Source organism: Flavobacterium luteolum (assembly GCF_027111275.1).
In the GTDB taxonomy this organism is placed as follows: domain Bacteria; phylum Bacteroidota; class Bacteroidia; order Flavobacteriales; family Flavobacteriaceae; genus Flavobacterium; species Flavobacterium luteolum.
In genome coordinates, this window is the sequence record NZ_CP114286.1 from 3676199 (window position 1) to 3733869 (window position 57671).

Consider the following 57671-nt stretch of genomic DNA (forward strand, 5'->3'; position numbering starts at 1 on the left):
TTTCCTCAACTGAAGAGTTAATGCTATTTTTTAAAACATCAATTTTGGTTATTATATCTTGATTAAATGAATTTGTCATAGTTTTTGAATCAAAATTACTATCAACGCTCTAGTACTAGAGCTGGTTTTGGACTAAATTAAGGCTATTCGTCGGATTTGTGACACGAGCGATAGTGATCAGGCGAAGCAAATCTTCCCAAATATAAAAACATTATCCCATTAAGTCAATTGCCCAAATTTGTTATAGTTGCTGTTAGCAGTAGTACTTAATTTACCCATGCGAAAAAGCCTGAATAATATTTCCACTCGTCATTGATTTTTATGTATGTAGCAAGCATTCCACTTTCATTACCTTCAGAGTAAAATATGCAAAGTGTATTATTTCTTAAAAATACAGGTTTCGAAAAACTATAAATTCCATAATATTTTTCACTTTTTTCACTAGCAATAAATTCAGAATTCTCAAGTTTTCCCTTTGCCCAACCTGTTTTATTGTTGTCTTCAATTTCTTTATATACATAATCCATCTCTTTACTTGTGAATAGTATACTATTTGGCATTTCATCAATATTTTTTGCAAATCTTGTATCCCGAATTTGAAGAGTGGTTGCTTTTAAAGCATCTTTTATATATTCTAAATGGGAAGGTGGTATGTTTTCGGTATAGGTGATTTTATCTATTTTTTCTTTTTTAAAAAAGGCAATGACAAAATTTTCAGCTTCTGATTTTTCCTGTGCTTGCATAATAAAGCAAATAAGGAGAGAAGTAATTATAATCTTTATTTTACTCATTTCTACTTTGTATTAAGGCAAAAGCTTAGGTGCTACATTAGATTTGAGACTAAATTAAGCCCATTCTTCAGATTTGCCACCCGAGCGATAGTGAACAGATGAAGCAAATCATTCCAAATATAAAAACATTTTCCTGTTAAGGTAATTGCCCAAATGCGCTGTAGTAGCTGTTACCGGCAGTATTTTATTTCCATTCAGTTTCTGTTGCTAATTTGGTTAGTTTTGAATACAGAGCACTTAATCCATAAGTACCACTTAACCCGTAATCCTTTATTTTCTTAATTGATCCATCTTCAAAAGTTATGTCAAGAGTTGCTGTTGAAGCATCAGTATAATTAACTTCGTAGTAATCTTTTAATTTCTTAATTTCTATATAATTTAATAAGTCAAATATTTCGGCAACATTTTTTGGGTCAAATTGCTTTATTGATTTTCCTCTAAACTTAGTAAATTCTATACCATCAAACTCAGCTAGACCATTTTTATTAATTGTAAGTTTAAAAACTGGACAGGTTCCAAAGCAATAATCCGTTTTAACTTCTATAGATTTAATTTTATTATCAATGATGACTTTGTCGTTAAGTTCAATAAAAGAATTAAACTTATATGTTAAAGTATCTATCTTGATATATTTCTCAATGTTATCATCAAAATCAAAAGGTAAATTTACTTTTCGAATTTGTAATTCATTTTTATCTTTAACTTTAATTGGTTTCACATATTCGCAAATAGAAAAATCTATAATAAATCTAGTTAGTTTAAAATTATTACTGCCTTGATCAATTATAGCATATTGTGAATATCCATAGTAATGCGGAATGAAAAGCAAATCAGTTAGTCCATCGTTGTTAATGTCTACTTTTTTCCAATTATTTATGTCAGATTGATTGAAAATCTTCTGACATTTTAAATTTGTATAAATACTGTCTGTTGAAACGATTCTAAAATTTCCATAATCAAAATCTTTCCATACTTTCTTAACAAATTCAGGAGCTACAGTTTTGATAAAATCCTCAACGTCTTTATCTGTTTTGAGTTCATCTATTTTATTTCCAAACGCTACGTTTGAAAAAATAATTACGAATATTAGAGTTAGTTTTTTCATATTATTGGTAACATCCTACTACTACAGTGGCTTTGAGACTAAATTAAGGCTATTATCGGTTTTGCCACCTGAGCTATAGTGAACAGGGGAAGCAAATCATTCCAGATACAAAACCATCTTTCCATTAAGCATATTGCCCAAATCTGTTGTACTAATGTTAGTTACAGACTTTATTGGTTTATTTTTGCCATTTTATTTTTACTGCTGAAATTTTATCAAGTTCAAGTCTTACATCTCTTAAAATTCTAAAACCACATTTCTCATAAAATTTCAATGGCGAAATATATTCTTGTCCATTTTTTTTCTTGTCATTGTTATGGTCTATTACCCAGCCATTTAATACTAATTCAGTATTTTTAATTTTGTCTAGCATTTTTCGTCCTAATCCATTTCCTTTTATTTTTTCTGATAAAATGATAGCAAACCACTTCTCATTATCTCTGTCAAATGTCAAAGCCCACCCCAAAATTAAGCCTATGTCACTTGTCAACAAAAAATGCTTAAGGTTACTTAAGTTTTGCAGATAATTGTCAAATTCAGTCAAACTATTGTATGAAAGTTTTTCAGGATATTCGCTATTCCATAAGTCAAGCACTTGCTTTTTTGCTTGTTCGTTTAGTTCAGTTGTCTGTATAATTTCAATATTCTCTGTCATTTGTCGTTTTGAGTTCTTCGCTTAAGTTTGAGACTAACGTTCTGACACTACAGCGTGTTTGGGACTAAATTAAGTCCATTCTTCGGATTTGCCACTGAACAGGCGAAACAAATCATCCCAAATATAAAACCATCTTTCCATTAAGCCAATTCCCCAAATCCGTTGTAGTAGCTGTTGTGAGCTGTTTTTTAATTTAGACTTTGTTTCTTTTCAAAAATTGTAAGTAAAGAATTTTTGCTGTTAAAGATTATTTTGTTTCCATCGATTTTTCCTTTTCGTACATTTCTGATATAGTAATTAGTTGCACCACCTGTTGACGGATAAAACTGCTCGAGTTGTATGATATTCTCTTTTATTTTATATTTTCCACCGTAATAAATAGAATTTTTATTTCGATGAACATTTTTATCTATACCAATTAGCATAAACTTCTTAAAAAAGCCATCGTTATGGAATTTTAAAATTTGAGGATTTTCTTTTTCTCCATTATTATAATATCGTCCTTCAAAAATTTGAACATAGTATGCGGATGTATCTATTTTTTTTAAGTCAGTTTCAGTTGGCATATCTAAAAAAGTGTATTTGACTTTTTCTTTCAGAACAGGTTCTCCATATTCGTTTTTGGGTATTCTGATGTATCCACAACTCATTAACGAGAAAAGACAAATTATAAATAAAACTTTTTTTGAAAACATCTTATTAATTTTTAGCACATTTTTGATCAAAATAGCATACAACGTTCTCGCGCTACACGCGGTTTGGGACTAAAGTAACGTTAATTTTCGGATTAGCCAAATTCTCACAAATACAAAACCATTTTCAAATTAAGCCAATTGCCCAAATCGCTTGTAGCGTATGTTAGGAGAGGTTGCGACACGGACGAGAAGCACGAACGATTTGCCGTTCCGATTTTCGATTCCAATTTTAGCAAGTTTTCCGCCTTCTAATTTTCCGTCCAATTAGTTTCAGCATTTGAATTTCAAACTTCTGTTAAATTTCAAAAAAAGAGACAAAAAAAATCCGCTTTCGGTTGTCCAAAAAGCGGTTTACGTTTTGTTTGTCCGCAACATTTTTTGCGCTCAATTTTGGTCAGCTTGCTTTAGATGTTTTTAGTTTTTTCCGTTTCTAAAATCCTTATTAAATTCATCTGTTGTTCGTCCACGGAGCAATCTCTCCTAACGTTCTGGCACTACAGCGGGTTTGGGACTAAATTAAGCCCATTCTTCGGATTTGCCAAATCATCCAAATACAAAACCATCTTTCCATTAAGCCTATTACCCAAATCCGTTGTAGAAGCTGTTGGCAGAGGTTTTTTTTACCGGTTAAGAACTATTTTTATGTTGCTTAATTTTCCTAATTCTTCTTCATCACGTTTTAAATATTTCGTAAGAATTAGATTTTTTTTTGTGAATTCAAACTTCCATATTTCTTTGTTAATTTCAATAGTTCTATAATCATACCACCAACAAGTTCCAAACCTTGGATTAACTGAAAATGTTTTTAAACTATCTAAATTTTTTATTTTACCATCTTCCGTAAATTCTATGTTTCTATTTCCAAATTTGTAATTTCCTGTAATTAGACTTCTATTCAAGTATTTTACAAATTCTTCTCTATTTATGCCGTTTTCGTCAACTATTTTATCGCAATTTTTTAGTTTAATAAATTTTTGCGTTGTAAAACTATCAGGTCCAAACCCTATTTGAGTTGTTCGTAATATTATCGAATCATTAATTTTTGACTTTTTTTCAGATTCAAAATTACGCTTTGAAATATGTCCCCAAGTATTTACAGTTCCATAGCTTATTATTTTATCTTTAGTGACTTTTACAAGAAAGTAATCAATATATCTATTTTCGAAATTATCTTTATCTAAATAAGATTTAAGACAATATATTCCTTCGTCAAACTTATCTTTTTGGTTATTCTGACAACTTGAAATTATTATTAAGATTAATATTAGAGTTACTTTTTTTATCTTCATATATGAGGTTTTTTTCGGTTTTTAAAATCTCTGCCAACGTTCTGGTACTACAGCGGGTTTGGGATTAAATTAATCCCATTCTTCGGATTTGCCAAATCATCCCAAATACAAAACCAACTTTCCATTAAGCCTATTGCCCAAATCCGTTGTAGTAGCTGTTAGTGGTTCGGCTTTTCTTTATAAAGCTCATAATTTTGAATAATTAATTTTTCGAGCCTTTTGCGATTATATTTTAATCCTGCCAACCCAATCGTTAAGGGGGTTCCGTATAATTTTGTATTTAAATTTAGAAGCACTTTTTTAAATCTATTTGAGCGGTCAATATATTTTTCAGGATTATGGATATTTACTATTAACATTTTTGTCGATTTTATTTTTTCGACCCGAATTGATTCAATGTCTTTCCATAATATCAATCCAACACTTACGGCACTAGAATTGTCATAAATTCCATTTTCATCCAGTATCAACCCTGGCTTTTTGTCAAATAATTTTATTGGAATATAAATCCAAGCTGAGCTACAAAAAACAAGCATTAATAATCCTATTGCTTTAATAAACTCAACACTTCTAAATCTAGGCGAAATAAATCGTTCGGGGTATTGAAATTGATAATAACTGCCTACGATAAAAATAGATGCCCCAATCAGCATTAAAATAAGTTTAAGTTTGCTGGATGGAATTTCAATTTTATGCATCATAATTTTTCGTTTTTCTTTTTTAAGCTGACCACTAACGTTCGTCCCGCTACTACAGCGGGTTTGGGACTAAATTAAGCCCATTCTTCGGATTTGCCAAATCATACAAATACAAAACCATCTTTCCATTAAGCCAATTACCCAAATCCGTTGTAGTAGCTGTTATAGGGCGTTTTTTTATGCTCAGAATATTTTCCACCATTTCTTTTTTTTCGCCACTTGAGCGATTGTTAGTTTATTTTTAGGAAGAGAATTATTTTTTTCATGCTCGATCTGCATATTTACAGCTTCTATAATTAAATGCCAGCCTCCTGAAAATGTTGGATGAAAAGGATATTTTTTGGAACTATATTCTTTGCTATCGTATGGGATTTCTATTTGTGTTTTTCCGATAAGTTCAAATGAAGGATGGTCATTTTTGGGCAAAGGAGGAAAGTACCATGTAATTTTGGGTTGGTCATTCCAATTTTTAAAGTTGCAAATTAAGACGTTGGCATTTTCAAAATCTTTTATTGTTGGCTTTGAAGATTGATTCATGGTAGTCGAAGCGATTAAATTAAGTCCATATTTTGGATCTGTATTGGTCGATAACACTAAAGCACCTCCGTAATTACCATTTATTAGTTTGAAGCAAATACAGTCACCTGTTTCATAAAGAGGTTTAATATATTTTTGCCTTTTTCTACCTTTAGCTTTAGGTTTTTCAGTTTTTAGTTTTTCAAGAAATTTTTCAAGGATAACTTTTCTTTTTTTGATATCGTTCTCATCTGCATCAAGTTCTTTCCAGTTTTGTAGGTCCTTACCGGTTACAATAATATCTTCTACAGTTGAAAAAACGTTATTTTCAAGAGATTTTGTCTCCCATTGAGCTAAAGCTAAAGCAAACCAAAAATCATTACCACTTTCGGACTCAGTTATTAGTTCTTGGTTTTCGGCAAGCAGTTTTTTAGAAATATTTTGTGGGCTTTCACCTTCGTTGTAAAGTTCAAAGAATTCGCCATAAATGTCTGCGAATGTATCATTGTCTTTTATTGCGGTTCCCCAAGTTCCCATATCTATTGTTGTTGATTCTTTTTCAAAATGCCCTATAACGTTCTGGCACTACAGCGGGTTTGGGACTAAATTAAGGCCTATTTTCGGATTTGCCAAATCATCCAAATACAAAACTATTTTTCCCTTAAGCCAATTGCCCAAATCCGTTGTAGTGGCTGTTATAGCCAGTTTTTTGATATAGATTATTTGTAAAACTCACCACTTGTAATCACTTGGAACTCGGGCATAATGTAGCACAGCACAATGATGGTAGTTATAAAAATTACAATTGCAATGATATCAAAGGGAATAGCGTGTGACTCATTGTTAAACCTATAATGTGGCCTTTTTTTGAAAAACTGAACGATAATACAAAGTGGAATCATTGGGATAAATAAATAACCCAAAAAAAAGATACTTAATCCACGATTAGTTTCGGCTTTCGTATAGTTAAGATAGTCAACACCATTTTTTACTAATGAATGAATTTCATTAGTAGTTCTTGCTATTTCTAATGTGTCTCCTGGATTAATTTTTAGAAAATCTTCGTATTTCAAAAAGTTATAGTCAATTCCAGTAATTCGAAATTCTTGACTATAATCTTTAAAATTTAGTTTTACGAAATATTCAGTCCCACTTTTTCCGTGACGTTCTTCCTCAAAGCTTGGTTTCGAATCGAGAATAACTGTCTCTTTAATAAATTCCTCTTGTGAAGTGTCGATTTTATTTCCGGGCCATATTAGCAAGGCAAAGACAATAATCGATGAAGCGATTAGACCAGCTCTGAATTGTTTTTTAGTTTCTAACCATTCATTATACATTGTTGTAAAGCATTTTGTTTCTAAAATTGGCTATAACGTCTTGGCACTACAGCGGGTTTGGGGTTAAATTAGCCCTATTTTCGGATTTGCCAAATCGTCCCAAATACAAAACCATCTTTCCATTAAGCCCAATGCCCAAATCCGTTGTAGTGGCTGTTATGCGCTGCCACTTCTTCTTTTTTTAATTTCTTCCAAATATTTTTTTCTAACAGCTATAACCAATGACGCGTGTTCTTTTACATAATCAAAATATCCAACATAAATATTTTCGTTTTCTTCAGGTACTAAATCTTGTTTTTCAGGATTAGTAATTCCAAGTCGGAATGGTTGAACAGTATAATTTAATATATCTTCGTGTCCTGAAACTTGCCTATTAAATAGCTCTTTCAAATAGCCAAGAATTCCCATTGTTGGAGTAGTCCAATCATCTTCGTCTATATTTACATAAATATCATACTCATTATCATCGAATACTTTTCCATATTGAAAATTGAACAATCCTTTAAAGTTTTTTTTATGGTAATCTTCAATAGTTATTTCATTTAGAGTTATTCCACTTATTTTTCCGAATTTGTCAAGGCTAAAAGATTCTTTTTCAGGGTCTTTTCTTAAAAGTGAACGTTTAGCTTTATTTGCAATTTGATTATTTTCTTTGCGTTTTGCTATAGCTCCAATCATATTTCTAAAATCTTCATCAGTTGGACTATATTCATTATTACATTTTAAACAAGCATAAACTGTTATTCTGTTTGTTTTGTATTTATCATCGTAACCTTCGAATAGATTTTTTGCGGGTATATGCTCTTTAGTAATTTCTTTCTCTTCAATTAGATTTCCACAATTGTAGCAAACTTGTTTTTCTTTCATATTAGTTTCTGTTACTAAACGGTTGCGCATAACGTCCCCGCGCTACATGCAGGCTGGGATTAAGAAAGCCTAAACTTTCGGTTAAAAATTATTTTCCAAATACAAAACCATCTTTAAATTTAGCCAAATGCCCAGCTTGCTTGTAGCGTGTGTTGTGCGCAGATTTTATATGTCTGCACCGATTGGGTTATTGTAGATTAATTCAAGTGCTGCTTCGATTCCATATGAAATAATAATTCCTGTATTTGTTTTTATTTGAATATCAATATCTTGGTTTTGATGCATAGCATTTGTAATTTCAAAACGATAACCAGAAATTATTCCTGCAAGTTTAAACGTTTGTGTCTGCTGATGAAAGTAAACAACAGGTCCACCAGAAAATCCTGGATTATTTAATCCATCTAAAAATAAAATTTTTTGCGGGTTTTCAAGTAAAAAGTTTGAAAGTATACCTTTCTTAATAAAAGGGATAGGAAAATCAGAGTTTAAATTAGCTATATCAGACTGCAGTCCGTATGGGAATCCTAAAAAATATAAATCTTGACCATGATAAATATCGTTAGAACTCACCTCTAAAGTTTCACCTCTAACTTTTCCCGTTGGTACTGCAAACACTGAAATGTCTGAATGTTGTGAATGTCCGATAATAATTACTTTGTGATTATTCCATGTTTTTTGGTAATTAATTTCAATCGTATCTCCCGTAACAACTCCTTCAATGACGTGTCGAGCAGTGATGTAGTATTGTTTATTGTCAACATCAAGAACAAATGCAGTTCCTGTTGAGCCATTTCTTCTAATATGAATTGTTCGAAATATTATGCTTGTTGGTATCATAATTTTGGTTTTTAGGTAAATTTGCGCACAACGTCTTGGTACTACAGCGGGTTTGGGACTAAATTAAGCCCATTCCTCGGATTTGCTAAATCATTCGGATACAAAACCATATTTCCATTAAGCCAATTGCCCAAATCCGTTGTAGTAGCTGTTAGGCGTTCGCTTTTTCTTTTGTAATAGTATGTTTTTCGGAATTCAAACCTAATTTCTTTAGGTTTGAATGGTCGTAAATATTTAAGGTAGGTTAAATAATTAATATGTGATAAATATTATAGCTATAATTGTTTTCATGATTTTTATTTTTCAAATCTCCAATTTCCTAAAATTAAAGTTATAATTACATCATTCCAAGTTTCATAGTTTAGTAGATGTGGTTCGATTGGAATTATACTTGTCGGAAACCATTTGGTATTTCCAACAATATACATTTGTGCATTATAATTTAATTTTTTGTCAAATGGATTTGTTACTTTCAACATCATTCCTTCAGGTTTGTTATTTTTAACGTTCTGCAGAAATTGAATTTGTATAGTTTTTTAGGATTCTCAATTTTTTCGACAACTTTCATTGATGATATTGTATCATTTTTAATTTCTGCTTCAATATTCAGTTGTTCGGTTGGAAAAATTTGTATAACATTTTCTTTAACAAAGTATTCTGATTTATTGATTTGTATTTGATAAAATTGCTCTTTATCAACTACTAATCTTAAAAGAAACGGCTTTCTTTCTTTAATTTCATTTTGTGAATAACAAAAATTTGCCACTAATGTTAATACTAGAAAAATTATTTCTTTCATACTTATTTTCTTTTCTGTTACTCCAAAGTGACGCCTAACGTCTTGGTACTACAGCGGGTTTGGGACTAAATTAAGCTCATTCTTCGGATTTGCCAAATCATTCCAAATACAAAACCATCTTGCCATTAAACCAATTGCCCAAATCCGTTGTAGTAGCTGTTATAGGGCGTTTTTTCAGTGTTGCTTTTGTGTTCCGTCAAAACCATATCTAAAGTTATTCAATTGTCCGTCCGAACTTTCAAGTCCAACTATGTCCATTAGTTCTTCAAAATAATAACAAATTCTTTCTTGGTTTTCGGAATCAATGTAAATACCTGTAAATCTTTCAAGTCCAATTTTGATAGCATTTTGATAGTCTTTGTCTGTTGCGTTACCTGTTTTGGCAAGTTTCTCAAAATCGTCCGCCACTAAATTTATTTTCTCTGTCAGAATAGGTTTTTGGGTTGGATCTCCAATGCCTGGATAAAATAGTTGTTCGTCTGGGATAAACTTTTCCTTGCGTTTAAATTCTTCAAATTTTGCCATTGCTTTTTCAGGTGTCTTTATTTGTCCTTGTCCACAAGCTATGAACAAAACCAAAGTCATTCCAATTAATATGTTTGTTATTTGTTTCACTATCGTTCTTTAAAATGCCCTATAACGTCCTGGCACTACAGCGGGTTTGGGACTAAATTAAGCCCATTCTTCGGATTTGCCAAATCATCCAAATACAAAACCAACTTCCCATTAAGCCAATTGCCCAAATCCGTTGTAGTGGCTGTTATGTGGGGGTTGTTTCTAGCCGATATTCCCAATTATTAATCGATTTTCAGCCTTATCTTGGCCGATTAAAAACCTAATTCTTGCCCAAATCTCGGCTAAATTTTATTCCCTTTTTCGTTTCAGTTTACACCCAAAACGATTGTTTATTTTTTATTCTCAATGAAACTTCAATATTTAAGTTTCAGTTTTCGCAATCTAATTTAAAACTCCAATTTTTAAGTTTTGTTTTTCATATTCAGTTTAGAAACCCTGAAATTCAAGTTTCTGCTTTTCAAGTTTTGCATTTCGGATTCAGTTTAGAAACTCCGACATTCAAGTTTTCAATTAAAAATCCAATTTTCACGTTTCTGAATTTCGATTTTCTGCGCAACAATTTGCTTTTAAAAAAACCTGATTTTAGCAGTAAATTTCTTTTTCAACTCCCACATAACGTTCTGGTACTACAGCGGGTTTGGGACTAAATTAAGACCATTCTTCGGATTTGCAAAATCATCCCAAATACAAAACCATTTTCCCATTAAGCCTGTTACCCAAATCCGTTGTAGTAGCTGTTGGCGGTAGTTTTTTATTTTCTTCCTACTAGTTTATCTAACCAATTTATTCGATTTTCTACAATACCAATTTTTTGCTTTCGTGGATTCCAAAGCGAATTCTTTTCTGCTTTCGAATTCTTTTCTGCTATATCTGCAAAACTTTTTGCTTGTTCAAAATTGCCTTTAAATTCTGAAATTACTGCCAAAATGGAATACATAATATAGTTTTGAACTGGAAAGATTATCGATTTTTTTTTAATTTTTTCAGTAATTATATTTTCTACTTCGTCGAAAAATTCTATTTTATTTTCACGAACTACAATTTTTGAAAAGTCTAAATCAGAACCTGATATTACGTTAGGAAATTCCTTCTCATAGTCAAGTGATTTTTTATAAAAACATATTGCCATTTCTGCATCATTTCTTAACTCATAGATTTGACCTAAAAAATTATAACACGTACTTTTTTCAATTCTATTTTCAGGATATTCTGTTAAGACTTTGTTCAGAAGTTCTTCAGCAACGACCAATAGTTCTTTGTCTTTGGTATAAACTAATTCAATGGCTTGTATTTTTAAATATTGAGCTCGTCCATCTTTTCTTGCTCGTCCAAGTTTTGCAAAGAATTCTTCTTCGTCAATTTTTGTCCAAGTTTTTCGTCTATACCAATCTGTCATTTCTGTTAATTGTTAAGTTTCTTTCGTGGTAAAATTACCGCCAACGTTCTGGTACTACAGCGGGTTTGGGACTAAATTAAGCCCATTCTTCGGGTTTGCCAAATCATCCCAAATACAAAATCAACTTCCCATTAAGCCAATTGCCCAAATCCGTTGTAGTAGCTGTTAGTGGCTGGCTTTTTTTCGTATAATTAGATATCAAGTCTGTTGTCGTTACCATAAAGAATCGCCGAGCCGTCTTCTTTTTTTGCTAAATCATAAAGTTCTTTTTGAAATCTATCAATAGCACTAGGTTCTACAATTATTTCTAATTTCAACTTGTTTTTTTCTTCTTTTCTGTATTCAGTTGATACATTACTTTCAAGGTTTATTTCCACTCCAACACGCCCACTTTTTCCAATAGAATAATATTTCATAGAAAAGTAAGCATAGCTGTCTTTTTCGCCTGCTTCATAAAATAGAACTTTGTCGTTTTCAGGAAAAGTATTTAATGATTTAGCAAATTCAGACAAGCGTTCTGATTGGTCATAAACTTCAGTTAAACCATAAAATGAAGTGTTAGATGCTGTAATTTTTAATTCAAACATATCATCATCTTTCCAGATTATTTTTAAATTCAAAAAAGATTTAGGTTTATCTGTCAACATTTTTTAGGGTTTGTTTCTTGATTTTCATTATGTTGTTTTTCGCTATGCTTGCCACTAACGTCCCGCTACTACAGCGGGTTTGGGATTAAATTAAGCCTTATTTTCGGATTTGCCAAATCATTCCAAATACAAAACCATTTTTCCATTAAGCCTATTGCCCAAATCCGTTGTAGTAGCTGTTGGCAGTAGTTTTTTCTATGGAAAGTGAATGTCGCCTTCTTCATTTACATAAGTCCATTTTGCTTTATCAATTTTTGTTATGTCGATACTCTCAACAGTTTGAAAAATCACAAATAGTGGTTTTAATTTAACAGTTCTTCTTCCACCGTAACCTAACGCTCCGACGTCAAATATTTGCTGATTAATAGTTATGTTTTTATCATCATTATTTCTGTATAATATTGTTTCGTTTGTCCAAGCACCGAAACCAATTGTAAACATAGTAAACATCAGAATGAAGAAGCAAAATCCTGCTGATAAAACGGTTAAAGTTCCAATTGTCCAATTTTTGTATTTCGAGTGGTTTCTTTTTAAAGTTCCAAAAAGTGTCAACAAAATTGCGAAAGGTAAACCTGCAAATATCAAGTTATAAAAAATGCTTTGTGTTTTATAGTTTTTAAAATAAATAGGTAAATATTGTCCAATTGTCAATGCAAAAAAGTGCAACTATAATAAAAATAATTGTTAACCAAAAAAACGTCAATCTTAAGCTTTTAATTTGTTTCATTATATTCTTGAATTCTCTTTTCTACTGCAAAATTACTGCCAACGTCTTGGTACTACAGCGGGTTTGGGACTAAATTTAGCCCATTCTTCGGATTTGCCAAATCATTACAAATACAAAACCAACTTTCCATTAAGCCTATTGCCCAAATCCGTTGTAGTAGCTGTTATGTGGCGTTTTTTTTGTTTAGTATCTCCATTCGCCGTCATCTTCTGCTTTTTTCTTAATTCCATCGATTAATGATTTCTCATCAATTATAATTTTTTCGCCTTTCAATCTTTTAAACTCTGTAAATATCTGATGCAAATCAAAATTATTCCAATTATTTAACTTGTTTAATGTGATTTTTTTCTTTGCGCTTTTGAATACTAACATATATCCAATTACACTTCCCGTTTTTGAGACACGCACTTTAATTTGAATATTTACTTTCTTAATTTTAAATTTTTCAATCCAATCTTTATCAAAATTGCTACCAAAAATATTTATCTTTTCATTTTCAAATTCAATTTTATATATAAACACTTTTGACTCATCATAAGTTATAAATAAGAAAATAATCAAAAAAAAGAGAATAAATAATATTGAAATAATACTAAATTCATTAGAAGAAAATATTGGGATTGATGCAAAAATTAAAAAGGCAAAAATTTTAGTTCCAATATCTTTTTTGCATCTTTCTTTGAATGGAATTCTTTCAGTTTCAAATATTATTTTTTCCAAAAATTTATTCGTTTTTTTCGTTAAAATGCCACATAACGTTCTCGCGCTACACGCGGTTTGGGACTAAAGTAACGTTAATTTTCGGATTAGCCAAATTCTCACAAATACAAAACCATTTTCAAATTAAGCCAATTGCCCAAATCGCTTGTAGCGTATGTTAGGAGAGGTTGCGACACGGACGAGAAGCACGAACGATTTGCCGTTCCGATTTTCGATTCCAATTTTAGCAAGTTTTCCGCCTTCTAATTTTCCGTCCAATTAGTTTCAGCATTTGAATTTCAAACTTCTGTTAAATTTCAAAAAAAGAGACAAAAAAAATCCGCTTTCGGTTGTCCAAAAAGCGGTTTACGTTTTGTTTGTCCGCAACATTTTTTGCGCTCAATTTTGGTCAGCTTGCTTTAGATGTTTTTAGTTTTTTCCGTTTCTAAAATCCTTATTAAATTCATCTGTTGTTCGTCCACGGAGCAATCTCTCCTAACTAGTATATATGTATGACAAAATCATACAAAGCTACTCAGTTTTGGGCAGATATGTATGATAAACGTCGTGCTTTATTTTTAAATCAAATATATGATAATTCTTTATAATTCGTCAAAAGGACTCTTAATTTGTTGAATATTTTTAGTGCTTACATGTGTATAGATTTCAGTAGTTTTGCTGCTGCTATGACCTAATAATTCTTGTATATAACGCAGATCAGTTCCACTTTCTAATAAATGTGTGGCATAGCTGTGGCGCATCCAGTGGAGGGTTACTGGTTTTGTATTGCCAACTTTTTGTAGGGCTTGCTTCAAAACACTTTGCAAGCTCTGTTCTGAATACTTTTCTCCAGAATTTTGACCTTCAAACAGCCAAATGCTCGGTTTGTATATCATATAATATTCTCGAAGCATTTGTAATATTTTAGGTGATAAGGGCGAAATTCGGTCTTTTTTGCCTTTCGCTTGTCTAATAATAACGATTCCTCTCTTGGAATCAATGTCAGAAGGTTTTAAATTTAGAAGTTCACTTCGGCGCAAGCCACAACTATAAATCAATGAAAGCATTGTTTTGTGTTTGATGTTAGAATGTGCATTCAAAATCAATTTTATTTCTGCTTTGCTCAAAACGTTGGGTAAAATTTTTGACCTTTTGGGGCGATGAATCTTGTCAATTTCTATTTTGGTGTTGCGTACCGTAATGAAAAATAATTTCAAGGCATTGACGATTTGATTTTGATAGGAAGAAGAAAGGTTGTTTGTAAGAATATATTCGTTGTTGTAAATAAATACGTCTTCATTGGTAATTTCTGAAATGTTTTTTTCTCGATAAAATATCAAAAAAGATTTTAAAGCTTCAGAATACGTTTTGATAGTGTTCGGACTGTATCTCTTAGAAGAAAGCCATTGAACGAATTTTTTTATTTGCTCGAAACCCTCCTCTGAAGGAAAAGAATGAGAAAGAGGAACTAAACGAAATTTTACCCTGTTTTCAGTCGTATCAGGTAGATGCCAAACACCTAAAGTTTGACTCCAACGCGAACCTGTCAACTTTTTTATTCGAGTTATTAAGTCAGCATTTTTTTCAAAATAAACCGCAATTCTTTTTTCTTTTTTATGGATGATAATTTTAGCTTCCCAATTCATAAATATAAATTTCAGGTTGTGAAAGTAAGAAAAAAGCCTCAGTATTAAAAATACTTCCTTGGAATCAGCTTGCTCAAAAGGAAAAATTAATCAAAACACTCCATTAAAAGCAAATCTCCGTCGCGATGTGTTATGGTTACAATTCCGTCTTGTTCAACAGAATTACTGCTTCCGGTTCTGTAGCCCATTGTGAGCGTATCGTTTTTTAATTCGTATTTTAAATTGGTTGAAGAAATTCCGTTAACGACACCAATTGGAATTAACGAAATAGGTGTTTTTGCGGTATACCATTTTTCGAATTTTGTTGGCAGCAAGAATATTTTAGAATGATCGTCGAGAATTACAATTTTGAGTAAATTTCTGTAGCGAACAATCTGCGTTAGGTTTGTAATCGTATGATCTGCGCGTTTTCCAGTTGCCCAAACGACATTTGCGGCAGGAATTTTTCTTTCAATAAGATAATCAAAAGCTTTTTCTAAATCTGTTTTATCTTGATCGGGTGTGTGAACGATTTCGATTGGAAATTGCGAAGTTTTATAAATTTCAGGATCAAAACCACGGTCAAAATCACCTAATAAAACATCTATTTTTATACCTAATTCAATTACTCTTTCTATAGCCGAATCTAAAACAACAACCAGTGGAGACCATTCTAGTAATTGTCCTAATAATTCAGGATCACAGGCTGCGCCATTTGCAATTATTAAAGCTGGTTCCTGATCGTCTCGGACTATATGATGTGATGACATAAGTGTTTTTTGAATGTGGTGCTAAGTTACAGCTACAATTTTAGATTTCTATTTTTTTGCCACAGATTTCACAGATTAATGGGATTAATCATTTTAATTCCTTTAATCTGTGGCAAAAAAAAACTAAAAATCAAGCAACCTTCTATGGTAATTTATCTGTCCTAAATGATAGGCTAAATGGGTAGAAAGATGAATTAAAAAGAAACCTGTTTTCATTTCTTTTTCAAAAACAATCTGCGGATAAATTTTTTCTAAATCTGTTTCTGTTAAGGAATCTAGAGCATTATTTACTACTAAAATCGTGTTTTCAATTTTCTGGATTAATTCTGTTTTTGAAACATCTTTTAATGAAAATTCTAAAGGACGATTTCGAATATAACCAGTTTTGCCAATTTCAGCGCCGATGTAGGTATTTAGATTTCCAATTAAATGAAGGCATAGATTTCCTGCTGAATTGGAGATATTTTTGTCAACTACCCAAATCGTTTTTTCGTTTTGATACGATCCAATTTCTTCTCTTAATTTGTTTAAATCTCGATTGAAAAGTGTTTTTAGAGTTTCTAGAACCATAATTAATTTCTGCTTTTTATCGGAATCCAGATTTCTTCTTCAGAATTAGGATCGTCTTTTTTATACTTTTCATTCATTACAGCAAAATGCGGTCTATTGTCTACCGTGTATTCAGAATTTGGAAGCCATTCTGCAAAAATATAATGATAGGTTTGATGAGCTTCTGTCGCTGGCCCTAAATGAAGAAAAACAGCATATAAACCATGAGGAATAGTTAAAGTTTGCATTCCTTCTGGAATAGTTAAATAATCTGAAACTTCTACGGCAGCCCATTTTTGAAAACTGTCATTAGGGTCAAAATTATCAAAATGATTTTCTGCGTAAACTTCTAAAGAATATAAATTGGCATTAATTGTATTTTTTATTTCTTTTCGATTTGGCATAAAACCATTCCATAATTGAAAAGTTTTATTCTCAATAAAAGACATTTCTATGAAATGTCCAAGGAGTTTTTTTTCGGTTAAGTTTCTAATGATAGGTTTCATAATTACTTAATTTTGTAATTTTCTGTACTGGTTTCACTTAGAGAGAAATAGCCTAACGGATAATTATCTTTATTGGTTACATTGATCATATTTCCTTTTACGGTTGCAGGAGGAGACTGAAATGGTCCTCCAACAGTGCTTCCTGCAATGCTGACCAAAATATTCATATAATTATAGTACTGTTTTGAAATCCCGTAATGTTTGATTTCAATTTCATTTCCAATTATTAAATCTTCATCGTCTGAAAGGCTAAAAAATTCATTGCCATTAAAAAATTTATCTTCGTCTACATAGAAAGTTGATTTAACTTTATTTGAGTATAAATATTTGTATAAATAAAAATTATCTGTATCGGCAGGATCAGTATAAAAAGCTTTTATTTCAATGTCTTTTCCAGTAAAACCGCCTTGATTATTTTGTTCTATGCGGGTAATGGGAGCTACTGATTTTAAAGTTTCTGTTCCGATATATCTACTTCCTCGGCTAATTACAGTTAACGTATATTGTTCATCGATAACGGGTGTAAAATTTATGCATGAATATTGGCCAGTCTTTTTAATTTCGATAAAATTAAATCTTTCCTTTTTACTATTTTCTATATAAATAATTGCTCCAGAAACGGTTGGAATTTTATTCTCAAAATAACCCGTTGTAGTTGTCAGCTTTATTGTCTGCTCATTTCCTGTTGTTCCTTTCTCCCAGGTAATAGCCGCTTCTATTACCAATTTCGGAGGAGCTGTATCTAAATCAACATCCACAACCTTTTCGCAGCTTGCGAAAAATAGAGATGTGAAAAGCACGATTAAAAAAACTAATTTTTTCATATATATGTTTTTAGTCTCTAAACTTATTTTTAGAATTTGAAATTATAACTAACAGCTGGAACAATTCCGAAAATTGATAGCTGAACAGCTTCATTCAAACCGGTGTCCGTATTTTGACGAAAATTGATTGAGGCTGCATTCATGCGATTGTAAAGGTTGTAAATACTGAATACCCATTCGCCTTTCCAATTTCTATCTTTATTTTTGCTTGGAGTTAAAGTTGCTGAAATATCCAAATGATGATAGGCAGGAAGTCTATTTTCATTTCGCAAACCATAACTTGGCACTGTGATTCCTAAATATTCGTACTGCCCATTCGGATAAGTAACAGGCTGTCCTGACTGCAAAGCAAAGTTAGCACCAAATGACCATTTTTCGTTTAAATTATAAGCAGATGTAATGGCAAGATTATGAGTTTTATCATAAGCTGAAGCGTACCATTGACCATTGTTAATTCCGATTTCTTCAGGAGTTCTTCCAGGAGTCTGCTGTTCAGATTTTGATAATGTATACGAAATCCATCCATTAAATTTGCCTTTGTTTTTCTTTATCATAAGCTCTAAACCATACGAACGCATGTGACCGTTTAAAATAACTTGTTCAATGGCATTGTTGGCAATTAAATCGGCTCCATCTATATAATCTAATCTATTTTGAATTTTCTTGTAATAGGTTTCTACTTCTAAAGAATAGGCATCATTATAAATGTTTCTAAAGTATCCTAACGCCACCTGATCTGCGAGTTGAGGTTTAATGTAATTATCACTCGGCATCCAGACATCCAGCGGAGTAGGAGATGAGGTGTTTGAAATTAACTGAAGATATTGCGCCATTCTGTTGTAGCTCGCTTTTATAGATTGGTCTTCATTTAATTGGTAAGAAAGAGAAAAACGAGGTTCAAAATTATCATAACTCTGAATGACTTTGTTTTGGCTGAAGTATTTTGTTGAAGTCGGCGTGCCTTTTTCGTAAATCTGCATATCATTATTAAAAACTACTGCTTGATTGTTGTCATAATAATTAATAGTTGAAGCTCCTAATCTGTAAAATAAGCTGTAGCGTAATCCGTAAGCCACCGTGATTTTTTTAGAAAGCTGACTTTCTGCATCCAAATAAACAGAAGGTTCAAAAGCATATTTTTTGTCTAATTGATCAGGATTTATCCCAGAATCTTCAGAAGTTGGTTTTATGGTTCCGGGATTAAAATCATAATAAATACCGTTTACGCCATAATTTAGTTTTAGTTTATCTGAAAGATAATGCTTGAAATCGTATTTGATATTGTAGTTTTTGATTCCAGAATCCCAATTGAATCCCACAAAATCAAGATCTAGTCCGTAATAATAGTCACTGTAAATTAAAGAGAGATTGGAGAATAATTTATTAGAATACAAATGATTCCATCTTAGGTTTAAAGTTGAATTTCCGTACGTATTGGTAAAGCTTTTGTTTAAACTGAAAACGTCACGTCCAAAATAGCCTGATAAATATAAACTGTTATTATCATTGAGCTTATAGCTTAATTTGGTGTTTAAATCATAAAAATAGGCAGAGTTATTTTTGTTGTCTTCAGATAGTTTTAAAAAAAGATGGGCGTAAGAAGCTCGTCCGCCAATCAAAAAAGAACCTTTGTCTTTTACAATTGGGCCTTCAGCCAGTAAACGGCTTGAAATTAGTCCGATACCGCCATTCATATGGAAATCTTTACTGCTTCCGTCTTTTTGATAGATTTCTAAAACCGAAGAAGCTCTACCGCCATAACGTGCAGGAATTCCACCTTTATACAATTTTAAATCCTTTATAGCATCGGGATTAAAAACAGAAAAGAATCCGAAAACGTGAGAAGAATTAAAGATAGTTGCTTCGTCTAAAAGAATGAGATTTTGGTCTGCACCGCCTCCGCGAACATTAAATCCAGAAGCGCCTTCGCCCGCATTGGTTACACCAGGAAGTAACAAAATCGATTTTATAACGTCAACTTCTCCTAAAACAACCGGCATTTTCTTTATGGTTGAAATGGAGAGTTTATTCACGCTCATTTCTGGCGATTTGACATTTATTTTACCTTTATTTTCAGTAATAACAACTTCTTGCAGTTCTTCGCCACCTTCTTTAATTGAGAAATTGCTTTTTGTATCTTGATGTAAAGAAATATGTTTCTGAATGGTTTGATAGCCAACATAGCTGATTTCGATGTCGTATTCTCCTTTAGGAACAGAAAGGGAATAAAAACCATATTCGTTGGTTGTAGTTCCTATCTTTAGGGACGGAATAAAGATATTAACTCCAATTAAAGTTTCGTTGTTTTTGCTGTCACTGATTATTCCACTTAAAGTGAATTTTTCCTGCGCAAATGAGGTGAAAATCGTAAGAATAAAAAGAAAAAATGTGCAGGTCTTTTTTGTAATCATTATATTGATTTTGATTTACATAGTTAACAAATTCTTACTACATATTCTTACGGAATTTTTGTTAAACATAAGTTAAGAAAAAAAAGGACAACTTTGAGAGTTGTCCTTTTACTTATTTAGAAATACAAAATGTATTCTGAATTATTTGATTTTAGCAACAATAGCGTTGAAAGTTTCGCTTGGACGCATTGCTTTGCTTACCAATTCTGGTGTTGGTTGGTAGTAACCGCCAATGTTTTGAGGTTTACCTTGAGCACCAATTAATTCAGCATCGATTTTAGCTTCGTTAGCTTCAAATTCAGCTGCAATTGGAGTAAAGATCGCTTTTAATTCAGCATCTTTAGTTTGAGCAGCCAAAGCTTGAGCCCAGTAGAATGCTAAATAGAAGTGAGAACCACGGTTATCAATCTGACCCACTTTACGAGCTGGAGATTTATCGTTTGCTAAGAATTTATCGTTTGCTTGGTCTAAAGTTTCAGATAAAACAATTGCTTTAGAATTATCTAAAGTTTGTCCTAAATGCTCTAATGAAGCACCAAGAGCTAAAAATTCTCCTAATGAATCCCAACGTAAGTATCCTTCTTCTGTAAATTGCTCAACGTGTTTAGGAGCAGAACCTCCAGCACCAGTTTCGAACAATCCACCACCATTCATTAAAGGAACGATAGAAAGCATTTTAGCAGAAGTTCCTAATTCTAAAATTGGGAATAAATCTGTTAAGTAGTCACGTAAAACGTTTCCTGTTACAGAAATAGTATCTAAACCTTTGATGATTCTGTCTAAAGTAAATTCAGTAGCAGCAATCGGGTTTAAAATACGGATATCTAGATTTGTAGTATCGTAGTCTTTAAGGTATTTTTGAACTTTTATGATCAATTCTCTATCGTGTGCTCTGTTTTCGTCTAACCAGAAAACAGCAGGAGTGCTAGATAAACGAGCTCTGTTTACAGCCAATTTAACCCAGTCTTGAATAGGAGCGTCTTTAGCCTGACACATTCTGAAAATGTCATTAGCTTCAACGTTTTGCTCCATTAAAACATTTCCGTTTGCATCAACAACACGTACAACTCCGTCAGCTTTCATTTGGAAAGTTTTGTCGTGAGATCCGTATTCTTCAGCTTTTTGAGCCATTAATCCAACGTTAGGAACACTTCCCATTGTTTTTGGATCAAAAGCACCGTGTTTTTTACAGAAATCAATAGTTGCAGTATAAACTCCAGCGTAAGAACGGTCAGGAATAACAGCAAATGTATCTTGTGCTTTACCTTCTTTGTTCCACATTTGTCCAGAAGTACGGATCATTGCTGGCATAGAAGCATCAACAATTACGTCAGATGGAACGTGTAAGTTTGTAATTCCTTTATCAGAATTAACCATTGCTAAAGCTGGACCGTTTGCGATTGCTTGATCGATAGCAGCTTCAACTTCTGCTTGCTCAGGTCTTCCAGCAATTTTAGCGTAGATATCACCTAAACCGTTTCTTGTATCAACATTTAATTCAGCGAATAAAGAAGCGTATTTTTTGAAAACATCTGCAAAATATACTTCAACGATAGCGCCAAAGATAATTGGATCAGAAACTTTCATCATTGTAGCTTTTAAGTGTACAGAAAGTAAAACTCCTGCAGCTTTTGCTTCAGCGATTACATCAGCAGCAAAAGCTTTTAATTTGCTTACGCTTAAAACTGAACTGTCGATAATTTCTCCAGCTTTTAATGGAGTACTTGCTTTAAGAACAGTTGTTGAACCATCTTTAGCAACAAATTCGATTTTTACATCATTTGCTTCATTTACAGTCAATGATTTTTCACTTCCGTAAAAATCACCGCCTGACATAGAAGCTACTTTAGTTTTTGAGTCAGCAGACCAAGCACCCATTGAGTGTGGATTTGCTTTTGCAAAGTTTTTAACTGCTCTTGGAGCTCTACGGTCAGAGTTTCCTTCACGTAAAACAGGGTTTACAGCAGAACCTAATACTTTTGCATATTTAGCTTTAATTTCCTTTTCAGCGTCGTTTTGAGGATCTTCTGGGAAATTTGGTACGTTGTATCCGTGCGATTGTAATTCAGCAATTGCCGCTTTTAATTGCGGTACAGATGCTGAAATGTTTGGTAATTTGATAATGTTTGCTTCTGGCTGAGTTGCTAATTGGCCTAATTCTGCCAAAGCATCTCCAGTTTTTTGAGCATCTGTCAAAGAATCTGGGAAGTTTGATAAAATTCTTCCTGCCAGCGAAATATCTCTGGTTTCGATTTCAATTCCAGCTGTTGCTGTAAAAGCTTGAACAATTGGTAACAAAGAGTACGTTGCCAATAAAGGCGCCTCATCAGTTAAGGTGTAAAAAATTTTTGATTTATTCATTTTCTTTTTTTTTTATAATCGTATCGTCAGGAGTTAACGATGTAAAAGATATATTCGGCTCAAAATGAGCGGAGCAAATATAATAAAATCACAACGAAAACGGTTGAGTTTTGAAGAGAAAAGATGAAATTAACAGATTGTTATTTCGAGCTCGTTAAATTGCTAAATCGATGATTTTGGTATTAAAAAATTACGGTTTTGTTAGTGTTGAAAATTGAACATAAAAAAAACTCGTTTCAAGCAGTATGAAACGAGTTTTTTATAACATCTCAGCGTAAATTATTATCTACTTATTTCTTTTTCAATAAATTCTTTATACTTGTTAAGATTAGAAATCGAATCTTCCGTTAATTCAAACTTATACTCGTATTGCGGAAACTTACTAGGATAACCTTTGATAAATTGGGAGTTAAATATAGCTCTTATTTTTAATGCTTTCAATTTTTTTATTGAATCAAGATGTTTAGAAAGGGTGAAACTTGTACTTTTCATTTTGTTTGAAAAGTATACTATTATGGTGTCAGGATAGGATACATCTATTTTGGTTTTACATTTATATTTTTCTATTAATTTATAGCCATTTTGGTCTTTTTTAGAGCTAATCAATTGCATAATTGAAGGAATGAAAAAGGTCTGGTTATAATATGCTCTTTTACTCAAAATAGAATCCATTCTAACTCTTTTTCCGGTTTTAGCATTCAGAGAATCATAATAGTATCCATATTGCTCTTTTTCTTTAAGCAGAAAGTATCTGTTAATTACTTTTTCATCAATAGTTGCTGAATCGTTTTGAATACTAAATATGTCTCCAAATTCATATAAGGCATAATTTTTATAATTAATGACCGCAGCACTGTCATTTAGTATAAAAAAACTTGCATCAGATTTAAAAACGGGAAAACTATTATGTATATATGTTTTGGTAATTTCATTTTTTTCAGTCTTTCTGATGAAAGATGATACAATAAATGAAAATATTGTAAGCCCAAAAACAGCTAATGTTATTTTTAAGCTTACAGTTTTATTAATTTTAGTCATTTATATTGAAATTATGTACAGCGCTATAATTATGTTCTTTTGAAACGGGTTTGCCACATAAAGTGCTTGAAAAAATGACGTTATAGTTTAGATCCATAATAGAATTATATTGTCCGATGGTTGGTTGAGCGTATATTAAAGTGTTTGATATCTCCCCTCCAGCGACAACTCCTTCTTTATAAATTGTATTGTGTGTTAAGCTTACCCATTGCCATTGCAAAGAAGGGTTAGAATTTGTGACTTTTTGATGTATGCCAGTTTCACTAGAATTTAAAGTATATCCTGGTCCTGTAAAAATTACCCATTTGTAATTTTTTCTTCTTGTTGTGTTGTTTTCTTCTTTAATTGTTGATTCTAAAAATTCTGAGGTTGGGTAAGAAGAATTGATAAGCTCTTCCATACTTTCTTCGCATGGGGTTGGTTCTGGATTAGGATTGTCGCCATAACCACCTGATCCTCCACCATTATCGCCACCACCACCTTGGTCAGGACATGAGATTAAATAGATTACATCAAAACTACCGTCATCATAAGTTTTAACTAGATAAAGACAAACTTGTTCTTCAAGTTTCGTTTTGTTGCTTGTTGAAGTTATAGATTTTTTTGAAATTGTACTATAAGAATCTATCTTATCATCAATATTTAAGACGGTTACAGTGCCTTCAAAATCTGTTTTTATGTTGTAAAAATTAAATTTTTCATCTGTAACGTCAAAATTTTCTTTTTCACTTGTGATTAAAACATGCGATAGTTTGAATGTAAGTTTATTGTCTTTAATAAACATTAATCTATTGTAAGATTTAATTATTTTATCTCCTTTTTTTATTTCTGTATTATTGTTTAAAGTAATAGGAACCTCTACAACCTTCCCTTTGCTACCATCAGTTATTATGGCTTGATCCCAATCAATTTGTTTAGTGTAATTCAGAATTGTTAATTTTGGATTATTTTTTTCAAGCCAATTTTTTGCTTCAATAACCGCTGGGTCGGCATTAGATTGGACTGTACTTTCATTTTCACAATTTGAAAAAATAATTGAAAAAAGTAATAAACATAAAATTTTGATAGTTTTTTTTGGTTTTCATAGTGTTAATACTGTTAAATGTTTGTTAATAGCTACAAATGTAAGTAAAATTTTATGATTTAAATTTATTATTGAAAAAAAATTTCAGTTTAAAGATAAATAAAGCGGTAGAGAGAACTTTCTAAATAGTTTCCATAAGTTTTAAAAACAAAAAAAGTCCCAAATCTGAAATATCAGTTTGGGACTTTTGTACTTTAGAAAAAAATAAATTATCTTCTTTTATCTTTAATCTTAGCTTTTTTACCAGTAAGTTGTCTGAAGTAGAAAATTCTAGCTCTACGTACAGCACCTTTCTTGTTGATTTCAATTTTTTGTAAAGCTGGTAAGTTTACTGGGAAGATACGCTCAACACCAACAGATCCAGACATTTTACGAATAGTAAAAGTTTCTGTAACACCAGAACCTCTTCTTTGAATAACAACTCCTTTAAAAAACTGAGTTCTTGTTTTTTCACCCTCTTTAATTTCGTAGAAAACAGTGATTGTGTCTCCAGCTCCGAAATCTGGGAAATCTTTTTTAGCAACGAATTCGTCTTGAACGAATTTTAATAAATCTGCCATGATAATTTAAATTATGGTTTTTATATTAGAGCAACATTCACGGATCTCGCCAGAGGTTGGTCAAATTCGGGTGCAAATATAGTTTGAAAAAAATGAAATTCCAAGAAATAAAATTCTAAATTCTATTTTTTTAATTGTCTGATTATTTGTGGGTTAGTATTTAGTCTCAATCACGGTTTGCGTTATTAAGACCGAGACTGTAAACTGAGACTGTAAACTGTAAACTCACTTCGGCTGTTGCTGTGTAACACAATGAATCATTCCTCCATTTGCATATAAATTGCGAACATCAATGCCAATTACTTTTCGAGTCGGATACAAACTTTGAATTAGCTGATTGGCAACTATATCGTTCGGGTCATTATAATTCGGAACCAGAACAACCGTGTTTCCAATATAAAAGTTTACATAAGAACCTTTGTACCCTAAGTTTTTACCGTAAGTTGTCACAACATTATTTTTAGACAATGGCAATTTTAAGAAAGTAAAATTTTTACCGTTTTTATCTTTCGAATTGTATAAAGTGCTAATGTCATTTTGAGGAACTTCCCAATATTGCAAATCATTTTCATTCATGGTTACAATGGTATTTTTATTTCCAAAACGAGCAAATCCATCAATATGCATATCAGTAATTTCCCTGCCAGCTTTGCCGTCTAGCCAAATAAAATGTGTTACGCCAAGATATTTTTTAAAATTCGATTCGGCCTGTTGCTGCGTCATTGAAGGGTTTCGGTTTGAATTTAGAATCGAACTTTTGGTAGCCATTAAAGTGCCATTTCCGTCTATTTCTACAGCTCCACCTTCATTGATCATTGTTTTGTTTAAATCTAAAACCGTGATTTTTTGTTCTGCAGCGATTTCTGAAGGAATTGTATTGCAATTTTGAAAAGCGGCTTTTTTGCCCCAACCATTAAATCCCCAATCTTGAATAACCAATTGATTGTTTTTGTCTTTTACATAAATTGGTCCATTATCTCTTACCCAAACATCATCGGTTTTATAAATTTTAAATTCTATAGAAGATAATGTGACTCCTGATTCTTGTAATAAAGCTTCAATTCGGCTTTTTTCGACAAGGTCGTAGGCAATAATAAAAACTTTTTCACTTGTTATTAATGATTTAGTCATGGCAATCCATGTAGCATCTAAATCATTTCTATAATCAATTCCATATTGATATTGATGTGGCCACTGAAGCCAAGTTCCTTCATGCGGAGCCGATTCTTCTGGCATTGTATACATAACTTCGGTATTTTCTATTTTATCTGCAATTGTATTCATTTCATCTCCTTGACAAGAAGAGATTAGAGGAATTAATAATAATGTTAAAAAAAGCTTTTCCATCTTAGTTGTTTTATTTTTAAATGTTTAATGCCATTTTTTATCGATAATTTGACAAGACAAAAGTATTTCTAAATAGTAATTGCGAAGTTGTCCAAAATGGACAATTTAAATAAGAGGAATATAAATAGCTGTAAGATAATCGGCTGGCGTTTTGCAATTTGAATCGTTTTTGATATACTGTTCAATAACTGGTAAATGAGATATTTCGAAATCATTACTAAGAAACCATCCGCCAAAAATTTGCTGATAAGTGTCTTCTAGGGTTTTATAAGATCCGTGATGAAGAAAACGCGCATATCTACCTCCAAAAAGTTTTTTTGTTGGAAGATTTCTAATAATGGCTTCAGTAACAATGCAAGCTTCATAAGTGCATTTCGATTTCTCGGTAATTAAAATATCGTCTGTAATAATACCGAAGAAATCGGAAATAGGCTCGGCTATTTCATTTTCTAATAAAGAATCCCAAAGATTTTCTATTTCAGGATTAATGTATGAGGTTTTACAGCTGGAATAATAAGCTGTTATTTCGGGAACAAAAACAATTTCGGGTTCTAAAATACAAACAATATGTTCTTCGCTTTTGGGATAATCATTTAGCAGCAATTCTTTTTGATTTCGTGCCGCAGAAGGAGAAGATTTAAAATGTTTTTTAAAAGTTTTGGAAAAAGACTGTACATCAGCAAAACCAATCTCAAGAGCAATATCAGAGATTTGTTCATTAGAATATAAAAGCTTTTTATATCCGTTTTCTACTTTCAGCCGAGTCTGGTAAGCGCCAATGGTTTCTTGAAACAAAGAATAAAAAACGCGCTGTAAATTTCTGTAAGAGTAACTAGAAATATCTTCAACAGCACTTATTGAGATAATTTGATTGTAATTTGTCTCAATATAATTGCGAGTATTATAAATGTGTTTTAGATTCATTTTTTTTCTAGTTTTCATTCTCACTTTTATCAGACTGAATATTGCGACTGAAAACTGAACACTTTTCTAATGACCTTCCAATAAATCTGGACGTCTATTTTTAGTGTGTTCGTATGCCTTGTCTTCACGCCATTTGTCAATTTTAGCCGCATGACCGCTGGTTAAAACCTCTGGAACTTTCCATCCTTTATAGTCTGCAGGTCTTGTGTATATTGGGCCTGAAAGCAAATTGTCTTGAAAACTATCTGTTAATGCTGAGGTTTCGTCGCTTAAAACACCAGGAATTAATCGAATTAAGGCGTCTGATAAAACTATTGCGCCCAATTCTCCTCCAGACAAAACGTAATCGCCAATTGAGATTTCTTTTGTGATAAAATGATCTCTAACTCTTTGATCAACACCTTTGTAATGTCCGCATAAAATGATAATGTTTTCGTACATAGACATTTTATTTGCCATTTTCTGATTTAAAGTTTCACCATCAGGAGACATATAAATCACCTCGTCATATTCACGCTGGCTTTTCAAATGTGTAATGCAATCATCGATAGGCTGAATCGTCATTACCATTCCCGCACCTCCGCCAAAAGGATAATCGTCTACACTTTTCTGTCTGTTTGTGCTATAATCACGAAGATTGTGAAAATGCACTTCGACCAAACCTTTATCAATGGCGCGTTTCATAATTGAAGCCTCAAACGGACTTCTTAATAATTCAGGTAAGAGAGTAATAATGTCAATTCGCATCTTTATTCGATAATTTTCTTGTCGGCAAAGATACAAATAATGCTAATGAGTCATTTGCTAATAATTATATAACATACCTATTAAATTATGTAAAAGTTAATTTCGTAACTTTATTTATCATTACATTCCTAATTATCAGTTTATAACGACCAAAAACCAAACATAAATTCAAATGCTTATTATGAAAAAAACAATAGTAATGTCCGCATTTCTTGCACTCTTTATATTCTCCTGTGCAAGTACCAGCTCAACTACAGTCGCTGTGGGGGAAGCTAAAACTAAAGTGCTAAAAAAACTGGGAAATCCAGTAAGAACTTTAAATAATAATCAAAATGGAGAAATTCTTGTTTATGCCGATCAGATTTTTGACAGAGAGAACTCCGATGGATCAAAAATTGCTGGACCAAATTACTGGCGTTACAATTATGTCTATATAAGCAAAGAAGGTAAAGTCACCTCGACACGTCAGGAGAAACAAAATTATCCACCACAGGCAATTGATTCTCAGAAAATGCAGGGAATGAATTTGTTGACTGCAAAATAATTTTTTTTAGAAATATCTTTAAGTAATTCGTATTTTTATAGTTAATCATAAAAATACGAATTGCTTATTTAATGGCTTCAACAAAAATAAAAATACTTGCCATATCGGGCAGTACCAGAAATAACTCAAGTAACTTCAAAATTCTGAAATACATTTCAAATTACTTAAAACCTGAATTTGAAGTAGATTTTTTTGAAGATTTAGAGCGTCTTCCGCATTTTAATCCAGATTTGGATACTGATAATCCTCCGCAAGAAATCACTACATTTAGAAATAAAATCATAAATGCTGATGGAATTATCATTTGCACGCCTGAATATGTGTTCAGTCTTCCCGGAAGTTTAAAAAATGCCTTAGAATGGTGTGTGTCAACTACTATTTTTTCAAACAAAAAAACGGGTCTTATTACAGCTTCAGCTTCTGGCGAAATGGGGCACGAACAGCTTTTGTTAGTAATGAAAACACTCGAAGCTAAATTTGATGATGCAACACAGCTTTTAATTCAGGGAGTACGCGGAAAAGTTAATGCTGAAGGCGAAATCACGTCAGAACAAACCGCAGAAGCACTTCAAAATTTCGCAAAAAACTTTAAGAATCAATTTTTATAATATATTTACTTTCTGAAATTTAAATCATTAACATGATTAGCAGAAGAAACTTTATCGTAACCACAGGTCTTGCTGCAACAGCAGTTTTGGCTTCACCATCATTTGCACTTTCTATGAATAAAAAAGAAATAGGTTTACAGCTGTATACGCTTCGTGATGAACTTCCTAAAGATGTAAAAGGAACTTTAGAAAAAGTAGCAAAAGCGGGATATACGACCGTTGAAACATACGGTTTTTCTATAAAAGATCAGTTTTGGGGATTAACGCCAAAGGAACTTAAAAAGATCTTAGATGATAATGGATTGAAAGCAGTCAGTGGTCATTACAATCTAGGAAGCTTTTTGTATGATGGAAATACGGAGGAATTAATTGCTTTAATTGAAGCAGCAAAAATTCTAAAAAGTGAATTTTTGACTATTCCGTGGGTCGATGAACCATTTAGGAGAAATATAGAAGATTATAAAAAGATTGCGGCTCGTGTAAATGAAGCTGCAAAAATGTGCAAAAAAGCAGGCTTAAAACTGGCTTATCATAATCATGATTTTGAGTTTCAAAAACATGATGGAGTTACAGGTTATGAAATTTTATTAAAGGAAACCGACAAAGATCTTGTTTATTTTGAATTAGATTTATATTGGGTAATTCATTCTGGAAATGATCCCTTAAAATTATTCAAAGAAAATCCAGGACGTTTTAAAATGTGGCACGTAAAAGATAAGGATAAAAACAACAACGATTTGAATACGGAAATTGGTTCTGGAACAATCGATTTTAAACCTATTTTTAAAGAAGCCAAACAATCTGGAATGATTCATTTTTTTGTAGAACAGGAGAATAATTTTGCTTCTGATTCTTATGATTCGATTAAAAAGAGCTGTGATTTTATTTCAGAGAATTTAGTGTAATTCATATTTATGAAGAAACTTCTTTTGCTGTTATTTGTGATTTTTATGTCTTGCAACTCTAAGAAAAGCGATTATTTTGAGGCTATTGCGGAAAACGATATAAAACTTTTTCCTCCAAAACCAGGTGATTGGTTGTATTCCTATAAAGAAAAGGGGCAGAGTTTTGAACAGTTTCTTACTTCAAAACATATAATTCCAACAACAGAAAATAATATTATTTATCTTCAGCCAATAGGAAAATTTGACTCGTTACAAGACAAACAAATAAAATTAGTTGAAGAATATTTGAAAATATTTTTTCAGTTGAAGATCAAAACACTTGATAATGTCTCAAGTGATGTTATTCCGAAACAAGCTAGAAGAATCGGTCCAGATCAAAACGAACAATTTCTTGCGGGATTTATTTTGGATAGTGTTTTGAAGAAAGAAAAGCCTCAAAATGGAATTGGATTAATGGCTTTGACAGAAGTAGATTTGTATCCAAAACCAGAATGGAGTTTTGTTTTTGGCTTGGCATCATACAGAGATAGAATTGCAGTAAGTTCAATTTACAGGTTATATGACAAAAGATTAGAGAATAAAGATTTTAATTTATGTTTAGAAAGATTATTGAAAATTTGTTCTCATGAAATTGGACATATGTTTGGCTTGCATCATTGCATTGACGCCAATTGTGTTATGAATGGAACAAATAGTTTATCAGAAACAGATGAGCATACATTGAGACTGTGCTCTAATTGCCAGAGGAAATTAAATTCGAGTATAAAATACGATAATAAGAAAAGATTAATAGAGTTGGAAAAGTATTTTAAGAGAAATAAATTGGCTACGGGAGCTGAATTGATGGGAAAAGATTTTAAAAGTATTGAATAAAAAGAAATAATAATGAGTTTAGGAACTAGCAAAGAATTTATAAAAGGAGACGAAATCGAGTGGGAAGTAGTCGGTGAAGGAATCAAGCGTAAGATTTTGGCTTTTGACGAAAGAGTGATGCTTGTAAATGTATATTTTGAGAAAGGCGGAATCGGCACTTTACACGATCATTATCATTCGCAAGTTACTTATATCGCAAGCGGAAAGTTTGATGTAACTATTAGTGGTGTAACGCAGACTTTAAAAGAAGGAGATAGTTTTTACATTCCGCCACACGCTGTGCATGGTGTTGTCTGTTTGGAGGAAGGGATGCTTACAGATGTCTTTAGCCCTGCAAGAGAAGACTTTTTAAACTATTAAAAGCTAATAAAAAAAAACAACCATATAAGTGATTTAAGAAAATTTAAGTTTGGCTGTAAGTTTCACCAAGATATTTTTAAATGAACTTATATCTCTTATATGGTTTAAAAAAAACTTAAAAATTATATTTTTTTTAAAGTTTTGCTAAAGATTAGAGTGGTATTTTTGCAGCATGAATTTATCTAAAACTAATGTACTGTTTATGGCAGTTTGCACTGGTCTTATAGTTGCAAATCTTTATTACTGCCAGCCCTTAATTGTTTTAATTGCCAACGAATTTAAAATTCCTGAAGCTAGCGCCGGAACGATAACGTATTTAACTCAGGCCGGTTATGCTATAGGATTGTTTTTTATGGTGCCGCTTGGTGATAAAATAGAACGAAAAAGGCAAATTTTAATGACCACTTTTGCTACTGTAATTGCCTTACTGATTGCAGCAACAGCAAAGAGTTTTCTTGTTTTGCAAATCGCTTCATTGCTAATCGGAATCACCTCGATTGTGCCACAGCTTATCTTGCCTTTGGCAGCTTCTTTGAGTGCGCCTGAACAAAGAGGAAAAGTTGTTGGAACAATCATGAGCGGACTTTTAGTCGGAATTTTGCTTTCGCGAACTTTAAGCGGTTTTATCGGCCAAGTGTTAGGCTGGAGATCCATGTTTTACATCGCTGCCGGAATCTGTCTTTTGATCTTTTTTGTAATTCAAAGCAAGTTTCCATACAATAAACCACAGTTTCAGGGGACTTACGGACAATTAATTAAGTCTTTATTTACTCTTATAAAAACACAACCTGTTTTGCGTGAAGCTACAGCAATCAATGTTTTCAGTTTTGCTCAGTTTGGAGCATTTTGGACTACAATGGTGCTTTTACTTTCAGGCAAGCCATTCGATTTTAATAGTGCTACAATTGGTTTGTTTGGAATCGTTGGTGCTTCTGGAGCTTTAGCAGCGCCTCTTGTTGGGAAATTGGGAGACAAAGGAAATTCAAGAATTGCAGTTGGTTATGGCTGTTTATTGGTCTTGATAAGCTTTATAGTATTTTATTTTGCTATTGAAAGTGTAATTGGAATCGCAATCGGAATTGTGTTTATTGACATCGGAATTCAAGGTGTTCACATTTCTAATCAAACAAGAGTATATTCTCTATTGCCAGAAGCAAGAAACAGATTAAATACTGTATTTATGTCGCTTACCTTTTTAGGAACAGCAGCGGGATCGGCATACGGTTTATTGTTATGGAAAATGGGCGGATGGCCATATGTGACAATTGGCTGTATGGTCTTATCATTATTGTCATTAACGATTTATGGATTCACATATAAATCAAAGTCTAAAAAAGCAAAAGCGCAAATTGATTAAAAAATTAATTTGTAAATTTGCGTTCAAATTAAAAATAACAACATGGAAAACGGAATATACGCTAAATTCAATACTAGCAAAGGTTCAATTTTAGTAAAATTGACACATGATTTGACACCGGGAACTGTAGGAAACTTTGTTGCTCTTGCAGAAGGAAATATGGAGAATAAAGTGAAGCCTCAAGGACAAAAATTCTATGATGGATTAACTTTTCATAGAGTAATTGCAGATTTCATGATTCAAGGTGGTTGTCCAAAAGGAACTGGAACTGGAGATCCAGGTTACAAATTTGACGATGAATTTCACCCAAGTTTAAAACACGATCGTCCAGGAGTTTTATCTATGGCAAACTCTGGTCCTGGAAGTAATGGTTCTCAATTCTTTATTACTCACGTTCCAACTCCTTGGTTAGATAATAAACACACTGTTTTTGGACACGTTATTGAAGGACAAGATATTGTTGATGCTGTTGCTCAAGGTGATAACTTAGAGTCTGTTGAAATTATCAGAGTTGGAGATGAAGCTCAAAAATGGAATGCAATTGAAGCTTTTATTGGTTTAAAAGGTGCTCGTCTTAAAAGAGAAGCGGCTTTAAAAGCGGAATCTGAAGCAAAAATGGAACAATTAGCTGCCGGTTTTGATAAAACAGAAAGCGGTTTACGTTATAAAATGATCCAAAAAGGTGAAGGTAAAAAAGCTGAAGCTGGCAAAACAGTTTCTGTTCACTACGAAGGATCTTTAGAAAACGGAAAAGTATTTGATTCTTCTTACCCACGTAAAAAACCAATCGAATTCAAATTAGGAATTGGGCAAGTTATTGAAGGATGGGACGAAGGTATTGCTTTATTGCAAGTTGGAGACAAAGCTCGTTTTGTAATTCCGTCTGATTTAGCTTACGGTCCGTCTGGTGCAGGAGGAGTTATCCCGCCAAACGCAACTTTGATTTTTGACGTTGAATTAATGGACGTAAAATAAGAGTTTACAAGCAATTTAGTATTGTTTTAAATAATAATCCCATATGCCACGGCGTATGGGATTTTTTTATATTTACTTGAATTAAAAAACAAGACCAAGAAATGAAAAAAAACAATCTTAAGTTTAATGGCTATCATGTTGCTTGCAGCAGCATGTGGTACGAAAAAAACGGCTGTTGCAGAAACTCCTGCTGCAGGAAAAGAAACAAAAGCTACAGAATTAACTCCTGCATTGGCTGAAGGCAAAAACCTGTATGAAAACAATTGTGCTAAATGCCATAAGTTGTTTGAACCTAAAAAATTCACAAAAGAAGAATGGACTCCGATTTTGGTAAAAATGGGTAAAAAAGCAAAATTAGATGATACTCAAATGGCTTCAATTACAAATTATATTGATTCGCAATTGTAATTTGAATTTTAAGAAGAAGTATAAAAAAAACTGTTCAATCGAACAGTTTTTTTTATTTTCAAATAGATATAAAAAAAACACCGTCACAGAATGAGGTGTTTTAAAATTTAAGAATGATGTACAGCCGAATTGTCTACAGCTATTACTTTTAAAGTTTTGATGCCAGCAGGTAATTCCCAATCCACTTCGTCATTTTCTTTAAAACCAATAATAGCCACACTTAAAGGCGCTAGAATTGATATTTTAGATTGTTTTACATCTGCGGCAGAGGGTAAAACGATTTGAATTTTCATTTGTTTCTTTGCTTTTACATCTTCTATCGTTACAAATGAATTGATTCGAATTACCGAAATATCCAATTCGCTTTCTTTACTAATTACAGCGCGATCTAATTCTTGCGAAAGCTGATTGGCTTCTTTAGTATTTGTTGAGTTTTTACTTTTTAAAATCAATTCTCTTAAAAATTGATAATCTGATTTACAGAAAGTGGGTGTTGGTTTCATATCTATATTGAATTTATTGTTATAAAATTTTAACTGATTTTTTCTTCTTTGAGTAATTTACAAACGAAAAATTTCAGAGCCTTAAAAAAGACAGAATCGAAATGTTTAATCTGAAAAACAAAAAAATATCTGATCAAAAATTGATTTTTGTCAAATAAGTAAATGCTTAAGCTGATGTAAATCCTCCGTCAAAAAGAAGAAAAGTGAAGTAGACGGAGGCCTAAAAAATAAAGGCCTTATTATGTGAAATAATTACAGCAGGTAGTGGTTTTGCTAGGCAAAACGACTTTATAGAAGCTGTAAATGGTGTTTTATTTCCCATAAGGAGGATTAAATTGATTTACAAAGATACGTAATCTTTTTGAATTTAGTGAGGTTTTACTTCCATTTAATGCCACAACCTAAACTTGGCTTTTGTGGTTCTTTTAAACTTCTGTTGTAAATTAAGGCATCTATAGCGCCTCTCAGATCGCTTCCGCTAAGTGGAATTCCGTTGCCTGGTCTCGAATCATCTAGCTGACCTCGATAGAATAATTTGTTTTGATTGTCAAACAAGTAAAAGTCTGGTGTGCAGGCAGCCTGATATGCTTTTGCCGTTTCTTGGCTTTCATCATACAAGTACGGAAAATCTATTTTGTTTTCCATTGCAAATTCAGTCATTAATTCTGGGCTATCTTGTGGATATTTAACAACGTCATTGCTTGAAATAGCGATTACTCCTAATCCTTGAACGCGATAATCATTCGCAATCATTACAATTTCGCTTATTACGTGATGCACAAACGGACAATGGTTGCAAATAAACATTACCAAAGTACCTTTCGAACCTTTTAAATCTTCAAAAGAAAAACTATTGTTCGAGTTGGTATCTTTTAAATAAAAATCAGGTGCAGCTGTTCCTAAAGGAAGCATTGTTGATTCAGTTCGTGCCATTTTATTCGAAATTTGATTTTCAAAAGTAGCTTTAAAAATCTGTAAATAAAAGAGCACAAGAATAAAAAGTATCCAAAGAAAGCAGTTAGCTACAACAGCTTGCTTCTTTGGATACTTTTTTAAGTTTTATGAATTCAAAAATTCCAGTAAATTTTCATTTAATTTGTCTCTATCTGTATAAAAGAGACCATGAGGTGCGCCTTCATATTCGATATAAGTATTATTTGCAATTGATTTTGCTGCTTTTCTTGAAGTAAGGTCGATTGGAACAATTTTATCGTCGTCACCATGAATAATCAGAGTTGGAACTTTTATAAAATCTAATTCATCTCTAAAATCAGTATAAGAAAAAGATTCGGCGCATTTTAAAGTAGCTCTTGGAGAAGCCACTGAACATAAAGCTCTGTAATATTCTAATAAAGGAGTGCTTAAAGGTTTGTTGATAATATTGACTCCAAAAAACGTTTTTCCGAAATTATCAATAAACCCTATTCTGTCTTCTTTTATTGCTGCGGCAGTATTTTCGCTTTTTTCTTTTGGATGTCCGTCAGGATTATCGTGAGTTTTTAGCAGAAATGGAATAATCGACGAAATCAAAGCCGCTTTGGTAACGCCTTTTCCGCCATGACGGCTAAAGTAACGAACTACTTCGCCACCGCCCATTGAGAAACCAACAAGAGTTACATTTTCTAACTCTAATTGCTCAATAATTTCCTTAAGGTCATCAGCTAACGTATCGTAATCGTAACCATCCCAAGGCTGAGAAGATTTCCCGAACCCGCGTCGGTCGTAAGCGATAACTCTATAATTATTTTGGACAAGATGGTCTATTTGATATTCCCACATTTCATTCGAAAGTGGCCAGCCGTGAATTAAGATAACGGGTTTTCCCTGACCATAATCCTTTACATACAGCCTTACGTTTTGAGCAGTTTCTATATATTTATCAGTATGAACCTGTTTTAAATTAGATTCAAAATCTTTAATTGACATGCATGCATTTGGTTCAGTATGTTCCATGTTATATCTTTTTACGTGAGTGTTTTCTTTTATCTTCTCGTAAAATTAGATTTAAGAAAAAGAAATTGGTTATAGAATTAGGTGCATTAATTACAAAATTTATAGGTTTGTAAATAATACAATTAAAAATGGATTTAACCTGGAACGAATTTGAGCGCACCGATATGCGCGTAGGAACTATTGTTGAAGTCAATGATTTTCCTGAAGCAAGAAAACCTGCGTACCAAATAACTATAGATTTTGGTTCGGAAATAGGAATTAGAAAGTCATCTGCACAAATTACCAAGAGATATCAGAAAGAAGATTTAGTAAATCGTCAGATTGTTGCGGTTGTCAATTTTCCAAGAAAGCAAATCGGAAAATTTATGAGTGAATGTCTTGTTTTAGGAGCGGTAGGTGAGGAAGGAGATGTGATTTTATTGGCTCCTGATTTTAAGATTCCTAATGGACTACGTATTGGATAGTTTTTATCCTTAGTTTTAACCGCAAAGAGCGCAAAGGCTTACGCAAGGTTCGCAGGTTAATAGCGCAAAGATTTGCGAACTTTAATTGATAAAAACTTCGCATAAAGCTTGCGTTCTTTGCGTAGATCTTTGCGCTCTTTGCAGTTAAATTAAAGTTTTGTCTTTTTAATTAACTTCTGTAGTATCTCCTGTCCTTCTTCCCAATACTTTAAATCAGAGTCAGAATTGATATGGCCTTGCTGACCGATGTTTACAAAATCACTTCCCCATTTTTCAGCGAAGAGTTTTTTTCTTTCAAAAGAAGCATAAGGATCATTTTCGCTTGCTACAACTACAGACGGAAAAGGTAATTTATAAAGCGGAATAGGCGAGAAGTTTCTCGTGCATTCTGGCGTATGTTGAGGTGAATCTACATCTGCAGGTGCAACCAAAAAAGCGCCAATTATATTCGAATTATGGTATTTTTCAGCCCAATGCAGAACCAACGAAACCGCCAAACTATGCGCGACTAAAATAGTTGGTTTGCTAAGTTTTGAAATATTCTCATTTAATCTTTCAAGCCAATCTTCGCGAACAGGTTCGTCCCAGTTGTCTTGCACAACACGAATTGAATTTTCGAATTTCTTATGCCAAAAGGTTTGCCAGTGTTTTTCTCCAGAATCTCCGAGTCCTGGTATAATTAATAATTGTGTCTCCATTGCCGTGGAATTTTTATTTAGTGATTATTTTTTATGTTCTTTTAAAATTCGGTTTACTTCATTGACTAAAAGCGGAAAGCCAGGTTCTGTCATTCCATGTCCGTAACCGTCTAATTCATATAATTTAGTTTGAGTATGTCCAACCAGTTTCATCATTCTGGCCATATACGCGTTTTCCTCGTAACGCCCAAGCATTTCTAGTTCGCGATCTCCAGTAATTAATAACATTGGCGGAGCATCGGCACGAACATGGTATAAAGGAGCAAAAGCATCAATTGTAGGCTGTTTTTCAGGAATGCCGTTTTCTTTTCTAATCTCAAAATGCGTAATGCATTGTCCGCTAAACGGAATAAGGCCAGCAATCTGATTGGCATCAATGTTTTCTTTTTGAAGATATTTTTTATCCAGACCAATCATCATTCCTAAATATCCTCCAGCAGAGTGTCCAGAAACAAAAATTAAAGATTTATCCCCACCATAATTTGCAATATTATTGAAAGTCCATGCAACCGCTGCGGCTGCATCTTCAATTGCTTTTTCAGCTTTCGCTTTTGGAGATAATCTGTAATTAACACCAATAATAGCAAAACCTTTGTTTTTTAAAGCTTCAGGAATTTCTTTGTTTCCGCCAGTTAATCCGCCGCCGTGAAACCAAACTATTGTTGCAAATCCAGTTTTATTTTTTGGATAATAAATATCTAGAACACATCTTTCGTTGATGTATTTATCGGTTTTGTTTACAGCTGCACTGTAATATTGAATGTTGCTTTTTGTTTCGTATTCTAAATTTTGGGCAGATAGCGAAATTCCGTAAAGGAAGAAACTTAGGAGAATAATTAATTTTTTCATCAGAAGTAAAGTGTAATTTGAAAAATTGTTAGAAGTAAAAGGTGCATGAATCGTACGTCTCACATTTTACAATTCACATCTCGAAACATAAATATATAAAAAAAGTCCAAAATGCATAACAAATTGGACTTCTACTTTATGTAGATGATTTTGGATTTAAATATCATCAAAATCAATATCTGTAAAACTAGATCTTTGGCTTTCACTCTTTTCAGAGCTATATTCTTTTTTAAAATCTTTTTGGTGTCTTTCAGAAATTACTTCTTCGCCTTTGTGGTTTAAAACATAAGAAGTCATTTCTTCTAATATTTCAGAGAAAGCACTAAAATCTTCTTTGTATAAGTAGATTTTGTGTTTTTTGAAGTGAAAAGAACCATCTTCTTCAGTAAATTTTTTGCTTTCTGTAATCGTGATATAATAATCATCAGCTTTGGTAGCTCTCACATCAAAGAAATAAGTTCTTCTTCCTGCGCGTAATACTTTAGAAAAAATCTCTTCTTTTTCTAACATGTCATTTTCTCTCATAATACGTTCTATCATTTTTGGAATTAATAGTACTCAAAAATCATAAAAAATTATCTATTACGCAACAATTAAAGTAATTCTTTTTCCGAAAGTTGTTTTAAATATAACGATGCATAATAACCTTCTTGATTTATTAATTGATTATGAGAACCTTGTTGAATTATCTTACCATCTTCAAGTATAATAATTTTATCTGCATTCTTGGCAGATGATACTCGATGACTTACAATTATGGTTGTTTTGTCTTTAGAAATTTCGAACAAATTATTCAAAATCATTTCTTCGGTTTCTGTATCAACAGCAGACAGGCAATCGTCAAAAAGTAAAATCGCTGGGTTTTTAATAATGGCTCTCGCAATAGAAACACGCTGTTTTTGTCCGCCCGAAAGTGTAATTCCTCTTTCGCCTAAAACAGTGTCGTACTGTTTGTTAAAGGCGATAATATTGTCGTGAACGACTGCATTTTTAGCAGCTTCGATTACCTCTTCGTCAGTTGCATTTTGATTTCCGAATTTGATATTGTTTTTAATCGTATCCGAAAATAAGAAGGCATCCTGAGGTACGATTCCAATATTATTTCGAAGATCATTTAAGTTTAAAGTACTGATTTCGTTTCCGTCAATTTTAACTGCGCCTTCTGTAACATCGTACAATCTCGAAATCAAAGAAAGAATAGTCGATTTTCCAGAACCTGTTTTTCCGAGGATGGCCAATGTTTCTCCTTTTTTTACTGTAAAAGAAACATTTTTTAAAGCTTCAATGTTGGTGTCATCATAAGTGAAAGAAACATTTTCGAAAGAGATGTTTCCTTGGATTTCTGAAGTGTTTTGGTTATTGTTTTTAATTTCTGGTTCAATTTTCAAGAATTCATTCAAGCGTTTTTGAGAAGCTTCTGCTTCCTGCACCATAGATGAAACCCATCCTAAAGAAGCAACTGGCCACGTCAGCATGTTTACATATAAAATAAATTCTGCGATGGTTCCAATATTAGGAATGCTTCCATTAATATACATTACACCTCCAAAATATATTACAACCAAATTACTGATTCCGATAAGGGCAATCATTAAAGGCCCAAATAAAGATTGTACTCTTGCTAGACTCAAACTTTTACGTTTGCTTTCTTCAGCCAAATCAACCATATTATTTTGATGCTGATTTTCTAAAGAATACGCTTTTATAACCCGAATTCCTGAAAATATTTCTTGTGTAAAACTCGAAACCTTAGAAAGATATTGTTGGAACGTCGTGCTTCGTTTATTGATTTCAGAACTTAATTTAAAAATGCAATACGAAAGAATCGGCAAAGGCAGTATAGTATATAAGGTAAGAAGCGGCGATACATTATACATATATAATATGACAATCGCGAAACGGATAGCTGTATTTATAGTATACATTACTGCCGGCCCAACATACATACGAACTTTTGAAACGTCTTCGCTAATACGGTTCATCAAATCTCCAGTTCTATTTTGTTTGTAGAAATTTTGCGAAAGGTTCTCATATTGTCTAAAAACTTCATTTTTTAGATCAAATTCAATATGGCGAGACATTACAATTAAGGTCTGACGCATTAAAAAGGTTAAAAATCCAGCTACAATGGTTGTTCCAATAATAAGTAGCACATTATGAATGAGATCCTGACGAAAAGATGCGATTACTATTTCCGATTTTTGCTCTGCAGCAGATAATTTGTCAAAATTCTCTATAGCGTTTAAAGACTTGCTGATCAGTTTTGGAGTAAATAGAGAAAATATTTGTGCGATTATGGTGATTAAAATACCAAGCGAGAAACTGTATTTATATTTAATGAAATATTTGTTTAAATAGCTTAATTCTTTCATTTTTTTAAGAAATATGATATTGAATTGTTTTGGATTTAAGAATTATTGTTAAATAAAATTATAATAATTTGCGATTTAATCAAAACAATTAGATTGTAATATTGTTATTTTAAAGATAAAAAATTAGCACATGTGTATTTTTTAATTATGTTTGAGTTGTCTTTTTGACGAATTCATAATTTTAACCTAATTAATACTAGCGCTATGGATGCAACTTTCGCAACTGGAAAGGAACTTCAAAAAATGGATCCTGTTTTTGGTCAATTATCTTTTGACGATCACGAACAAATTGTATTTTGCAATGACAAAGATACAGGTTTAAAAGCAATTATTGGTATTCATAATTCGGTTATGGGGCCAGCTTTGGGAGGAACCAGAATGTGGAATTATAACACAGAATGGGAAGCTTTAAACGATGTTTTACGTCTTTCTAGAGGTATGACGTTTAAATCTGCTATTACTGGACTTAATATTGGTGGAGGTAAAGCCGTTATTATTGGCGATGCTAAAACTCAGAAAACGCCTGAATTAATGCGTAAGTTTGGTGAATTCGTTCACTCATTAAGCGGAAGATATATTACTGCTGAGGATGTCGGAATGGAAACTAAAGACATGGACACAGTAAGAGATGTAACGCCTTATGTTACGGGTATTTCTGAAGAAAGAGGTGGTTCTGGAAACCCTTCTCCAGTTACTGCTTACGGAGTTTACTTAGGTATGAAAGCTGCTGCTAAAAGTCAGTTTGGAACTGATGTTTTAGATGGTAAAAAAGTTTTGGTACAAGGAATTGGACACGTGGGTGAAACTTTGGTTGATTATTTAACTAAAGAAGGAGCACAGGTGACTATTACCGATATTAACGAAGAAAAATTATATCAAGTAGCTTCAAAATACAATGCTGCAATTTATACTGGAGAAGATTTGTATACTGCAGATGTTGATATCTACGCACCGTGTGCAATGGGAGCAACAATTAATGATGCTACAGTAGACAAAATTAAAGCTAAAGTTATTGCTGGTGCAGCAAACAATCAATTAGCAGATGAGAATGTTCATGGTGCAAGATTACAAGAAAGAGGAATTTTATATGCTCCAGATTTCTTGATCAACGCTGGTGGAATTATCAATGTTTATGCTGAATTAGCAAACTACGGTAAAGCTGAAATTATGAGCAAAACAGAAAATATCTATAATACTACTTTAGAAATCATAGATTTTGCAGCTAAAAATAATATTACAACGCATAAAGCGGCACTTACAATTGCTCAAAACCGTATCGATCAAAGAAGAATCGAGAACGCTAAGAAGTAATTAAGTGTTCAGTGTTCACTTTTTTAAGTGTTCAGTCTTAAAGTCTCAGTTTGCAGTTTATTCTGTAACTGAGATTTTTTTTGTGAATGTTTGGCACTGTTCACTAAAAACTAATCTGACCACTATAAATAGAGACTGACCACTAAATCCTGAAAACTGACCACTAAAAAGACCACTTTTTTACGAATTAATTTTAAAATACGCATCAAAAGTTATACTTTTGCAGACTAATTTTTAAATGTTCTTACACGGTGGTAAATAGAAGACACATACGCGTTAAAGTAATGCAATCCATTTATGCAATGCACCAAAGCGGTTCTGATAATATGGAAAAAGAAGAAAAATTTCTTTTTTATAGCATAGATAATATTCAGGACTTATATCTTATAATGCTTTCTTCATTGATAGAAATTTGCAAAAAAGAAGCTGTCTATTTGCATCTGTCAAGTAAAAAACACCTTGCTACTGCAGCAGAACGTAATCCGAACGAAAAGTTCATCAAAAACAAAATCTTCCAACTTTTAGCGGAAAGTAATTCTCTTAGCATTGCTTTAGAAAATCGTAAGATCAATAACTGGTCTTTAAACGATGATTATATCATTTTGCTTTTAAATGATGTTAAAGCAAGCGATATCTACAAAAAATACATGAGCAATAACGTAAATACGTTTGAAGAAGACAGACAATTTATAATTGATTTGTTTGAAAATGTTATTGTGCCAAACGAAAAATTATATGAGTATTTAGAGGATGATAAATTAACTTGGGTTGATGATATTCCGGTTGTAAATACGCATATTGTTAAACAATTGAAAGCTATCAAAACCGAAGATCCAGACGATTTTAGAGTGCCAAAATTGTATAAAGATGTTGAAGATAAAGATTTTGCTAAAGATTTGTTTAGAAGAACAATTTTAAATGAAACTGCTTTTGCAAAAGAATACGAGGATAAAACACCAAATTGGGACAGCGATCGTATTGCCGAAATTGATACTATTATCCTAAAAATGGCAATTTGCGAGTTTATTAAATTCCCTTCAATTCCAGTAAAAGTAACTCTTAACGAATATTTAGAAATTGCAAAAGAGTATTCTACACCAAAAAGTAGTATTTTTATCAACGGAATTTTAGATAATCTTGTTAAGGAACTGACTGCCAATAAAAAAATGGTAAAAGTAGGAAGAGGGTTAATGTAAAAGTTTGAAATAAGCAATTTTAAAATTTCAAATTCCAACTGCTTTGTCTCTCTGAGCGAAGTCGAAGAGCCAAAAAAGAATTAAATATAAATCAAAAATAAATTTAAATTATGGGACAATTAACTCAATTTGCGCCATTTCTATTGATGTTTGTGGTAATCTATTTCTTCATGATTAGACCACAGCAAAAAAGAGCAAAAAACGAAAAAGAATTTGAAAGCAGCCTAAAAGTAGGTGATAAAATAGTTACAAAAAGTGGTTTCCACGGTAAAATCGCTGAATTAGCAGAAACTACTGTTGTAATCGAAACAATGTCTGGAAAATTAAAATTAGAGCGTTCTGCTATTTCTTTAGAATTGAGCGCTGCTTTGAATAAAAAAGCGTAAATTTTAAATTACAATATTTTAAAAATCCCAAATTCCAAAATGGAGTTTGGGATTTTTTTTTGTTTTTATTCACGGTAATCTTGTCATCCTGACGAAGGAAGGATCACGCAAGAAACTCCATACAGTATGTCTTCAATCTTTGTCGATTCTCGCGTGTGATCCTTCCTTCGTCAGGATGACAAAAAAGAAAAACCTTTGTCAAAGTTTAAAACTTTGACAAAGGTTTTCATATTGTTTCGTTCTTCGACTTCGCTCAGAATGACAACAGTTTTAGAATTTGGATTTTAAATATTAAAACTTAAACTACCTGTATTTATCATTCAATCCAACATTTGCCAAAATCATCGGAATCACTTTTTCGATTCTTGAAATTTTCGTTTTTTCCTGTTTAGCCGTTTCGATATATTCTAAAAACTCATATTGTTTGTAAGGAGAAAATTTTTCAAATGCTTCTTTTAAAGCTGGATTTTGAATCATTTCTTTTTCTAAAAGCTCAGATACAATAGCTTCTTTTTTAGAAGGTTTAATGACTTTTCCTTGTTTTTCGTTTTCAATCGCTTCATGAATGTATTCTAAAACTTCTTTTTCGTTTACTTCCTCTTTTGAAGTAAAACGCCATTGGCGCATCGATTTTGTTTTGTCTTCTTGAGCGTTGATAAGTCTCTTTTTTTCATCTTTCAGAAAAACACCGTTTAGAAACCAAATGGCAAAATAATTTTTGAAACCTCCGATTCCGATAACATTTTTTTTGTTGTAGACATATATAGGCCCTCCCCATTTTATGGTTTCGACCAGTTCTGTTTTGTCAATAATTGATTTCAGGAAAAGAAGTTCTTCTTCCCATTGATTGACTTTGTCCCAAACGTGTTTTTTGTCAGAATTCGGTTCCACTTTATCTTTTTCTTTTAGATTTTTCTGGTACATCAAAAATTCCTGGAATAGCAGTAAGTTCAGCAATTTTTACAATTACATCAGTAGCTTTCTGAATGCTTTCTGCAGGCACATATTCGTATTTTCCATGGAAGTTATGTCCGCCAGCAAAAATGTTCGGACAAGGCAATCCCATAAATGACAATTGCGAACCGTCAGTTCCACCACGAATTGGTTTAATGATTGGTTTTATGCTCAATTCTCTCATTGCTTTTTCGGCAATATCTACAATATATTTTACAGGTAGAACCTTTTCTTTCATATTGTAATATTGATCTTTTACTTCAGCGATCACAATATCTTCGCCAAATTTCTTTGCGAATTTTTTATTGAATTGTTTAGCCAGTTTATAAATCAATTCTTTTCGTTTTTCGAATTTCTTTCTGTTGTGATCGCGAATAATCAATTCTAAAACTGTTTCTTCAATATTTCCTTTGATATGATGCACATGGAAGAAACCTTCATAGCCTTTAGTTTCTTGTGGAGTTTGGCCTTTTGGAAGTTCATTGATAAAGTCGTTTGCCAAAAGCATAGAATTGATCATTTTTCCTTTAGCATAACCTGGGTGAACGCTTTTTCCTTTAAAAGTAATTTTAGCTCCAGCTGCATTAAAATTTTCATATTCTAATTCACCAATCTGGCTTCCGTCCATTGTGTAAGCCCATTGCGCTCCGAATTTTTCAACATCAAAATGATGCGCTCCACGTCCGATTTCTTCATCTGGAGTAAATCCAATTCTGATTTTCCCGTGTTTAATTTCAGGATGCTGAATCAGGTATTCCATTGCCGAAACGATTTCTGTAATTCCAGCTTTGTCATCAGCTCCTAATAAAGTTGTTCCGTCAGTTGTAATGATGGTTTGACCTTTATATTGCAATAAATCTTTAAAATAATCAGGAGATAAAACAATGTTTTTCTCAGCGTTCAAAACGATATCTTTTCCGTTGTAATTTTCAACAATTTGCGGTTTTACATTTGCTCCGCTAAAGTCTGGCGAAGTATCAAAGTGAGAAACAAAACCAATCGTTGGTACTTCATGATCAACATTACTTGGAAGTGTTGCCATGATGTAAGCTTTGTCATCTATAGTTACCTCTTCAAGTCCAATTGCTTTAAGTTCTTCAACTAATTTATTGGCAAGGTTCCATTGTTTTTGTGTGCTTGGAGTGGTTTGTGAATTTGGATCCGATTCAGTATCAATTGTTACATAACTGATAAAACGATCTATGATATGTTGCATTTTTTTAGATTTTTAGCAAATATAGAAAATTTTTCTGCTACGAAATTTAGCTTTCCATATCTGAATTAATAAAAAAAGGGATTCGTTGTCGAATCCCTTTCTAGTATTTTAAGTTTGCTATTTGCTTTTTACGCATCTAAAGCCAACATGGTTAGCAGCCGATCTGATTTCGCCTTTTCCTCTTGTTCCCACCATGTATCGAGTGCAGTATTGGTCTGTACACAAGAATGAGCCACCGCGATGAACTCGTTTTATTTCGCTTGGATCACTAGGATCATAATAAGCGCTAGGTCCTTGCGGATTTTTTGTCACTTTCCCACTTTCTGCTAATGATTTGTAATAGTCAACGCTGTACCAGTCGTTTACCCATTCCCATACATTTCCAGCCATGTCATACAAACCGTATGCGTTTGGAGCGTATTGTGCTGTTGGAGCAATGCCTTTAAAACCATCTTCTCCAGTATCACCATCTTTGATAGGGAAATGCCCCTGGTAAATATTAGCTTGAAATTTTCCTTTAGGTTTTAAATCATTTCCCCAAGCATATAGATTTCCAGTTTTACCACCGCGTGCTGCAAATTCCCATTCTGCTTCTGTTGGCAATCTTTTTCCAGCCCATTTAGCATAAGCAGCAGCATCTTCGTATACAACATGCACAACAGGATATTTTTCTTTTCCTTTAATGGTGCTCTGCGGACCGTCTGGATGTCTCCAATCAGCGCCTGGTTCATAACGCCACCATTGCAAGAAATTATTCAAATTAACCGCTGAAGGAGTAGGAGTGAAGACAACAGAACCAGTAACTAGGTCTTCTTCATTTGCTGTCGGAAATTCTTCTTTTGTTGGTTTTTGTTCCGCAACAGTTACATACCCTGTAGCTTTTACAAATTTTTCAAATTCTTCATTGGTTACTTCAGTTTCATCCATATAATATCCATCAACATAAACTCTATGTATTGGAGCTGCATCTTTAGTAACGCCTTTAATACTGCATAAACTTTCATCTTCTACATTTGTTCCCATTGAAAATTCTCCTCCAGGAATCCAAACCATGCCTTTGGGAGCTTTTTCTGTCGGTTTAAGTTTATTTTCGACAGTTGGTTTAAATTCAGATTCTGCAGTAGTACTTGGAGTTTCATGACATTCGACAGCTGTTTTTTCTGCTTTATCTGAAAATCTAGTGTAACTGTAAGCAATTGAAATAATGGATAATGTAAGTAGTGCAAAAATCCAAAAGGTTTTATTTTTCATGGTTTATTTAGTTTTGAGCTTATATGGTTGTCAATAGCGCGCATAAAATTAATAAAATAACTTGTAAAAGTATATTAGTTTTATAGAATTAATGAAATTAACTGTCTTTTTCAACTTGAACTACTTCATATTTATCTTTGCCATCAACTTGTACAGGCTGGTAATAGGTTTCGCCAAATTTTACATATTTTACATCTCCAATTGTCACTTCTTCTCCGCCTTCAGGCAAGTTTTCTACAATTGTTCCAGCAGTAGGGGCAACGACAGTATATTTTTCACCGTCTTTTTCATAATATGTTCCTCCGTAATAGTAATTATTGACTGTTCCTGTATTGACTGTTTCAGCGCCACTCGGAATATTATTTACAGTTCCGCCAACTGGTGCAGGTACAGCAGTATAACCGCCATTTGTCGAGGTATACCAAACTCCTTGGTCGTAGTGATATTTCTGATTTTCTACACTAACAATAATCGCTGTAGTTGCTAGAGTTGCAACAAAAAATCCCCAAGGATGCCAAACTGGTCCCCAATAAAAAGGTCTGTAAGGGCGTGGATAATAAGGATGGTAGCAATTGTATCTGTAACCGCCGTATACATAAGGTGGACGTGTGTATGGTCTATATCCGGGACGAACTACTGTATTTCGATTATTGCGAACATGAACACTGTTGTTAACATTGATGTTGACGTTATTTCTATTTCTGTTTACGTTATTACCGCTTATGTTGGTATTTCTGTTACCAACATTGTTTCTGTTTACGGTATTATTTCTATTTACTGTATTGTTTCTATTTACCGTATTGTTTCTGTTGGAATTGTTAGAAGGTCTATTTATTTTAGTTCCCGAGTTATTTGCTCCAGGTCTAGTTGCGGCTGGTCTAGTCGTTGCTGTTGGCCTTGTTGTGGTAGGTCTACTCACATTTGGTCTAGATTGCGTTGCTGGTCTTGCGGGACGAGTATGAGCTGCCCCTCCGCCGCCTCTGTTAAATCCGCCACCTCCGCCGCCGCCGCGATGACGCTGTGCTAAACTGTCAACAGAAATAAACAAAAAAGTTCCGGTCAAACACATTAAAAGTGCCAGTTTTTTTACTGTTTTCGATATATTTTTCATATTCAGCAATTTATGTGATTTAAAGTTATGAAAAAAAAATGTTGGTTTTGAATTAATGAATTAAAAGTTTGAATTATAATGAGATATCCCATTGTATTCTAAATCGCCACCCTTCTTGTAAAGGAAGTGTTTTATCTTGAAAACTAAAATAACTTACTTCTGAAGTTAGTTTGTTTTTATGTCCTTTGAAAAACCAGTTAAATGCCAAAGTAGATTCGTCTTGTCTATTTTCTCTTATAGAATTATCAGGTCTATAGGCGGCATGTCGTCCAGCCATTTCTAAATGTTTTGGCCACCATTTAAAAACATTATGAAAGAAATATCCAGCTTGAACATAATAGCCTTTCATTACAGTCATATCATTATTATTGTATTTGTCTATAATTTCTTTGGTATGCCATTCGCTCTGCCAAGAAAAACCGCGATACATAAATGCGCTTTCCAAATTCCATTGATTGACTCTGTATTGTCCTGGAAGGCCATCTTCGAACCCGTCTAGAGAACCTCCTCCAGCTTGCGAGAAACGTGTGTAAGGACTTCGGTTTGTGATGGCTGAAAAGGCAATAATTGGAGTTGGTTTTTCATGAAATTCTAAATCACAGCCTTCAAAATCAAGAAATCTGCCTAAGAAATTCCATTGTGCTCTTCCAAAATACATTAAATGATTATCGTCATTAGACGTGCTTCCGCGTCCTGTTCCTGTCAAAGCTGCAGCCCAATAATTAAAATCGGCAATTCCGGCACCTTTCAAATGACCGTAAACTTCAACTCCTAATTGTCGGTCTACAGTAAACGGGCGGTTAATAAGAGATCGGTCAACCATCTGCTGTTCGCCGCTGCTAATAAAGCGTTCTCGCGTAAACTCTGTTTTCCATTGCCCAACTTTAAAGCTCAGAAAATCCCATTTTTCGATCATGATTCTGAAATCCAATAAATTGGACTGGCTTAATTCGTACTCCCAATAGTATTTAAGCCAAGGTTCAAAAGCATGACCGCCAATTTTTAATCTGGCACGGTTTATTTTGAAAGTCGTTTTAGCGTCTTGGCTATAATCATCATAAGTTAAAGGGTCTGTATCATTTGGTGTTGAAAAACGAAATTGAAGTCGGCTTGCTAATTGGAAGAGAAACTTTTTGTCACGGGTTTCTAATTCAATTCCTTTACTGCCATAACGAACATTCATTAGTTTGGTAGTGTCCTTTTCTTGCTGCGAAAATCCTTTGAAACCAATTAGTAAAAGAAAAACTAAGAGGGAATATTTAGAAATGCGATTTGGTTTATTTGTGCTATACATAAGATCAATAGGTTGGTATAAATTATTTTCCTCCAAAGTTTTTTGCGATTCCTAAACCAATTCCCCAGCTGTCATAGGCATTCCATTTGAAATCGTAGCTGACAGTTCCGAAAATTTCCCAGCCTTTTGGCAGTTCGTAGCCATATTCAACTCCTGCTCTGGTCAGGAAAAAATCTTCCTCTTTGGCAAATTCACCTCCAAATCCTAAAAGAAAACTCCAATGCTCATTAGGTTTATAAATTCCCATTAGAGCAGGAGCAATAGGATAACTTCTTTCTACGGTTTCTTTGTCATTTCCGCTTTCGTATACTTTTTCTACTTTGAATTTCTCAACAATAAAATCGGTATGTAGGCCAATTGCCCATTTTTCATGAAATTGATAAGTGTAATCAATTCCCCACGCCGGAAGGGTTAATGTCTCGTGATTTCCTTCTTCGTCCCGACCTTCAAAAACATGAACATGATTAATAGAAATGCCGATTTGATGGTGGCTACTAAATGCTTCTTTTTCCTCGTTTTCCTGAGCTGTAATTTGGCTTGAATAAATAAATGTTAAACAAAAAAGGAGTGAAATTAAAGATGATTTTTTGAAATAACGTTTTACGTACAACATTTTATTAACTTTTTAATTTTCAAAATGAATGATAGTTATTTTGAAGAAAAAAAGAGGTATTTGCTGTACAGTTACCTGTTAATGTCAAATACCTCTTAAAATTAAATGTTTTTATTAATCTCTTTTCATGGCTCTTTTTGCTTCGCTGTTTAAATCGGTATACTCGATTTTGCCCACGTTAATACCTACTCCAATAATTTCTCCGCCTTTAAAAGTACCTGGAGTTTTGTATTCGCTACTAACAGCATCGCCACTGTCAAATCCAACGCAAAGACCATCACCAGAAAGCGTGAATTTACCACTTTGCGTTCTCATTGGTCCAGAAGCAACTTCTTTTCCGTCGATATATAATTTCATTGTTCCTATTGATTCGCCATTTGGACCTGCTTTTTCACGAGTAAATTCCATTCCAAAAACATGTTTTCCTGGCGTAATATCAACATTTGAAACGAATTTTTGCTCGGGAGAAATTCCTAAGAAATTATATACATAGTATAATTTTTTGTTTTTCAAAAACAAAGAGTGTCCTCCAAAACGAGAGCCGTGAGCAAAAATTACTCCCGAAGCATTCGCATCTTTTACATCAACATCTGCAACAATTTTATAATTACGGCCACGTACATTTACGGCAACCCCTTCTGGTACTGGGGCAGTTCCCGGATAGTAAACATATTGATCACGAGGAGCTTCAGATGAAGGTCTTTCAATTCCTAAAACTTCGATTGCAGAACGGTCATCTAGTGGTAATACAAGATTTTTAGCAGCTTCTGCATTCCAGTCAGCAATTAATTCTTTTAATTTGTCTGGATTTTTTTTAGCTAAATTGTTAGTTTCGGCTCTATCAACATCTGTGTTGTATAGTTCCCATTCGTCTTTGTCAAAATTTCCTTTTCCAACCAATGGAGTATGTAAAGCAACAGCTTTCCATCCATCTTTCCATAAAGCACGGCTACCAAGCATTGCAAAATACTGAATGTGTTTTTGTGTTTTTGCATCAGGTGTAGCATCAAAGCTGTAACGCATGGATACTCCAGATAACGGGTATTGTGGAACTCCTCGATATACTTTTGGCATTTCGACTCCACAAATATCAAGTAGTGTTGGAACGATATCTGTTGAATGATGAAATTGATTACGAACCTCTCCTCGGGCTTTAATTCCTTTTGGCCAAGAAATTACTAACGGGTCACAAGTTCCTCCTGCATATTCGCTATATCTTTTAAACATTTTAAATGGAGTTGAGAAAGCGGCTGCCCATCCTGTAGGGTAGTGTTCATAAGTATCAGGGCCACCTAATTTATCAATCAATTTTAAATTTTCTTTTAATTCATCAGGATATCCGTTAAAGAATTTGTTTTCGTTTACAGAGCCTGAAGGCGAACCTTCTCCTGAAGCACCATTGTCTGCAGCATAAATAACTACTGTATTTTCTAACTGCCCCGTTTTTTCTAAATAATCAATTACACGTCCCACTTGAGCGTCAGTATATTCTGAAAAACCAGCATATACTTCAGCCAATTTCGAGAATAGTTTCTTTTCGTCGGCACTTAATTTGCTCCATTCTAAAACGGCATCACCTTCATTGGCAACATTTTTAGGAAGCGGATTAAATGGAGCATACTTAGTTCCTGCAGGAATTACTCCTTTTGCAATCATACGAGGTAAAACCCATTGTCTATATGCCTCATAACCTCCATCAAATTTACCTTTGTATTTGTCGATATATTCTTGAGGAGCATGGTGAGGAGCATGATTTGCACCAGGACAATACCACATAAACCAAGGTTTAGAAGGATTTGTTGCTTGCTGATCACGAAGATATTCTAATGCGTGATCTGCTAAATCTTTAGACAAATGATAACCATCTTCTGGGCTAGCTGGAGCGTCAACAAAATGATTATCTTCTACTAGATCAGGATACCATTGATTGGTTTCACCTCCAAGAAATCCATAATATCGATCAAATCCCATTTGAAGAGGCCAAGTGCTTCGGTCTCCTCCAGATGCGACATCCTGCTCAGGAACATTATGGTCTTTTCCTATCCAAAAAGTACTCCATCCATTATCCTGCAAAACCTGTCCGATGGTAGCAACTTGTTTTGGTAATCTTCCACTTGCGCCAGGATATCCTGCAGCAGCTTCTGTAATTGCTGCCATTCCGTTTAAATGGTGATTACGTCCTGTTAATAGAGTAGAACGTGTTGGCGAACACAATGCTGTTGTATGCCATTGTGTATAAGTCAAACCATTATCTGCCAATTTTTGCATAGTAGGCATATTAATAGCTCCTCCATAAGGGGACCAAGCGGCTAATCCGGTATCATCGTATAAAATGAATAAGATATTTGGGGAGCCTTTGGGAGCAGCCTTAGGAGTATAAGGTCCCCAGTCTTCTTTAGAATCGCGAACGTCAAGACTAATTTTTCCTTTAAACTGCTCTTTAGTTACTTGTTGAGGGTCGGCCTGTGCAGAAGCCTTTGGGGTTATTCCCGGTAAGAGACATAGTAAGAACAAATACATACTCTTCTTAAGTGTAATATTGATTTTCATAACTTTGTCGTATTAATTATTTATTGATGTTCTACTAAAATGATTTGATTCTCTAGAAAATATTTTTAAGTAAGAATGTAAGCTGTTTCTATAATGTAATTTGGTTTTATTTGGAAAAGCTAAATTTTCATAGGGTTTTTGTTTGTTTTTAAAATGCAGTTTTTCTTCATTTTACTCAAATTTTCTTCAATTCACTCAAAATTAAATAATAAGCAGTCCAAGGTTGCTTATTTTAAGGCTAACATTGTTTCATTTTATAATTTGCAACATTAAAAATGGAATTTGCAACAAGTTTTTTTCCATTTATAAAGTTTTTCAAATGTTCTTGTTGCATTTTAAATTTTAATTGAGTTTAAAAAACTCTTCTAATTTGTTTTCTTAAAAAGACACCTTTTTAAACTATAATATCTAAATTTGCAGCCAAAATAACAACAACACAACTCTTATGTATAAATTGATAATTCGCCCGATACTTTTTTGTTTTGATCCTGAAAAAGTGCATTATTTTACTTTTTCTTTTGTAAAATTCATTTCAAAAATCCCAGGAGTTTCGGCAATTATAAGATCAATTTATGAAGTAAAAGATGCTCGATTAGAAAAAGAAGTTTTCGGAATTAAATTTAAAAACCCAGTTGGACTTGCAGCTGGTTTTGATAAAGATGCAAAACTGTATAAAGAACTTGGTGATTTTGGTTTTGGTTTTATCGAAATAGGAACTGTAACGCCAGTTGGACAGGAAGGAAATCCGAAGAAACGTTTGTTCCGTTTAAAAGAAGACCAAGCGATTATTAACCGAATGGGATTTAATAATGGCGGTGTTTTGGAAGCGGTAGAACGTTTGAAAAAGAATTCGGGTGTTTTGATTGGAGGAAATATCGGAAAAAATAAAGTAACCGATAATGAAGATGCTGTAAAAGATTATATCATTTGTTTCGATGCTTTGTTTAATCATGTAGATTATTTTGTAGTGAATGTAAGTTCGCCAAATACACCAAATTTGAGAGCTCTACAAGATAAAGAACCGTTAACGGCTTTACTGCAAACTTTGCAGAACAGAAATGTTGAAAAGCAAAAAACAAGCACTCAAAAAATAAAACCAATTCTTTTAAAAATTGCTCCAGACTTAACAGACGAGCAATTATTGGATATTATTGATATTGTAAAAACAACTCAAATTGCAGGTGTAATTGCTACAAATACTACAATTTCAAGAGAAGGATTACAATCTGCCAATCAAACAGAAACTGGAGGTTTGTCTGGAAAACCTTTAACAAAACGTTCTACAGAAGTCATTCGTTTTCTTTCGGAAAAAAGCAATAAAGCATTCCCGATTATTGGAGTGGGAGGAATTCATTCTGCAGATGATGCAATTGAAAAACTAAATGCAGGAGCAAGTTTGGTGCAATTGTATACCGGTTTTATTTATGAAGGCCCAGCATTGATAAAAGCAATCAACAAAAAAGTTTTAGAGCAATTATAAAAGTAACGCTTGAACGGATAATCCAGTAAGTATTGCAATTCCAAAACTGATTAAAGTTCCAATCATTACATATTCGGTCAATTTTCTATCTTTGGCTTCTTTTAAATCTCCGAATCTAAAAATAGATTTTGCGGCCAATAGAAATCCGATTGCTTCAAAATGTCCTGTTAAAATAAATCCGAAAACAAACAAGCGTTCTAAAATACCAATATAATTTCCAGCAGCTATCAGAGAATTATCCTGATGGCTGTTTTTGCTTTCAGGAGCCCATATTGAGATTATAGTTTTTATAAAAATTGAAGTAGGTTTGGTTAACAGTAAGATTCCAGTAATGAGAATCCAAAAGGTATTATTCTGCCAAAAGTTAATTATGGTTTTGTTTTCATAAAGAAGCACTACACCAATTAGAACAAGAATATGCGCAATTTGATCAACAATAAACCAAGTACGTTTGGTTTTGTTTTTCTGAAAATTCAGTTTGATTAAATCGATAATTCCGTGTGTAACAGCAATTAAAACTGCGTAAGGAATAAAGCTGATTTCGCCCACCAAAATTGCGGCTAAAACTCCATGCAGTAAAATATGGATATACAGGTAAATACTTTTGTGTTTTTTAATTTCTTTGTCGGCGACCCAAGAATTGGGCTGCCAGATAAAATCACCTAACAAATGAGCAAGAAGCAGTTTTATAAATAAAATCATGGGACTATAAGTTGTTTTATTTGTTTTCTAAAGTATCTGTCTAAATTCATGACCAAATCAAACTGAGCACGTTTTTGTCTTCTGCTGACAGCAGCTTGGTTAATGCCTAATTTTTGTCCTAATTCTTCTTGAGACAAAGTCGGATTTTCAATGGCGACAGCGACAAATTCTGCCGACTGTACCAGCCAGCTATCCATAAAGGTTAATGCCAATTGCAGCATTAAATTCAATTTTTCTTCAAAATCACTATTTCCAGTTCGAAGCGCTAAGGTGACTTTCTGTTTTTTTAAAGTCTCAAAAAGTTCTCCCGAATTTATAAAAGCAGAGCCATTGCTTTCGGAAATTCGTTCAGCTTGATGTGTTTTGTCTCCAAAACCAATACTCATGCGGGCATCAGATTTTATAGATCGTAAATGAGCTTTTATTAAAATAGCAATTAGTAATGCATCTTCAGGATTGGTTACTTCAACTTGAAACTCATCTCCACGATAAATCTCCCATTGACTTGGCGTATGACCAAATGGAGCCAAGATTTTTTTTAAATCTTCGACCCAATGTTCAGATTGCTGTCTCGAACCAATTATGTCACCTGTAATTACACTAGTCATAATCAAATATAATTAAAAAATAATAAACTTTCTATTACAAATATAAGTAATAAAATTAATTATTACGTTTTTTGGTAATATTTTAAAATATTACGTTTTTTGGTAATAATGAAAGCTATTACAGTATTTTGTAATAAATAGTATTGCGCTAAAATTCTCTTTTATTTCATTAAAAAAGAAACTAACTTAGCCTTTACAAAAGAATAAGCTTTGAGTAAAGAAATCAAAATTATCGAATGCCCTCGAGATGCCATGCAAGGCATTAAGGATTTTATTCCAACAAAAAATAAAGTTACTTACATACAAGCTTTGTTGCGAGTTGGCTTTGATACCATTGATTTTGGAAGTTTTGTTTCTCCAAAAGCTATTCTGCAAATGCAGGATACTGCCGAAGTCCTAGAACAGCTTGATTTGTCGCAAACGTCCAGTAAACTGCTTTCTATTATTGCCAATACACAAGGTGCTATAACAGCTGCAAGTTATGAGCAGATTCAATATCTAGGTTTTCCATTTTCTATTTCAGAGAACTTTCAAATGCGTAACACGCACAAAACTATTGCAGAGTCTCTAATTACTCTTGAAGAAATTCTTGAAGTGGCCGATAAAAAAAAGAAAGAGGTTGTAACTTATCTTTCTATGGGATTCGGTAATCCGTATGGAGATCCTTGGAATGTTGAAATTGTTGCAGAATGGACAGAAAAATTGGCAGGATTGGGCGTAAAAATTTTATCGCTTTCTGATACTGTCGGAACTTCTACACCAGAAGTAATTACCTATTTGTTTTCAGATTTAATTCCGAAATATCCTGAAATTGAGTTTGGAGCTCATTTGCATACAACTCCAGACAGCTGGTTCGAAAAAATTGATGCCGCAGCAAAAGCAGGTTGTATCCGTTTTGATGGCGCTATTCAAGGTTTTGGAGGATGCCCAATGGCAACCGATAAACTGACAGGGAATATGCCGACAGAAAAGCTCGTTTCTTATTTTACTGCAAATAAAAAAATAACCGGACTTAATTCTCTTAGCTTCGAAAGCGCTTACAACGAAGCTTCAAAATTGTTCGGAAAGTTTCATTAAAAAATAGTTATATTTTCTTACCTTCGATACGGTTTGTAAACATTAAACGTTACATTAGTATTGATATAATTATTCTCATGAGATCAAGCTCGCTAAGTAAAATTTCAAGTATACTTTTTTCAGTTTTTCTATTATTTTCCTGCTCAAGCGACTTAGATTTTGATCAGGTAAACGATTTTAAAATCGAACCTATTTTTGTAGCAAACCTTGCTTATTTTGATATTCCTGCAAACAAACTTGTAGACGATGGCGGAACTAATATTTATCCTGATGTAAGAGATTTTGATATTTTTAAAAATAAATTTTTTAATGATCGTCTTAAAAAAGCCGAATTTGATTTTGAAATCGAAAACAATATAAATCGTTCTTTTGTTATAAATATGCTCTTGCTTAGCGAAGGGAATCAGATTTTACAAACCCTATCCTTTACCGTTCCCGCCTATTCAGGAACACCAAATATTATAAAATACCCAACAGAAGTTTTTGAAAACGCGCGATTAGATCTTTTAAAGCAAACCCAAAGAATTGGTTTTGTAGTAGTAATTGCTGCCGGACCTCCATTAAATAGTGAGAGTCTAGGAAATTTAAAATTAAGATCAAGTGCAACGGCTTATTTGGTAATTGAATGAGAAAAACCCTAATTCTTTGCTTGTTTTTTCATCTTTCTTGTTTT

The 57671-nt window shown here is 33.1% G+C and carries 63 protein-coding genes (2 of these 63 running past the window's edge); 16 read left to right on the top strand and 47 right to left on the bottom strand.

The genetic code is table 11. The features are described 5' to 3' along the window. The 31 genes from OZP10_RS15650 to trmD form a co-directional block, all read right to left on the bottom strand. Nucleotides 1-79, bottom strand: the start of a protein-coding gene (locus OZP10_RS15650; protein ID WP_281631714.1) for a hypothetical protein. 809 nt of this gene lie to the left of the window's left edge; the window shows 79 of its 888 coding nt (coding positions 1-79); its start codon is at nucleotides 77-79; its stop codon lies beyond the left edge, outside the window. A 187-nt stretch (nucleotides 80-266) separates the two neighbouring features. Then, a complete protein-coding gene (locus OZP10_RS15655; RefSeq protein ID WP_281631715.1) occupies nucleotides 267-791 on the bottom strand; it encodes a hypothetical protein in 525 nt (174 codons plus the stop codon). 184 nt (nucleotides 792-975) lie between these two features. Beyond that, the gene (locus tag OZP10_RS15660; RefSeq protein WP_281631716.1) at nucleotides 976-1896 is read right to left on the bottom strand and encodes a DUF6438 domain-containing protein; all 921 of its coding nucleotides are present in this window, start codon (nucleotides 1894-1896) and stop codon (nucleotides 976-978) included. A gap of 178 nt (nucleotides 1897-2074) precedes the next feature. Then, nucleotides 2075-2551: a GNAT family N-acetyltransferase gene (locus OZP10_RS15665; RefSeq protein WP_281631717.1), complete on the bottom strand. Its 477-nt coding sequence runs from the start codon at nucleotides 2549-2551 to the stop codon at nucleotides 2075-2077. Nucleotides 2552-2739: 188 nt separating this feature from the next. Further along, nucleotides 2740-3246: a hypothetical protein gene (locus OZP10_RS15670; RefSeq protein ID WP_281631718.1), complete on the bottom strand. Its 507-nt coding sequence runs from the start codon at nucleotides 3244-3246 to the stop codon at nucleotides 2740-2742. A gap of 620 nt (nucleotides 3247-3866) precedes the next feature. Then, on the bottom strand, nucleotides 3867-4535 hold the full coding sequence (locus tag OZP10_RS15675) for a hypothetical protein (RefSeq protein ID WP_281631719.1): 669 nt from the start codon (nucleotides 4533-4535) through the stop codon (nucleotides 3867-3869). A gap of 158 nt (nucleotides 4536-4693) precedes the next feature. Then, nucleotides 4694-5236, bottom strand: coding sequence for an STM3941 family protein (locus tag OZP10_RS15680; RefSeq protein WP_281631720.1), 543 nt, complete (start codon nucleotides 5234-5236; stop codon nucleotides 4694-4696). A gap of 180 nt (nucleotides 5237-5416) precedes the next feature. Further along, on the bottom strand, nucleotides 5417-6286 hold the full coding sequence (locus tag OZP10_RS15685; RefSeq protein WP_281631721.1) for a hypothetical protein: 870 nt from the start codon (nucleotides 6284-6286) through the stop codon (nucleotides 5417-5419). Nucleotides 6287-6468: 182 nt separating this feature from the next. Further along, nucleotides 6469-7086 carry a hypothetical protein gene (locus OZP10_RS15690; protein ID WP_281631722.1) on the bottom strand — a complete coding sequence of 206 codons (618 nt, stop codon included), beginning with the start codon at nucleotides 7084-7086 and terminating at the stop codon, nucleotides 6469-6471. A gap of 156 nt (nucleotides 7087-7242) precedes the next feature. Continuing rightward, entirely contained in the window at nucleotides 7243-7953 is a 711-nt protein-coding gene (locus OZP10_RS15695; RefSeq protein ID WP_281631723.1) for a hypothetical protein, read from the bottom strand. 165 nt (nucleotides 7954-8118) lie between these two features. Next, entirely contained in the window at nucleotides 8119-8790 is a 672-nt protein-coding gene (locus OZP10_RS15700; RefSeq protein WP_281631724.1) for a S1 family peptidase, read from the bottom strand. Between the two features lie 296 nt (nucleotides 8791-9086). After that, nucleotides 9087-9272 (bottom strand): hypothetical protein, encoded by a 186-nt coding sequence (locus OZP10_RS15705; protein ID WP_281631725.1) that lies wholly within the window; start codon nucleotides 9270-9272, stop codon nucleotides 9087-9089. Then, the gene (locus OZP10_RS15710) at nucleotides 9269-9589 is read right to left on the bottom strand and encodes a hypothetical protein (RefSeq protein WP_281631726.1); all 321 of its coding nucleotides are present in this window, start codon (nucleotides 9587-9589) and stop codon (nucleotides 9269-9271) included. The genes OZP10_RS15705 and OZP10_RS15710 overlap by 4 nt, the downstream gene beginning before the upstream one ends. A 174-nt stretch (nucleotides 9590-9763) precedes the next feature. Then, nucleotides 9764-10204 (bottom strand): DUF4844 domain-containing protein, encoded by a 441-nt coding sequence (locus OZP10_RS15715; protein WP_281631727.1) that lies wholly within the window; start codon nucleotides 10202-10204, stop codon nucleotides 9764-9766. Nucleotides 10205-10916: 712 nt separating this feature from the next. Further along, nucleotides 10917-11561 (bottom strand): tetratricopeptide repeat protein, encoded by a 645-nt coding sequence (locus OZP10_RS15720; RefSeq protein WP_281631728.1) that lies wholly within the window; start codon nucleotides 11559-11561, stop codon nucleotides 10917-10919. Between the two features lie 191 nt (nucleotides 11562-11752). Beyond that, on the bottom strand, nucleotides 11753-12208 hold the full coding sequence (locus OZP10_RS15725; protein ID WP_281631729.1) for a hypothetical protein: 456 nt from the start codon (nucleotides 12206-12208) through the stop codon (nucleotides 11753-11755). Nucleotides 12209-12403: 195 nt separating this feature from the next. Further along, nucleotides 12404-12763 carry a hypothetical protein gene (locus OZP10_RS15730; protein ID WP_281631730.1) on the bottom strand — a complete coding sequence of 120 codons (360 nt, stop codon included), beginning with the start codon at nucleotides 12761-12763 and terminating at the stop codon, nucleotides 12404-12406. A gap of 355 nt (nucleotides 12764-13118) precedes the next feature. Continuing rightward, the gene (locus OZP10_RS15735) at nucleotides 13119-13655 is read right to left on the bottom strand and encodes a hypothetical protein (protein ID WP_281631731.1); all 537 of its coding nucleotides are present in this window, start codon (nucleotides 13653-13655) and stop codon (nucleotides 13119-13121) included. A 581-nt stretch (nucleotides 13656-14236) separates the two neighbouring features. Then, entirely contained in the window at nucleotides 14237-15280 is a 1044-nt protein-coding gene (locus OZP10_RS15740) for a tyrosine-type recombinase/integrase (RefSeq protein WP_281631732.1), read from the bottom strand. A gap of 86 nt (nucleotides 15281-15366) precedes the next feature. Beyond that, entirely contained in the window at nucleotides 15367-16029 is a 663-nt protein-coding gene (locus tag OZP10_RS15745) for a thiamine diphosphokinase (protein WP_281631733.1), read from the bottom strand. A 123-nt stretch (nucleotides 16030-16152) separates the two neighbouring features. Then, nucleotides 16153-16599 carry a DinB family protein gene (locus tag OZP10_RS15750; RefSeq protein ID WP_281631734.1) on the bottom strand — a complete coding sequence of 149 codons (447 nt, stop codon included), beginning with the start codon at nucleotides 16597-16599 and terminating at the stop codon, nucleotides 16153-16155. Between the two features lie 2 nt (nucleotides 16600-16601). Continuing rightward, nucleotides 16602-17084 carry a GyrI-like domain-containing protein gene (locus OZP10_RS15755; protein WP_281631735.1) on the bottom strand — a complete coding sequence of 161 codons (483 nt, stop codon included), beginning with the start codon at nucleotides 17082-17084 and terminating at the stop codon, nucleotides 16602-16604. Nucleotides 17085-17086: 2 nt separating this feature from the next. Beyond that, nucleotides 17087-17908: a DUF4249 domain-containing protein gene (locus OZP10_RS15760; protein ID WP_281631736.1), complete on the bottom strand. Its 822-nt coding sequence runs from the start codon at nucleotides 17906-17908 to the stop codon at nucleotides 17087-17089. 29 nt (nucleotides 17909-17937) lie between these two features. Next, nucleotides 17938-20319, bottom strand: coding sequence for a TonB-dependent receptor (locus OZP10_RS15765; RefSeq protein ID WP_281631737.1), 2382 nt, complete (start codon nucleotides 20317-20319; stop codon nucleotides 17938-17940). A 141-nt stretch (nucleotides 20320-20460) separates the two neighbouring features. Continuing rightward, nucleotides 20461-22680, bottom strand: coding sequence for an NADP-dependent isocitrate dehydrogenase (locus tag OZP10_RS15770; RefSeq protein ID WP_281631738.1), 2220 nt, complete (start codon nucleotides 22678-22680; stop codon nucleotides 20461-20463). Nucleotides 22681-22962: 282 nt separating this feature from the next. Then, complete coding sequence (locus OZP10_RS15775; RefSeq protein ID WP_281631739.1) at nucleotides 22963-23718, bottom strand: hypothetical protein; 756 nt, start codon at nucleotides 23716-23718, stop codon at nucleotides 22963-22965. Further along, entirely contained in the window at nucleotides 23711-24502 is a 792-nt protein-coding gene (locus OZP10_RS15780) for a hypothetical protein (RefSeq protein WP_281631740.1), read from the bottom strand. Before OZP10_RS15780 ends, OZP10_RS15775 begins: the two co-directional genes overlap by 8 nt. A gap of 509 nt (nucleotides 24503-25011) precedes the next feature. Continuing rightward, nucleotides 25012-25362: a 50S ribosomal protein L19 gene (gene rplS, locus OZP10_RS15785; RefSeq protein WP_111423834.1), complete on the bottom strand. Its 351-nt coding sequence runs from the start codon at nucleotides 25360-25362 to the stop codon at nucleotides 25012-25014. Nucleotides 25363-25587: 225 nt separating this feature from the next. Further along, entirely contained in the window at nucleotides 25588-26709 is a 1122-nt protein-coding gene (locus tag OZP10_RS15790) for an agmatine deiminase family protein (RefSeq protein ID WP_281631741.1), read from the bottom strand. A 105-nt stretch (nucleotides 26710-26814) separates the two neighbouring features. Then, nucleotides 26815-27651, bottom strand: coding sequence for an AraC family transcriptional regulator (locus tag OZP10_RS15795; protein WP_281631742.1), 837 nt, complete (start codon nucleotides 27649-27651; stop codon nucleotides 26815-26817). A gap of 48 nt (nucleotides 27652-27699) precedes the next feature. Further along, nucleotides 27700-28380 (bottom strand): tRNA (guanosine(37)-N1)-methyltransferase TrmD, encoded by a 681-nt coding sequence (trmD, locus tag OZP10_RS15800; protein ID WP_177210464.1) that lies wholly within the window; start codon nucleotides 28378-28380, stop codon nucleotides 27700-27702. A gap of 181 nt (nucleotides 28381-28561) precedes the next feature. On the opposite strand from trmD, the gene OZP10_RS15805 reads away from it, so the two are divergent. The 8 genes from OZP10_RS15805 (at nucleotide 28562) to OZP10_RS15840 (ending at nucleotide 34410) form a co-directional block, all read left to right on the top strand. Beyond that, nucleotides 28562-28924 (top strand): hypothetical protein, encoded by a 363-nt coding sequence (locus OZP10_RS15805; RefSeq protein WP_281631743.1) that lies wholly within the window; start codon nucleotides 28562-28564, stop codon nucleotides 28922-28924. Between the two features lie 71 nt (nucleotides 28925-28995). Then, entirely contained in the window at nucleotides 28996-29532 is a 537-nt protein-coding gene (locus OZP10_RS15810) for an NADPH-dependent FMN reductase (RefSeq protein WP_281631744.1), read from the top strand. Nucleotides 29533-29564: 32 nt separating this feature from the next. Further along, entirely contained in the window at nucleotides 29565-30437 is an 873-nt protein-coding gene (locus OZP10_RS15815; protein ID WP_281631745.1) for a sugar phosphate isomerase/epimerase family protein, read from the top strand. Between the two features lie 9 nt (nucleotides 30438-30446). Then, nucleotides 30447-31310, top strand: a complete 864-nt coding sequence (locus OZP10_RS15820) for an archaemetzincin (RefSeq protein ID WP_281631746.1) — start codon at nucleotides 30447-30449, stop codon at nucleotides 31308-31310. 9 nt (nucleotides 31311-31319) lie between these two features. Beyond that, on the top strand, nucleotides 31320-31670 hold the full coding sequence (locus tag OZP10_RS15825; RefSeq protein WP_281634770.1) for a cupin domain-containing protein: 351 nt from the start codon (nucleotides 31320-31322) through the stop codon (nucleotides 31668-31670). A gap of 202 nt (nucleotides 31671-31872) precedes the next feature. Continuing rightward, entirely contained in the window at nucleotides 31873-33027 is a 1155-nt protein-coding gene (locus OZP10_RS15830; RefSeq protein ID WP_281631747.1) for an MFS transporter, read from the top strand. Nucleotides 33028-33069: 42 nt separating this feature from the next. Continuing rightward, nucleotides 33070-34002 carry a peptidylprolyl isomerase gene (locus tag OZP10_RS15835; protein WP_281631748.1) on the top strand — a complete coding sequence of 311 codons (933 nt, stop codon included), beginning with the start codon at nucleotides 33070-33072 and terminating at the stop codon, nucleotides 34000-34002. Nucleotides 34003-34137: 135 nt separating this feature from the next. Beyond that, a complete protein-coding gene (locus tag OZP10_RS15840) occupies nucleotides 34138-34410 on the top strand; it encodes a cytochrome c (protein WP_281631749.1) in 273 nt (90 codons plus the stop codon). 107 nt (nucleotides 34411-34517) lie between these two features. On the opposite strand, the gene OZP10_RS15845 is transcribed toward OZP10_RS15840, so the two are convergent. The 3 genes from OZP10_RS15845 to OZP10_RS15855 all read right to left on the bottom strand — a co-directional run bounded on the left by OZP10_RS15845 (nucleotide 34518) and on the right by OZP10_RS15855 (nucleotide 36866). After that, a complete protein-coding gene (locus OZP10_RS15845) occupies nucleotides 34518-34913 on the bottom strand; it encodes a GreA/GreB family elongation factor (RefSeq protein ID WP_281631750.1) in 396 nt (131 codons plus the stop codon). Nucleotides 34914-35291: 378 nt separating this feature from the next. Beyond that, nucleotides 35292-35846, bottom strand: a complete 555-nt coding sequence (locus OZP10_RS15850; protein ID WP_281631751.1) for a thioredoxin family protein — start codon at nucleotides 35844-35846, stop codon at nucleotides 35292-35294. Between the two features lie 126 nt (nucleotides 35847-35972). Continuing rightward, the gene (locus OZP10_RS15855; RefSeq protein WP_281631752.1) at nucleotides 35973-36866 is read right to left on the bottom strand and encodes an alpha/beta fold hydrolase; all 894 of its coding nucleotides are present in this window, start codon (nucleotides 36864-36866) and stop codon (nucleotides 35973-35975) included. A 128-nt stretch (nucleotides 36867-36994) separates the two neighbouring features. Between OZP10_RS15855 and OZP10_RS15860 the strand changes: the two genes are divergently transcribed. Beyond that, a complete protein-coding gene (locus OZP10_RS15860; protein ID WP_281631753.1) occupies nucleotides 36995-37330 on the top strand; it encodes a tRNA-binding protein in 336 nt (111 codons plus the stop codon). A 149-nt stretch (nucleotides 37331-37479) separates the two neighbouring features. On the opposite strand, the gene OZP10_RS15865 is transcribed toward OZP10_RS15860, so the two are convergent. The 4 genes from OZP10_RS15865 to OZP10_RS15880 form a co-directional block, all read right to left on the bottom strand. After that, nucleotides 37480-38028: an RBBP9/YdeN family alpha/beta hydrolase gene (locus tag OZP10_RS15865; protein WP_281631754.1), complete on the bottom strand. Its 549-nt coding sequence runs from the start codon at nucleotides 38026-38028 to the stop codon at nucleotides 37480-37482. 24 nt (nucleotides 38029-38052) lie between these two features. After that, nucleotides 38053-38877, bottom strand: coding sequence for an alpha/beta hydrolase (locus OZP10_RS15870; RefSeq protein ID WP_281631755.1), 825 nt, complete (start codon nucleotides 38875-38877; stop codon nucleotides 38053-38055). A gap of 156 nt (nucleotides 38878-39033) precedes the next feature. After that, complete coding sequence (locus OZP10_RS15875) at nucleotides 39034-39402, bottom strand: PUR family DNA/RNA-binding protein (protein WP_177212505.1); 369 nt, start codon at nucleotides 39400-39402, stop codon at nucleotides 39034-39036. Between the two features lie 68 nt (nucleotides 39403-39470). Beyond that, the gene (locus OZP10_RS15880) at nucleotides 39471-41249 is read right to left on the bottom strand and encodes an ABC transporter ATP-binding protein (RefSeq protein ID WP_281631756.1); all 1779 of its coding nucleotides are present in this window, start codon (nucleotides 41247-41249) and stop codon (nucleotides 39471-39473) included. A gap of 204 nt (nucleotides 41250-41453) precedes the next feature. Here OZP10_RS15880 and OZP10_RS15885 point away from each other — a divergent pair, with 204 nt between their 5' ends. The 3 genes from OZP10_RS15885 (at nucleotide 41454) to yajC (ending at nucleotide 44142) form a co-directional block, all read left to right on the top strand. Next, nucleotides 41454-42560: a Glu/Leu/Phe/Val family dehydrogenase gene (locus tag OZP10_RS15885; protein ID WP_281631757.1), complete on the top strand. Its 1107-nt coding sequence runs from the start codon at nucleotides 41454-41456 to the stop codon at nucleotides 42558-42560. A gap of 284 nt (nucleotides 42561-42844) precedes the next feature. Beyond that, nucleotides 42845-43756, top strand: a complete 912-nt coding sequence (gene nusB / locus OZP10_RS15890; RefSeq protein ID WP_177210450.1) for a transcription antitermination factor NusB — start codon at nucleotides 42845-42847, stop codon at nucleotides 43754-43756. 110 nt (nucleotides 43757-43866) lie between these two features. Beyond that, entirely contained in the window at nucleotides 43867-44142 is a 276-nt protein-coding gene (gene yajC, locus OZP10_RS15895; RefSeq protein WP_053471036.1) for a preprotein translocase subunit YajC, read from the top strand. Nucleotides 44143-44445: 303 nt separating this feature from the next. On the opposite strand, the gene OZP10_RS15900 is transcribed toward yajC, so the two are convergent. The 7 genes from OZP10_RS15900 to OZP10_RS15930 all read right to left on the bottom strand — a co-directional run bounded on the left by OZP10_RS15900 (nucleotide 44446) and on the right by OZP10_RS15930 (nucleotide 53131). Next, the gene (locus tag OZP10_RS15900; RefSeq protein WP_281631758.1) at nucleotides 44446-45033 is read right to left on the bottom strand and encodes a YdeI/OmpD-associated family protein; all 588 of its coding nucleotides are present in this window, start codon (nucleotides 45031-45033) and stop codon (nucleotides 44446-44448) included. 1 nt (nucleotide 45034) lies between these two features. Then, entirely contained in the window at nucleotides 45035-46312 is a 1278-nt protein-coding gene (gene pepT, locus OZP10_RS15905) for a peptidase T (RefSeq protein WP_281631759.1), read from the bottom strand. 117 nt (nucleotides 46313-46429) lie between these two features. Continuing rightward, a complete protein-coding gene (locus OZP10_RS15910; RefSeq protein WP_281631760.1) occupies nucleotides 46430-47563 on the bottom strand; it encodes a formylglycine-generating enzyme family protein in 1134 nt (377 codons plus the stop codon). 97 nt (nucleotides 47564-47660) lie between these two features. Beyond that, entirely contained in the window at nucleotides 47661-48674 is a 1014-nt protein-coding gene (locus OZP10_RS15915; protein WP_281631761.1) for a DUF6515 family protein, read from the bottom strand. A gap of 73 nt (nucleotides 48675-48747) precedes the next feature. After that, complete coding sequence (locus tag OZP10_RS15920) at nucleotides 48748-49968, bottom strand: OprO/OprP family phosphate-selective porin (RefSeq protein WP_281631762.1); 1221 nt, start codon at nucleotides 49966-49968, stop codon at nucleotides 48748-48750. Nucleotides 49969-49990: 22 nt separating this feature from the next. Further along, complete coding sequence (locus OZP10_RS15925) at nucleotides 49991-50581, bottom strand: hypothetical protein (RefSeq protein WP_281631763.1); 591 nt, start codon at nucleotides 50579-50581, stop codon at nucleotides 49991-49993. A gap of 114 nt (nucleotides 50582-50695) precedes the next feature. Next, entirely contained in the window at nucleotides 50696-53131 is a 2436-nt protein-coding gene (locus OZP10_RS15930; RefSeq protein WP_281631764.1) for an arylsulfatase, read from the bottom strand. A 445-nt stretch (nucleotides 53132-53576) separates the two neighbouring features. Between OZP10_RS15930 and OZP10_RS15935 the strand changes: the two genes are divergently transcribed. Then, complete coding sequence (locus tag OZP10_RS15935; protein WP_281631765.1) at nucleotides 53577-54611, top strand: quinone-dependent dihydroorotate dehydrogenase; 1035 nt, start codon at nucleotides 53577-53579, stop codon at nucleotides 54609-54611. Here OZP10_RS15935 and OZP10_RS15940 read toward each other — a convergent pair. Then, nucleotides 54606-55313, bottom strand: a complete 708-nt coding sequence (locus tag OZP10_RS15940; RefSeq protein ID WP_281631766.1) for a DUF3307 domain-containing protein — start codon at nucleotides 55311-55313, stop codon at nucleotides 54606-54608. The genes OZP10_RS15935 and OZP10_RS15940 overlap by 6 nt on opposite strands. Then, a complete protein-coding gene (locus tag OZP10_RS15945; RefSeq protein ID WP_281631767.1) occupies nucleotides 55310-55921 on the bottom strand; it encodes a hypothetical protein in 612 nt (203 codons plus the stop codon). Before OZP10_RS15945 ends, OZP10_RS15940 begins: the two co-directional genes overlap by 4 nt. A gap of 210 nt (nucleotides 55922-56131) precedes the next feature. Here OZP10_RS15945 and OZP10_RS15950 point away from each other — a divergent pair, with 210 nt between their 5' ends. The 3 genes from OZP10_RS15950 to OZP10_RS15960 form a co-directional block, all read left to right on the top strand. Beyond that, nucleotides 56132-56998 carry a beta/alpha barrel domain-containing protein gene (locus OZP10_RS15950; protein WP_281631768.1) on the top strand — a complete coding sequence of 289 codons (867 nt, stop codon included), beginning with the start codon at nucleotides 56132-56134 and terminating at the stop codon, nucleotides 56996-56998. A 77-nt stretch (nucleotides 56999-57075) separates the two neighbouring features. Then, nucleotides 57076-57627 carry a hypothetical protein gene (locus OZP10_RS15955; protein ID WP_281631769.1) on the top strand — a complete coding sequence of 184 codons (552 nt, stop codon included), beginning with the start codon at nucleotides 57076-57078 and terminating at the stop codon, nucleotides 57625-57627. Next, nucleotides 57624-57671, top strand: the 5' end (the start) of a protein-coding gene (locus OZP10_RS15960; protein WP_281631770.1) for a DUF5723 family protein. The gene runs 1350 nt beyond the window's last position; only the first 48 of its 1398 coding nucleotides appear in the window; it begins with the start codon at nucleotides 57624-57626; its stop codon lies off the right edge, out of view. Before OZP10_RS15955 ends, OZP10_RS15960 begins: the two co-directional genes overlap by 4 nt.

Coding starts and splice junctions, on each gene's coding strand:
- OZP10_RS15655 (WP_281631715.1), bottom strand. CDS start 791: ATGAGTAAAATAAAGATTATAATTACTTCTCTCCTTATTTGCTTTATT.
- OZP10_RS15660 (WP_281631716.1), bottom strand. CDS start 1,896: ATGAAAAAACTAACTCTAATATTCGTAATTATTTTTTCAAACGTAGCG.
- OZP10_RS15665 (WP_281631717.1), bottom strand. CDS start 2,551: ATGACAGAGAATATTGAAATTATACAGACAACTGAACTAAACGAACAA.
- OZP10_RS15670 (WP_281631718.1), bottom strand. CDS start 3,246: ATGTTTTCAAAAAAAGTTTTATTTATAATTTGTCTTTTCTCGTTAATG.
- OZP10_RS15675 (WP_281631719.1), bottom strand. CDS start 4,535: ATGAAGATAAAAAAAGTAACTCTAATATTAATCTTAATAATAATTTCA.
- OZP10_RS15680 (WP_281631720.1), bottom strand. CDS start 5,236: ATGATGCATAAAATTGAAATTCCATCCAGCAAACTTAAACTTATTTTA.
- OZP10_RS15685 (WP_281631721.1), bottom strand. CDS start 6,286: ATGGGAACTTGGGGAACCGCAATAAAAGACAATGATACATTCGCAGAC.
- OZP10_RS15690 (WP_281631722.1), bottom strand. CDS start 7,086: ATGTATAATGAATGGTTAGAAACTAAAAAACAATTCAGAGCTGGTCTA.
- OZP10_RS15695 (WP_281631723.1), bottom strand. CDS start 7,953: ATGAAAGAAAAACAAGTTTGCTACAATTGTGGAAATCTAATTGAAGAG.
- OZP10_RS15700 (WP_281631724.1), bottom strand. CDS start 8,790: ATGATACCAACAAGCATAATATTTCGAACAATTCATATTAGAAGAAAT.
- OZP10_RS15705 (WP_281631725.1), bottom strand. CDS start 9,272: ATGATGTTGAAAGTAACAAATCCATTTGACAAAAAATTAAATTATAAT.
- OZP10_RS15710 (WP_281631726.1), bottom strand. CDS start 9,589: ATGAAAGAAATAATTTTTCTAGTATTAACATTAGTGGCAAATTTTTGT.
- OZP10_RS15720 (WP_281631728.1), bottom strand. CDS start 11,561: ATGACAGATTGGTATAGACGAAAAACTTGGACAAAAATTGACGAAGAA.
- OZP10_RS15725 (WP_281631729.1), bottom strand. CDS start 12,208: ATGTTGACAGATAAACCTAAATCTTTTTTGAATTTAAAAATAATCTGG.
- OZP10_RS15740 (WP_281631732.1), bottom strand. CDS start 15,280: ATGAATTGGGAAGCTAAAATTATCATCCATAAAAAAGAAAAAAGAATT.
- OZP10_RS15745 (WP_281631733.1), bottom strand. CDS start 16,029: ATGTCATCACATCATATAGTCCGAGACGATCAGGAACCAGCTTTAATA.
- OZP10_RS15750 (WP_281631734.1), bottom strand. CDS start 16,599: ATGGTTCTAGAAACTCTAAAAACACTTTTCAATCGAGATTTAAACAAA.
- OZP10_RS15755 (WP_281631735.1), bottom strand. CDS start 17,084: ATGAAACCTATCATTAGAAACTTAACCGAAAAAAAACTCCTTGGACAT.
- OZP10_RS15760 (WP_281631736.1), bottom strand. CDS start 17,908: ATGAAAAAATTAGTTTTTTTAATCGTGCTTTTCACATCTCTATTTTTC.
- OZP10_RS15765 (WP_281631737.1), bottom strand. CDS start 20,319: ATGATTACAAAAAAGACCTGCACATTTTTTCTTTTTATTCTTACGATT.
- OZP10_RS15770 (WP_281631738.1), bottom strand. CDS start 22,680: ATGAATAAATCAAAAATTTTTTACACCTTAACTGATGAGGCGCCTTTA.
- OZP10_RS15775 (WP_281631739.1), bottom strand. CDS start 23,718: ATGACTAAAATTAATAAAACTGTAAGCTTAAAAATAACATTAGCTGTT.
- OZP10_RS15780 (WP_281631740.1), bottom strand. CDS start 24,502: ATGTTTATTAAAGACAATAAACTTACATTCAAACTATCGCATGTTTTA.
- rplS (WP_111423834.1), bottom strand. CDS start 25,362: ATGGCAGATTTATTAAAATTCGTTCAAGACGAATTCGTTGCTAAAAAA.
- OZP10_RS15790 (WP_281631741.1), bottom strand. CDS start 26,709: ATGGAAAAGCTTTTTTTAACATTATTATTAATTCCTCTAATCTCTTCT.
- OZP10_RS15795 (WP_281631742.1), bottom strand. CDS start 27,651: ATGAAAACTAGAAAAAAAATGAATCTAAAACACATTTATAATACTCGC.
- trmD (WP_177210464.1), bottom strand. CDS start 28,380: ATGCGAATTGACATTATTACTCTCTTACCTGAATTATTAAGAAGTCCG.
- OZP10_RS15805 (WP_281631743.1), top strand. CDS start 28,562: ATGAAAAAAACAATAGTAATGTCCGCATTTCTTGCACTCTTTATATTC.
- OZP10_RS15810 (WP_281631744.1), top strand. CDS start 28,996: ATGGCTTCAACAAAAATAAAAATACTTGCCATATCGGGCAGTACCAGA.
- OZP10_RS15815 (WP_281631745.1), top strand. CDS start 29,565: ATGATTAGCAGAAGAAACTTTATCGTAACCACAGGTCTTGCTGCAACA.
- OZP10_RS15820 (WP_281631746.1), top strand. CDS start 30,447: ATGAAGAAACTTCTTTTGCTGTTATTTGTGATTTTTATGTCTTGCAAC.
- OZP10_RS15830 (WP_281631747.1), top strand. CDS start 31,873: ATGGCAGTTTGCACTGGTCTTATAGTTGCAAATCTTTATTACTGCCAG.
- OZP10_RS15835 (WP_281631748.1), top strand. CDS start 33,070: ATGGAAAACGGAATATACGCTAAATTCAATACTAGCAAAGGTTCAATT.
- OZP10_RS15840 (WP_281631749.1), top strand. CDS start 34,138: ATGTTGCTTGCAGCAGCATGTGGTACGAAAAAAACGGCTGTTGCAGAA.
- OZP10_RS15845 (WP_281631750.1), bottom strand. CDS start 34,913: ATGAAACCAACACCCACTTTCTGTAAATCAGATTATCAATTTTTAAGA.
- OZP10_RS15850 (WP_281631751.1), bottom strand. CDS start 35,846: ATGGCACGAACTGAATCAACAATGCTTCCTTTAGGAACAGCTGCACCT.
- OZP10_RS15855 (WP_281631752.1), bottom strand. CDS start 36,866: ATGGAACATACTGAACCAAATGCATGCATGTCAATTAAAGATTTTGAA.
- OZP10_RS15860 (WP_281631753.1), top strand. CDS start 36,995: ATGGATTTAACCTGGAACGAATTTGAGCGCACCGATATGCGCGTAGGA.
- OZP10_RS15865 (WP_281631754.1), bottom strand. CDS start 38,028: ATGGAGACACAATTATTAATTATACCAGGACTCGGAGATTCTGGAGAA.
- OZP10_RS15870 (WP_281631755.1), bottom strand. CDS start 38,877: ATGAAAAAATTAATTATTCTCCTAAGTTTCTTCCTTTACGGAATTTCG.
- OZP10_RS15875 (WP_177212505.1), bottom strand. CDS start 39,402: ATGAGAGAAAATGACATGTTAGAAAAAGAAGAGATTTTTTCTAAAGTA.
- OZP10_RS15880 (WP_281631756.1), bottom strand. CDS start 41,249: ATGAAAGAATTAAGCTATTTAAACAAATATTTCATTAAATATAAATAC.
- OZP10_RS15885 (WP_281631757.1), top strand. CDS start 41,454: ATGGATGCAACTTTCGCAACTGGAAAGGAACTTCAAAAAATGGATCCT.
- nusB (WP_177210450.1), top strand. CDS start 42,845: ATGCAATCCATTTATGCAATGCACCAAAGCGGTTCTGATAATATGGAA.
- yajC (WP_053471036.1), top strand. CDS start 43,867: ATGGGACAATTAACTCAATTTGCGCCATTTCTATTGATGTTTGTGGTA.
- pepT (WP_281631759.1), bottom strand. CDS start 46,312: ATGCAACATATCATAGATCGTTTTATCAGTTATGTAACAATTGATACT.
- OZP10_RS15910 (WP_281631760.1), bottom strand. CDS start 47,563: ATGAAAAATAAAACCTTTTGGATTTTTGCACTACTTACATTATCCATT.
- OZP10_RS15915 (WP_281631761.1), bottom strand. CDS start 48,674: ATGAAAAATATATCGAAAACAGTAAAAAAACTGGCACTTTTAATGTGT.
- OZP10_RS15920 (WP_281631762.1), bottom strand. CDS start 49,968: ATGTATAGCACAAATAAACCAAATCGCATTTCTAAATATTCCCTCTTA.
- OZP10_RS15925 (WP_281631763.1), bottom strand. CDS start 50,581: ATGTTGTACGTAAAACGTTATTTCAAAAAATCATCTTTAATTTCACTC.
- OZP10_RS15930 (WP_281631764.1), bottom strand. CDS start 53,131: ATGAAAATCAATATTACACTTAAGAAGAGTATGTATTTGTTCTTACTA.
- OZP10_RS15935 (WP_281631765.1), top strand. CDS start 53,577: ATGTATAAATTGATAATTCGCCCGATACTTTTTTGTTTTGATCCTGAA.
- OZP10_RS15940 (WP_281631766.1), bottom strand. CDS start 55,313: ATGATTTTATTTATAAAACTGCTTCTTGCTCATTTGTTAGGTGATTTT.
- OZP10_RS15945 (WP_281631767.1), bottom strand. CDS start 55,921: ATGACTAGTGTAATTACAGGTGACATAATTGGTTCGAGACAGCAATCT.
- OZP10_RS15955 (WP_281631769.1), top strand. CDS start 57,076: ATGAGATCAAGCTCGCTAAGTAAAATTTCAAGTATACTTTTTTCAGTT.